At 59.1% G+C, this 56534-nt stretch carries 51 protein-coding genes and 4 pseudogenes (2 of these 55 only partly in view); 30 read left to right on the top strand and 25 right to left on the bottom strand.

All coding sequences use genetic code 11. The features are described 5' to 3' along the window. Positions 1-1342, bottom strand: the 5' portion of a protein-coding gene (dcp, locus tag AC1M2H_RS13530) for a peptidyl-dipeptidase Dcp (RefSeq protein ID WP_480151723.1). It extends 713 nt beyond the left edge of the window; 1342 of the gene's 2055 nt are visible here — the first part of the coding sequence; its start codon is at positions 1340-1342; its stop codon lies off the left edge, out of view. 184 nt (positions 1343-1526) lie between these two features. Here dcp and ydfG point away from each other — a divergent pair, with 184 nt between their 5' ends. From ydfG to AC1M2H_RS13510, 4 genes and pseudogenes are all read left to right on the top strand, one after another. Then, on the top strand, positions 1527-2276 hold the full coding sequence (gene ydfG / locus AC1M2H_RS13525) for a bifunctional NADP-dependent 3-hydroxy acid dehydrogenase/3-hydroxypropionate dehydrogenase YdfG (protein ID WP_480151722.1): 750 nt from the start codon (positions 1527-1529) through the stop codon (positions 2274-2276). Positions 2277-2365: 89 nt separating this feature from the next. Then, positions 2366-3052, top strand: a complete 687-nt coding sequence (locus tag AC1M2H_RS13520; RefSeq protein WP_480151721.1) for a GntR family transcriptional regulator — start codon at positions 2366-2368, stop codon at positions 3050-3052. Between the two features lie 115 nt (positions 3053-3167). Next, positions 3168-3862 (top strand): IS1 family transposase gene (locus AC1M2H_RS13515; protein WP_480147781.1). Its coding sequence is split into 2 segments (ribosomal slippage): positions 3168-3414 and positions 3414-3862, totalling 696 coding nucleotides; the frame shifts between segments, so codons are not numbered across the junction. A gap of 214 nt (positions 3863-4076) precedes the next feature. After that, a pseudogene (locus AC1M2H_RS13510) lies at positions 4077-5284 on the top strand (IS3 family transposase). A gap of 37 nt (positions 5285-5321) precedes the next feature. Here the strand turns inward: AC1M2H_RS13510 and AC1M2H_RS13505 are convergent. From AC1M2H_RS13505 to AC1M2H_RS13485, 5 genes and pseudogenes are all read right to left on the bottom strand, one after another. Beyond that, a pseudogene (locus AC1M2H_RS13505) lies at positions 5322-5738 on the bottom strand (MFS transporter); the annotation flags it as partial. Positions 5739-5980: 242 nt separating this feature from the next. Beyond that, positions 5981-7357 carry an MFS transporter gene (locus AC1M2H_RS13500; RefSeq protein ID WP_480151720.1) on the bottom strand — a complete coding sequence of 459 codons (1377 nt, stop codon included), beginning with the start codon at positions 7355-7357 and terminating at the stop codon, positions 5981-5983. Between the two features lie 51 nt (positions 7358-7408). Next, entirely contained in the window at positions 7409-8413 is a 1005-nt protein-coding gene (locus tag AC1M2H_RS13495) for a Zn-dependent oxidoreductase (RefSeq protein WP_480151719.1), read from the bottom strand. A gap of 10 nt (positions 8414-8423) precedes the next feature. Next, positions 8424-9638 (bottom strand): starvation-sensing protein RspA, encoded by a 1215-nt coding sequence (gene rspA / locus AC1M2H_RS13490; RefSeq protein ID WP_480151718.1) that lies wholly within the window; start codon positions 9636-9638, stop codon positions 8424-8426. 200 nt (positions 9639-9838) lie between these two features. After that, complete coding sequence (locus AC1M2H_RS13485; protein ID WP_480151717.1) at positions 9839-10165, bottom strand: YnfA family protein; 327 nt, start codon at positions 10163-10165, stop codon at positions 9839-9841. A 149-nt stretch (positions 10166-10314) separates the two neighbouring features. On the opposite strand from AC1M2H_RS13485, the gene AC1M2H_RS13480 reads away from it, so the two are divergent. Further along, a complete protein-coding gene (locus AC1M2H_RS13480) occupies positions 10315-10656 on the top strand; it encodes a DUF1283 family protein (RefSeq protein ID WP_480151716.1) in 342 nt (113 codons plus the stop codon). Between the two features lie 70 nt (positions 10657-10726). After that, on the top strand, positions 10727-11287 hold the full coding sequence (gene speG / locus AC1M2H_RS13475) for a spermidine N1-acetyltransferase (RefSeq protein ID WP_480151715.1): 561 nt from the start codon (positions 10727-10729) through the stop codon (positions 11285-11287). Here the strand turns inward: speG and AC1M2H_RS13470 are convergent. Then, on the bottom strand, positions 11281-11991 hold the full coding sequence (locus tag AC1M2H_RS13470; protein ID WP_480151714.1) for a YnfC family lipoprotein: 711 nt from the start codon (positions 11989-11991) through the stop codon (positions 11281-11283). The two genes, speG and AC1M2H_RS13470, sit on opposite strands and share 7 nt — an antisense overlap. Positions 11992-12094: 103 nt before the next feature. Between AC1M2H_RS13470 and AC1M2H_RS13465 the strand changes: the two genes are divergently transcribed. From AC1M2H_RS13465 to clcB, 5 genes are all read left to right on the top strand, one after another. Then, positions 12095-12358, top strand: a complete 264-nt coding sequence (locus AC1M2H_RS13465; RefSeq protein WP_480151932.1) for a DUF1161 domain-containing protein — start codon at positions 12095-12097, stop codon at positions 12356-12358. A 146-nt stretch (positions 12359-12504) separates the two neighbouring features. Then, positions 12505-14940, top strand: coding sequence for a selenate/tellurate reductase subunit YnfE (ynfE, locus tag AC1M2H_RS13460; RefSeq protein WP_480151713.1), 2436 nt, complete (start codon positions 12505-12507; stop codon positions 14938-14940). 11 nt (positions 14941-14951) lie between these two features. Continuing rightward, a complete protein-coding gene (locus AC1M2H_RS13455; RefSeq protein ID WP_480151712.1) occupies positions 14952-15113 on the top strand; it encodes a hypothetical protein in 162 nt (53 codons plus the stop codon). A 45-nt stretch (positions 15114-15158) separates the two neighbouring features. Then, positions 15159-15767 (top strand): Tat proofreading chaperone DmsD, encoded by a 609-nt coding sequence (dmsD, locus tag AC1M2H_RS13450; RefSeq protein WP_480151711.1) that lies wholly within the window; start codon positions 15159-15161, stop codon positions 15765-15767. Between the two features lie 178 nt (positions 15768-15945). After that, a complete protein-coding gene (clcB, locus tag AC1M2H_RS13445; RefSeq protein WP_480151710.1) occupies positions 15946-17229 on the top strand; it encodes a voltage-gated ClC-type chloride channel ClcB in 1284 nt (427 codons plus the stop codon). Here the strand turns inward: clcB and bioD are convergent. From bioD to AC1M2H_RS13430, 3 genes are all read right to left on the bottom strand, one after another. Continuing rightward, positions 17191-17886, bottom strand: a complete 696-nt coding sequence (gene bioD / locus AC1M2H_RS13440) for a dethiobiotin synthase (RefSeq protein ID WP_480151709.1) — start codon at positions 17884-17886, stop codon at positions 17191-17193. The genes clcB and bioD overlap by 39 nt on opposite strands. Positions 17887-18129: 243 nt before the next feature. Next, entirely contained in the window at positions 18130-19350 is a 1221-nt protein-coding gene (gene mlc / locus AC1M2H_RS13435) for a sugar metabolism global transcriptional regulator Mlc (protein ID WP_480151708.1), read from the bottom strand. Between the two features lie 124 nt (positions 19351-19474). Next, positions 19475-20377 (bottom strand): LysR family transcriptional regulator, encoded by a 903-nt coding sequence (locus AC1M2H_RS13430; protein WP_480151707.1) that lies wholly within the window; start codon positions 20375-20377, stop codon positions 19475-19477. A 117-nt stretch (positions 20378-20494) separates the two neighbouring features. Between AC1M2H_RS13430 and AC1M2H_RS13425 the strand changes: the two genes are divergently transcribed. Then, positions 20495-21745, top strand: a complete 1251-nt coding sequence (locus tag AC1M2H_RS13425; RefSeq protein ID WP_480151706.1) for an MFS transporter — start codon at positions 20495-20497, stop codon at positions 21743-21745. A gap of 33 nt (positions 21746-21778) precedes the next feature. Here the strand turns inward: AC1M2H_RS13425 and AC1M2H_RS13420 are convergent, their stop codons facing one another. The 3 genes from AC1M2H_RS13420 to AC1M2H_RS13410 form a co-directional block, all read right to left on the bottom strand. Then, positions 21779-21832: a KPN_01571 family protein gene (locus AC1M2H_RS13420; RefSeq protein ID WP_480151931.1), complete on the bottom strand. Its 54-nt coding sequence runs from the start codon at positions 21830-21832 to the stop codon at positions 21779-21781. 155 nt (positions 21833-21987) lie between these two features. Continuing rightward, complete coding sequence (locus AC1M2H_RS13415; protein ID WP_480151705.1) at positions 21988-22575, bottom strand: LysE family translocator; 588 nt, start codon at positions 22573-22575, stop codon at positions 21988-21990. 37 nt (positions 22576-22612) lie between these two features. Beyond that, on the bottom strand, positions 22613-23458 hold the full coding sequence (locus tag AC1M2H_RS13410) for an AraC family ligand binding domain-containing protein (protein WP_480151704.1): 846 nt from the start codon (positions 23456-23458) through the stop codon (positions 22613-22615). Between the two features lie 186 nt (positions 23459-23644). Here AC1M2H_RS13410 and AC1M2H_RS13405 point away from each other — a divergent pair, with 186 nt between their 5' ends. The 3 genes from AC1M2H_RS13405 to ydgU all read left to right on the top strand — a co-directional run bounded on the left by AC1M2H_RS13405 (position 23645) and on the right by ydgU (position 25882). Beyond that, entirely contained in the window at positions 23645-25132 is a 1488-nt protein-coding gene (locus tag AC1M2H_RS13405) for a carboxypeptidase M32 (protein ID WP_480151703.1), read from the top strand. 174 nt (positions 25133-25306) lie between these two features. Further along, positions 25307-25729: an acid resistance repetitive basic protein Asr gene (gene asr, locus AC1M2H_RS13400; protein WP_480151930.1), complete on the top strand. Its 423-nt coding sequence runs from the start codon at positions 25307-25309 to the stop codon at positions 25727-25729. 69 nt (positions 25730-25798) lie between these two features. Beyond that, positions 25799-25882, top strand: coding sequence for a small membrane protein YdgU (gene ydgU, locus AC1M2H_RS13395; RefSeq protein ID WP_095103248.1), 84 nt, complete (start codon positions 25799-25801; stop codon positions 25880-25882). Between the two features lie 11 nt (positions 25883-25893). On the opposite strand, the gene AC1M2H_RS13390 is transcribed toward ydgU, so the two are convergent. After that, on the bottom strand, positions 25894-26142 hold the full coding sequence (locus AC1M2H_RS13390) for a hypothetical protein (RefSeq protein WP_480151702.1): 249 nt from the start codon (positions 26140-26142) through the stop codon (positions 25894-25896). Between the two features lie 36 nt (positions 26143-26178). Beyond that, positions 26179-26793, bottom strand: coding sequence for a LysE family translocator (locus AC1M2H_RS13385; RefSeq protein ID WP_480151701.1), 615 nt, complete (start codon positions 26791-26793; stop codon positions 26179-26181). A 116-nt stretch (positions 26794-26909) separates the two neighbouring features. On the opposite strand from AC1M2H_RS13385, the gene AC1M2H_RS13380 reads away from it, so the two are divergent. Beyond that, the gene (locus AC1M2H_RS13380; protein WP_480151700.1) at positions 26910-27827 is read left to right on the top strand and encodes a LysR substrate-binding domain-containing protein; all 918 of its coding nucleotides are present in this window, start codon (positions 26910-26912) and stop codon (positions 27825-27827) included. A gap of 653 nt (positions 27828-28480) precedes the next feature. Then, positions 28481-29293: a trypsin-like serine peptidase gene (locus AC1M2H_RS13375; RefSeq protein WP_480151699.1), complete on the top strand. Its 813-nt coding sequence runs from the start codon at positions 28481-28483 to the stop codon at positions 29291-29293. A 3-nt stretch (positions 29294-29296) separates the two neighbouring features. Here AC1M2H_RS13375 and AC1M2H_RS13370 read toward each other — a convergent pair whose 3' ends face one another. From AC1M2H_RS13370 to mdtJ, 3 genes are all read right to left on the bottom strand, one after another. Further along, positions 29297-31453 (bottom strand): putative bifunctional diguanylate cyclase/phosphodiesterase, encoded by a 2157-nt coding sequence (locus AC1M2H_RS13370; RefSeq protein WP_480151698.1) that lies wholly within the window; start codon positions 31451-31453, stop codon positions 29297-29299. A 105-nt stretch (positions 31454-31558) separates the two neighbouring features. After that, positions 31559-31888, bottom strand: coding sequence for a multidrug/spermidine efflux SMR transporter subunit MdtI (gene mdtI / locus AC1M2H_RS13365; protein WP_480151697.1), 330 nt, complete (start codon positions 31886-31888; stop codon positions 31559-31561). Continuing rightward, on the bottom strand, positions 31875-32237 hold the full coding sequence (gene mdtJ, locus AC1M2H_RS13360; protein ID WP_480151696.1) for a multidrug/spermidine efflux SMR transporter subunit MdtJ: 363 nt from the start codon (positions 32235-32237) through the stop codon (positions 31875-31877). The genes mdtI and mdtJ overlap by 14 nt, the downstream gene beginning before the upstream one ends. A gap of 557 nt (positions 32238-32794) precedes the next feature. Between mdtJ and AC1M2H_RS13355 the strand changes: the two genes are divergently transcribed. The 9 genes from AC1M2H_RS13355 to mdcH all read left to right on the top strand — a co-directional run bounded on the left by AC1M2H_RS13355 (position 32795) and on the right by mdcH (position 41232). Then, on the top strand, positions 32795-33829 hold the full coding sequence (locus tag AC1M2H_RS13355) for an AI-2E family transporter (protein WP_480151695.1): 1035 nt from the start codon (positions 32795-32797) through the stop codon (positions 33827-33829). Positions 33830-34034: 205 nt separating this feature from the next. Continuing rightward, on the top strand, positions 34035-35690 hold the full coding sequence (mdcA, locus tag AC1M2H_RS13350; RefSeq protein ID WP_480151694.1) for a malonate decarboxylase subunit alpha: 1656 nt from the start codon (positions 34035-34037) through the stop codon (positions 35688-35690). After that, positions 35690-36550 carry a triphosphoribosyl-dephospho-CoA synthase gene (locus AC1M2H_RS13345; RefSeq protein WP_480151693.1) on the top strand — a complete coding sequence of 287 codons (861 nt, stop codon included), beginning with the start codon at positions 35690-35692 and terminating at the stop codon, positions 36548-36550. The genes mdcA and AC1M2H_RS13345 overlap by 1 nt, the downstream gene beginning before the upstream one ends. Positions 36551-36560: 10 nt before the next feature. Further along, complete coding sequence (gene mdcC / locus AC1M2H_RS13340) at positions 36561-36860, top strand: malonate decarboxylase acyl carrier protein (RefSeq protein ID WP_045858431.1); 300 nt, start codon at positions 36561-36563, stop codon at positions 36858-36860. Continuing rightward, on the top strand, positions 36853-37686 hold the full coding sequence (locus AC1M2H_RS13335; protein WP_480151692.1) for a biotin-independent malonate decarboxylase subunit beta: 834 nt from the start codon (positions 36853-36855) through the stop codon (positions 37684-37686). Before mdcC ends, AC1M2H_RS13335 begins: the two co-directional genes overlap by 8 nt. After that, positions 37686-38486, top strand: coding sequence for a biotin-independent malonate decarboxylase subunit gamma (gene mdcE, locus AC1M2H_RS13330; RefSeq protein WP_045859579.1), 801 nt, complete (start codon positions 37686-37688; stop codon positions 38484-38486). Before AC1M2H_RS13335 ends, mdcE begins: the two co-directional genes overlap by 1 nt. 265 nt (positions 38487-38751) lie before the next feature. Next, positions 38752-39711, top strand: coding sequence for an AEC family transporter (locus AC1M2H_RS13325; protein ID WP_480151691.1), 960 nt, complete (start codon positions 38752-38754; stop codon positions 39709-39711). Between the two features lies 1 nt (position 39712). Beyond that, complete coding sequence (locus AC1M2H_RS13320) at positions 39713-40330, top strand: malonate decarboxylase holo-ACP synthase (RefSeq protein WP_480151690.1); 618 nt, start codon at positions 39713-39715, stop codon at positions 40328-40330. Then, entirely contained in the window at positions 40330-41232 is a 903-nt protein-coding gene (gene mdcH / locus AC1M2H_RS13315) for a malonate decarboxylase subunit epsilon (RefSeq protein WP_480151929.1), read from the top strand. Before AC1M2H_RS13320 ends, mdcH begins: the two co-directional genes overlap by 1 nt. Here mdcH and AC1M2H_RS13310 read toward each other — a convergent pair. The 3 genes from AC1M2H_RS13310 to AC1M2H_RS13300 all read right to left on the bottom strand — a co-directional run bounded on the left by AC1M2H_RS13310 (position 41222) and on the right by AC1M2H_RS13300 (position 45205). After that, positions 41222-42148, bottom strand: coding sequence for a LysR family transcriptional regulator (locus AC1M2H_RS13310; RefSeq protein WP_480151689.1), 927 nt, complete (start codon positions 42146-42148; stop codon positions 41222-41224). The two genes, mdcH and AC1M2H_RS13310, sit on opposite strands and share 11 nt — an antisense overlap. A gap of 218 nt (positions 42149-42366) precedes the next feature. Continuing rightward, positions 42367-44019 (bottom strand): malate dehydrogenase (quinone), encoded by a 1653-nt coding sequence (mqo, locus tag AC1M2H_RS13305; protein WP_480151688.1) that lies wholly within the window; start codon positions 44017-44019, stop codon positions 42367-42369. Between the two features lie 265 nt (positions 44020-44284). Then, a complete protein-coding gene (locus AC1M2H_RS13300) occupies positions 44285-45205 on the bottom strand; it encodes an N-acetylmuramic acid 6-phosphate etherase (protein WP_480151687.1) in 921 nt (306 codons plus the stop codon). 174 nt (positions 45206-45379) lie between these two features. Between AC1M2H_RS13300 and AC1M2H_RS13295 the strand changes: the two genes are divergently transcribed. Further along, positions 45380-46999, top strand: coding sequence for a sensor histidine kinase (locus tag AC1M2H_RS13295; protein WP_480151686.1), 1620 nt, complete (start codon positions 45380-45382; stop codon positions 46997-46999). Next, the gene (gene dcuR, locus AC1M2H_RS13290; protein WP_426814608.1) at positions 46996-47715 is read left to right on the top strand and encodes a two-component system response regulator DcuR; all 720 of its coding nucleotides are present in this window, start codon (positions 46996-46998) and stop codon (positions 47713-47715) included. The genes AC1M2H_RS13295 and dcuR overlap by 4 nt, the downstream gene beginning before the upstream one ends. Here dcuR and AC1M2H_RS13285 read toward each other — a convergent pair. Further along, positions 47696-48649 (bottom strand): FAD:protein FMN transferase, encoded by a 954-nt coding sequence (locus AC1M2H_RS13285; protein ID WP_480151685.1) that lies wholly within the window; start codon positions 48647-48649, stop codon positions 47696-47698. The two genes, dcuR and AC1M2H_RS13285, sit on opposite strands and share 20 nt — an antisense overlap. A 53-nt stretch (positions 48650-48702) precedes the next feature. Continuing rightward, positions 48703-51348, bottom strand: a pseudogene (locus AC1M2H_RS13280) (flavocytochrome c); the annotation flags it as partial. Between AC1M2H_RS13280 and AC1M2H_RS13275 the strand changes: the two are divergent. After that, positions 51347-52117: pseudogene (locus AC1M2H_RS13275) on the top strand (DASS family sodium-coupled anion symporter); the annotation flags it as partial. The pseudogenes AC1M2H_RS13280 and AC1M2H_RS13275 overlap by 2 nt on opposite strands. Before the next feature lie 53 nt (positions 52118-52170). Continuing rightward, entirely contained in the window at positions 52171-53820 is a 1650-nt protein-coding gene (gene fumA, locus AC1M2H_RS13270; RefSeq protein ID WP_480151684.1) for a class I fumarate hydratase FumA, read from the top strand. Between the two features lie 491 nt (positions 53821-54311). Here the strand turns inward: fumA and AC1M2H_RS13265 are convergent, their stop codons facing one another. Further along, entirely contained in the window at positions 54312-55847 is a 1536-nt protein-coding gene (locus AC1M2H_RS13265) for a DHA2 family efflux MFS transporter permease subunit (protein WP_480151683.1), read from the bottom strand. 10 nt (positions 55848-55857) lie between these two features. Beyond that, a protein-coding gene (locus tag AC1M2H_RS13260) for an EmrA/EmrK family multidrug efflux transporter periplasmic adaptor subunit (RefSeq protein WP_480151682.1) crosses the window boundary here: on the bottom strand, positions 55858-56534 show its 3' portion. The gene runs 502 nt beyond the window's last position; the window shows 677 of its 1179 coding nt (coding positions 503-1179); the start codon falls outside the window, past its right edge; the stop codon is at positions 55858-55860.

The raw sequence follows: 56534 nt of genomic DNA, 5'->3' as shown, positions 1-56534 counted from the left end.
TACAGACGTTGTAGATAACCGGCTGCTGCATCAGCTCCGTGGATTGCTCAACGAAAACGTCCATCCACGCGCCGCCGCTTTTTGACTCGCGCGCGTAGTAATCGCCGTAAAATAGCGCCATACCGGCGCCGTTAGCGTCGAAAATTTCCCACACCCGCACGTCCGGATGATAGAGCGGAATGTCGAAACGTTCGACGAAGCGCAGGCCAAACAGCTGCGATGCGGTCCAGAATACGCCGTCCTGCAGCACGCGTTCGAGGGCAAAATAGGGTTTTAGCTGCGCCTCATCGATAGCGAATCTGGCGCGCCGCACCTGCTCCGCATAGTAGGGCCAGTCCCAGGCGGCGGCGGTGAAGCCCTCGCCTTCATCATCAATAACCTGCTGAATATCCGCCAGCTCCTGTTCCGCCCTCCCGCGCGCGGCCGGAGCGATGCGGCGCATAAACTCAAAGGCCTGCGCAGGCGCCCCCGCCATCTGATCGGCCATCGACCAGCTGGCGTAGTCAGCGGCCCCCAGCAGCTCCGCTTTCTGCGCCCGGATCGCCACCAGTTGCAGCAGCAGCTCGCGGGTATCGTTAGCATCCCCCTTCTGATTACGCGTCCAGCCTGCGGCGAAGAGGTTTTCGCGAGTCTGGCGATCGCGCAGTGACTGTAGCGCCGGCTGCTGGGTGGTGTTGAGCAGCGGCAGCAGCCAGCGATCGCTGAGGCCCTTTTCAGCCGCCGCTTTTACGGCCTCGCTAATCTCATCCGCGCTGAGCCCGTCCAGCTGGTGCAGATAATCAAGCACCAGGCCGCCGGATTTTGCCGCGCTCAGGAGCCGCTGCTGAAACTGGCTCTGTAGCGCCGCGGCCCGGGTATTCAGCCCCCGCAGCAGCGATTTCTGCTCCTCCGCCAGCCGCGCGCCCGCCAGCAGAAACCGCTGCCAGGTCACCTCAAGCAGGCGCCGGGATTCCGCATCGATGTGCAGATTGTCGCGATCTTCCCACACCCGCTGCACGCGTTCAAACAGCGCCGTATTAAGCCAAATATGGTTGCCCGCCTGCGCCAACTCGGCAGAAAACTGCTCATCAAGGTGCTGCAGAAGCGGATTGGTATGCGCCCCGGCCATCGCGAAAAAGACCCGGGTAACGCGTGACAGCAGCCGTCCGCTCAGCTCCAGCGCCACCACCGTATTGGCAAAATCCGCCGGCGCCGGATTATTGACGATCGCGGCAATCTCTTCGCGCTGGCGTCGCATCCCTTCATCGAAGGCCGGACGGTAGTGCTCATCCTTAATCAGATCGAAACGCGGCGCCTGATAGGGCAGCAGGCTGATGCTTAAAAAGGGGTTATTTTCCAACATAATTATCTCCAGGCTGCGGGCATCAGGTTAGAGTAGGCAACTCATTGATTGACCGCAATCATTTCTCGAAGCGCCGCCTCGCTGTTGATCGCCGTTAACCGCAACGCGCGCGGTGATTTCCGTTACCGGTCCTCGTTAACGCATGCTATGGTATAACGACACAAAAGCGTTGAGGAACAGTAAGATGATTATCCTGGTTACCGGAGCAACGGCAGGTTTTGGTGAAAGCATCACCCGCCGCTTTGTCGCAAATGGTCATAAAGTGATCGCCACCGGACGTCGCGAAGAGCGTCTGCAAACGCTGAAAGACGAGCTCGGCGACGGCGTTTACACCGTTCAGCTCGACGTGCGTAATCGCGCGGCCATCGAAGAGATGATCGCCGGCCTGCCCGCGGAATGGCTGGCCATCGACGTGCTGGTCAATAACGCCGGCCTGGCGCTGGGGCTGGAGCCTGCGCACAAGGCCAGCGTTGAGGACTGGGAAGATATGATCGATACCAACAACAAAGGGCTGGTCTATATGACCCGCGCCGTGCTGCCGGGAATGGTTGAGCGCAACCGCGGGCACATTATCAATATCGGCTCCACCGCCGGCAGCTGGCCCTACGCGGGCGGTAATGTCTACGGCGCGACCAAGGCCTTCGTGCGTCAATTTAGCCTCAACCTGCGTACCGACCTGCACGGTACGGCGGTTCGCGTCACCGATATCGAGCCCGGGCTGGTGGGCGGTACCGAGTTTTCCAACGTCCGCTTTAAAGGCGACGACGCCAAAGCCGGTAAAGCCTATGAAAATACCCAGCCGCTGACCCCGGATGACGTGACGGAAGCCGTGTGGTGGGTCGCCAACCTGCCCCGGCATGTCAATATCAATACCCTGGAAATGATGCCGGTCAGCCAAAGCTTCGCGGGCCTCAGCGTGCACCGCCAGGGTTAATCCCGCAGCCCGGCCTGCGGGCCGGGTATGGGCGCAAAGGCAAAAAACGCGTAAAATAGCGCACATAATCCATTAAAAAGTAATCATCAATGGCCGCAGAATCACAGCTCAATCCTACACAGCCTGTTAATCAGCAAATTTATCGGATCCTTCGCCGGGATATCGTCCATTGTCTGATTCCACCCGGCACGCCGCTGTCTGAAAAGGAAGTCTCCGTGCGTTTTGACGTTTCCCGTCAGCCGGTGCGCGAGGCGTTTATTAAGCTGGCAGAAAATGGCCTGATCCAAATTCGCCCCCAGCGCGGCAGCTACGTGAATAAAATCTCCCTTTCTCAGGTCCGCAACGGCTGCTTCGTGCGCCAGGCTATCGAGTGCGCGGTAGTTCGTCGGGCGGCGGGAATGGTGAACAGCGAGCAAATTTATCAGCTTGAGCAAAATCTTAACCAGCAGCGCACGGCGGTTGAGCGCCAGCAGATTAATGATTTCTTCCTGCTGGACGACGAGTTTCATCAGAAGCTGTCGCTTATTGCCGACTGCCAGCTGGCCTGGGACACCGTGGAGAATATTAAGGCGACGATTGACCGGGTGCGCTATATGAGCCTCGATCACATTAGTTCGCCGGAAATGCTGCTACGTCAGCATCATCAAATTTTTCAGGCGCTGGAAAATCGCGATGCCGACGCGGTAGACGCAGCGATGAATCTGCATCTGCATGAAATTAGCGAGTCGGTATTATTAATTCGCCAGGAAAACCGCGACTGGTTTAGCGAAGAGTAGCTGAGCTGGCGGCAGGCGCTCTCTCCTGCCGCTACAGAGGCAAAACGGTGCCGCTATCGGTAATGCCTTCAATCGATAGAAAACCATGATATGCTACTGGTATTTAGGGCTTTCTATGGCTACCGTTACTGTTCATTGTCCTCGTTGCCATTCCGATTCTGTTTATCGCCATGGGCACAGCTGTTCCGGGCACGAGCGCTTTCGTTGCCGGTCATGTCGCCGCGTTTTTCAGCTGGCTTATACCTATGAAGCCAGAAAACCCGGTGTAAAAGAACAGATAGTTGAACTGGCACACAACGGTGCCGGCGTCCGCGATACCGCCAGAGTTCTTAAGGTCGGTATCAATACCGTCATACGGACATTAAAAAGCTCTCGCCGTCCCGGATAACCGCTTCTCCTGTCGCTCATGCCGATGTGGCACTCATCTGCGAGCTTGATGAGCAGTGGGGCTTTGTTGGCAGTAAAGCCCGGCAGCACTGGCTCTGGTATGCTTACAATACCAAAACGGGTGGCGTACTGGCTTATACTTTCGGCCCACGTACCGATGAGACATGTCGGGAACTGTTGGCCCTGTTGACGCCCTTTAGCATCGGCATGATTACCAGCGATAACTGGGGCAGTTATGCCAGAGAGGTGCCGAAGGAGATACATCTGACTGGTAAAATTTTCACACAGCGCATTGAGCGAAACAATCTGACGCTGCGAACCCGTATCAAGCGGCTGGCACGCAAAACAATATGTTTTTCACGTTCCATCGAATTGCACGAAAAGGTCATCGGTGCCTTCATCGAAAAGTACATGTTCTACTGATTGGAGGCATTACCGGAAGCAGAAAACCAACCGGCGCACCGATTTGAACCCAACTGGAGAAGAATCCACGATGCTTTGGTTCAGAATATTCAGCAGTCATCAATACCGCACCGGCCTGCTCACTGATGTAGCCCCCTGAAACACCGGACAGTAGCTGTATCTCCAGATAAGAGATAGGCTTAAATATATGTCTAACAACCATGTTAATTTTGAGATGACCGGGATCCTGTTAGGGCAAGAAGCCCGTAAGCGTAAGACTCCGCAAGAGAAAATTGCCATCATCCAGCAAACAATGGAGCCGGGTATGAATGTCTCCCACGTTGCTCGTCTGCACGGTATTCAGCCCAGTCTGCTGTTTAAATGGAAGAAGCAATATCAGGAAGGTAGCCTCACCGCCGTTGCGGCCGGAGAGGAAGTGGTTCCGGCTTCGGAGCTGGCGACTGCACTCAAACAGGTCCGGGAACTACAGCGTCTCCTGGGTAAGAAGACGATGGAAGTTGAGATCCTCAAAGAAGCGGTGGAGTACGGCCAGTCGCGAAAATGGATAGCGCACGCGCCCTTGTTGCCAAAGGACGGGGAATAGCTCTGGTTAGTCGCACCATGAGCGTGTCGCGTGCGCAGTTATCACTGCGGGTGAGCCGCTCTGCCGACTGGCAGGACAGGCGCAGCAACCGGCGTAATGACGAAGCTGATGCAGAGATACTGTCGGAGATCCTCGGCATCATCAGCGACATGCCCAGCTACGGTTACCGGCGGGTGTGGGGTATCCTGCGTAAGCAACGCCGTGTAGAGGGACTTCCACCGGTGAACGCCAAACGGCTTTACAGGATAATGAGCGAGCATAACCTGCTGTTGTTGCGTGATAAACCAGAGCGTCCGAAGCGGGAGCATAAAGGCAAAATCGCGGTAGCGGAAAGCGATATGCGCTGGTGTTCAGACGGCTTCGAGTTCGGTTGTGACAACGGCGAGAAGCTTCGGGTGACGTTCGCACTGGACTGTTGCGACCGGGAGGCCATAGACTGGGCAGCGAGCACGGGAGGCTACGACAGTTCAACGGTACAGGATGTGATGCTGAGGTCAGTGGAAAGGCGCTTCGGTAGCACGCTGCCGGGTAAACCAGTGCAGTGGCTGACAGATAACGGTTCAGCGTACACCGCGCATGAAACGAAGAAGTTCGCGCGAGAACTGAATCTGGAGCCGTGTACAACAGCGGTGAGCAGCGCACAAAGTAACGGCATGGCCGAACGGTTCGTGAAAACGATGAAGGAAGATTACATCGCGTTCATGCCAAAACCAGATGTGGGAACAGCGCTACAGAACCTTGCAGCGGCGTTCAATCACTAGAATGAAAATCACCCGCACAGTGCGCTGGGATATCACTCTCCGAGAGAGTACCGGCGGCAGCGGGCATCGTTAACTTAAGATACAAAAGCTGTCCGGAGATGGCGGGTCAAGATCACTCACCCCCAACACCGAAGCCCTGTAGCACACGAATAAAAATGAGCAATACTGGAGCCCAAACGCCAATTTTTTCATACGTCGGTAACAGCCCAATACAAAACGTACCTAACCCTACAATTAATATTGTAATCACCAGCGCTTTTTTACGACCAACCTTATCGCCGATATGACCAAAAACAATTCCGCCTAATGGCCGCGCTAAGAAACCAACTGCATATGTTGCAAACGCAGCAAGAGTACTAATTAAAGGGTCGTCACTTGGAAAAAACAGATGCCCAAAAAAGAGTACTGCTGCCGTCCCGTATGCAAAAAAGTCATAATATTCTGCAGCGGTCCCAATTGCAGATGCACTGGCTACTCGGCGAATAATAGGTTTATTACCTATACCACTTTTAACTTCGACTGAACTAACCATAGGGTTTTTACCTTTTATAGGGTATTGCGTTAATCAACATCTTTCGTGCGTACACATTATGCTTACCCGTTCCCCAAGTTCGGAATAGCGCTTGTACTCCCGGAAGCCAAAGTTCGGTACCCACAAGGTCAAATTAGCCTTAGGCAATGTGCGTTCTACGACCGGGAGGCCATGGTTAATATCAATAATCACTTTTCAGATATAAAACCAGAAAATAATAGCGCCGAACTATAGGCTGTTATTTAAATATACTGCCCGGATTTCTGTTCTTCACGCAACAGGACAGTATCAGCCGCATCGCTAGCCAGGCTCAGATCGCGGTCGCGCACTTCCGGCATCAGGAGTGCGGCAAGCAGGCCGATAACCGAATAGCTCACCAGCATCACCACGATGGGCAGCCATGAGTCGGTCATATTACAGAAAATACCCGCCAGCACCGGGCCGAAACCAACGGCAACCAGTCCCCCCATCTCTTTTGAGATAGCCATTCTGGTGAAGCGATTGCGCGATCCAAACAGCTCGGCCATCGTAATATTTTCGAGAGCAAACAGCCCCAGCACCGCCACGTTATGGATAACAATCAACGAGGCCATAATGGTACTCACGCTGTGGCTTTTATCCATGATAATCGCCAGCATCGGATAGGCTAAAATAATCGCGGAGATATTCACGATAATATAGGGAATGCGCCGCCCTACCTTATCTGACAGCCATCCCAGCAGCGGAATCGTGATAAAACCGATCGCTGAGCTGATCATTAGCGCATCTGTTGGGATCGCTTTATCAAACAGCAGGGTTTGCACCAGATAGCCGGCAAGAAAGGTTTGAATCAGCCCCGAGTTACCCGCCTGACCAAAGCGCAGGCCCGTTGCCAGCCAGAACGATTTACTCTTCAGCATCGCGCCGAAGGTACTCTCCTTGATGCTGGTGGCGCTCTGGCGTATTCCATCCTCGGCGACTTTTTCGAATACCGGGCTTTCTTTGAGGTTCAGACGCAGCCAGATGGCGAAGATCATCACCACCGCGCTGGCGAGGAACGGTATACGCCAGCCCCACGCCACCAGCTGCTCGCGGTCGAGCAGGAAGAACATCACCGCCCAGATAGCCGTGGCGCTAAGTGTGCCGCAGTTGGTCCCCATCGCCACCAGCGAGGAGATAATCCCGCGCTTACCTTTCGGCGCATATTCTGCCAGCATCGTACCGGCGCCGGATATTTCCGCCCCGGCCCCCAGCCCCTGAATCACGCGCAGGGTGACCAGCAGCACCGGCGCCAGAATACCCACCTGGGCATAGGTCGGCAAAACGCCGATGAGCGTCGTACAAATACCCATCATGGTGATCGTAATAAACAGCACTTTCTTGCGGCCGATGCTATCGCCCATTTTACCGAAAATAAACGCCCCGACGATGCGGGCAATATATCCGGCGCCGTAGGTCCCCATCGCTAAAATCAGCGCCATCGCCGCGGACTGCTCGGGGAAGAATATTTCATGGAATACCAGCGCGGCGCCTAAAGAATAAAGCTGGAAATCCATAAACTCCAGGGCGGTACCTAACCAGCCGGATACCGCCGCGCGGATGAGATCGGAGGTTGTTCTCTCATTCTTTACTGTCGTCATCTTTATAATCTCTAATTGTGTAGGATATAGAGTCTGGCGTTGTATGGAGTGTCAGAAGGTTAATAAAACCTTACAGCAGCTCTTCCTGTCATTTTCAAAAAGCTCAATGGCCTCAGCGACCTGTTGATAGCCAAAAGCGTGGGTAATTAACATTTCCGGATTAATAAGCCCCTGTTCCAGCCATTGCAGAACCACCGGGAATTTATTGGCGTTCAGCCGCGAGGAAAATATCGACAGCTCTTTACCGGTAATGCCCTGTTGCGCCACCTGGGATGGTTCGGTGGAGAAGCCCATCAGGACAATTCTGGCCGCCGGCGACGCCAGCGTCACCGCTTCCTGGAGAATTGTCGGGTGGCAGGCGGCGTCGATAATCAGCGTTGGCTTGACCTGCAACACCTCGGCTAATGACGCCTCGCCGTTATTGATCGTGCGGTCCGCACCGTTGCGTTTTGCCATCTGCAAACGTTCTTCGATGCGGTCAACCACAATGACCTGGCCGACTTTGTACACCTGCTTGAGAACCTGGATGGTGGTTAAGCCCATCGGCCCGGCGCCGTAAACCAGCGCCACGTCCTGCTCGGTCGGCGTCACCTGTCCGGTCACGTTGGCGGCGATCGTAAAGGGTTCAACCATCACCGCATGCCTGTCCGGAATGCTGTCCGGCACCCGCCAGGCGTTTTTCGCCGGCACCACCGCATACTCGCTGAAGCCGCCGTCCCGGTGTACGCCGAGAACCACCAACGAGGTGCAGACGTTCGGTTTGCCCACCGAGCAGGGATAGCAGTGTCCACAGCTGATAACCGGATCCACGCACACCCGCTGACCTATAGTTTTATCCGTCACCTCGGCGCCGACGGCATCGATAATGCCGAAAAATTCGTGGCCGATAACGCGCGGATATTTTGCAAAGGGGTTGTGGCCGCGATAGATATGGCTATCCGAACCGCATATTCCCGCCAGCTGCACCTTGACCCGAACCTCCCCCGCGCCGGGCTGCGGCAGCGGGCGCTCTTCAATCACCAGCTCGTTGGGCTGGCGGATAACGATACTTTTCATTTTATTCTCCTTACCAGTTCCACAAGGTGCCGTCTTCTAACCGGGCTACCGGCAGGCAGGCCGGATCGTAGGGATATTTCGCCGCCAGCTTCTCGTCAAACTCAATGCCCAGCCCCGGCTTTTCCCCTGGGTGCATATAGCCATTATCAAACGTCCAGCTATGAGGGAAAACCTCGAGCATCTGCTCGGAGTAGCCCATATACTCCTGCACGCCAAAGTTCGGCACCCACAGGTCAAAGTGCAGCGCCGCCGCCATACAGACCGGCGACAGGTCGGACGGCCCGTGGGAGCCGGTGCGCACCTGATAGAGTGAGGCAAAATCAGCGATACGGCGCATGCCGGTGATCCCGCCGGCGTGGGTCACGGTGGTACGGATATAGTCGATCAGCTGCTCCTCGATCAGCTGCTTGCAATCCCAGATGCTGTTAAAGACTTCCCCTACCGCAATGGGCGTCACGGTATGCTGGCGGATCAGGCGGAAGCACTCCTGGTTTTCTGCCGGAGTCGGATCCTCCATCCAGAACAGACGATACTCCTCGATGCTCTTGCCAAAGCGCGCGGCTTCGATCGGCGTCAGGCGATGATGCATGTCATGTAACAGATGCTCATTGAAGCCAAATCTTTCACGCACGGCGGCGAACAGCTGCGGGGTAAAATCGAGATATTTCTCCGTCGACCACAGCTGCTCTTCCGGCCACAGCCCCTTGGTCGCCGGCTCGTAGGCCTGCCCTTTGCCTTTTGCCATTCCGTAGGTGGTCTTCATTCCCGGAATGCCGCACTGCACGCGGATGGCCTTAAAGCCCATCTCTTTGTGGCGGGCATAGTCGTCCAGCACTTCGTCAATGGAATGGCCCGTGGTGTGGCAGTAAACCATCACCCCTTCACGGGATGCCCCGCCCAGCAGCTGATACAGCGGCATCCCCGCCGCCTTCGCTTTAATATCCCACAGCGCCATATCGACGGCGGAGATGGCCGACATGGTCACCGGGCCGCGGCGCCAGTAGGCTCCCTTATAGAAGAACTGCCAAATATCTTCGATACGCTGCGCGTCGCGGCCAATAAGCTGCGGGCAGAGGTGATCCTGCAGGTAGGAGGCGACGGACAGCTCGCGGCCGTTTAAGGTGGCATCCCCCAGCCCGACGATGCCGTCATCGGTGGTGATTTTTAGCGTGACAAAGTTACGTCCGGGACAGGTGACGAAAACTTCAGCGGCAACGATCTTCATCTTTTTTTATTCCTTACATCTCTGCGGTTAGTGCAGAAAATTAAATCATCAGACCTACTACCATACAAGTATAATGATCAAAAAAGACGTCATGAGTCACATAAATGCCCGGGCCAGAGGCGGCGGGCACAGGCGGGAGAAAGGTGGAATTCAGCGGAGAAAATGAGCGCCGCGCGGCCGGCACCTCGTGTGCCTTTACGCTACGCGCGGCCCCAGCCGGCGACGATAATCAGCATTCCGCACAGCGCAATAACGGCGCCGGCCCAGTCGTAATGGCTGAGCCTGACGCCGTCAACGAAGCGCAACCACAGCAGCGCGGTGCAGACATAGACTCCGCCGTAGGCGGCGTAAACGCGCCCGCTCGCCGCCGGATGCAGGGTCAGCAGCCAGACGAACATAACCAGCGCGAGCCCGGCGGGCAGCAGCAGCAGCGGCGTGGCGCCCCGCTTTAGCCAGAGCCAGGGTAAATAGCAGCCGAGGATTTCGCACAGGGCGGTGGCAAAAAAGAGCAGCGTGGTTTTAAGCATTTAAAGATACGTAAATAGAGCAGAGTGTGGCAGCATTCTACGCGATAATCGCCCCGCTCCCACGTCCTTTTGCCGGGTATGCCGCAGAAAAGAGATGTAGTAGACTTATAGTAAGGGCTAACCCTTTTTATCACTTAAAGGAAACCGTGATGAAAATGACACTGAATAAAAGCTGGTGCCTGACCGCCATGCTGGCGCTCAGCGCGATGGCTTACACCGCATCGTCTTTTGCCAAAACCGACACCCTGGTCATTGAATCCGGCGATAGCGCGCAGAGCCGCCAGCACGCCGCAATGGAAAAAGAGCAGTGGAACGACACCCGCTCTTTACGCCATAAGGTCAACACCCGCGTCGAGAAAGAGTGGGATAAAGCCGACGTCGCTTTTGACGCCCAGGATAACTGCCAGAAAAGCGCGAACGTCAACGCCTACTGGGAGCCGAACACCCTGCGCTGCCTCGATCGCCGCACCGGCCGTACGATAGCACCGTAACGCCTCACGCATGGCGCCTGCGGGCGCCATAATCAATGATTATCTCCAGCATTTACGCACAGGAACGCCCATGAGTGATGCTCATACCGTCAGGCTGCGCCCGCTAGAGCGCGAAGATCTCCGTTTTGTCCACCAGCTCGATAACAACGCCAGCGTGATGCGCTACTGGTTTGAAGAGCCGTACGAGGCCTTTGTCGAGCTCTCAGACCTCTATGACAAACATATTCACGATCAGAGCGAACGCCGGTTTGTGATCGAGTGCGACGGCGAAAAAGCCGGGCTGGTCGAGCTGGTTGAAATTAACCACGTTCACCGCCGCGCCGAGTTTCAGATTATTATCTCCCCGGATTATCAGGGGCGAGGCCTTGCGACCCGCGCCGCTAAGCTGGCGATGGACTACGGCTTTACCGTGCTCAACCTCTATAAGCTGTACCTTATCGTCGACAGCGAAAATGAAAAGGCGATCCACATCTACCGCAAGCTGGGGTTTATGGTGGAAGGCGAGCTCATTCACGAGTTTTTCATTAACGGCGAATACCGTAACACGATTCGGATGTGCCTGTTCCAGCATCAGTATCTTAGCGAACACCGCCCGCCGGGCCCGGCGCTGCTGAAGCCAACGGCTCAGTAGTAGTCAATGCTGTTTTTGATGGTGTAGCGGCGAGTTAGCGGCGGCTGCACGCTCTCATCGACAACCTGCAGCTCGCACTTCACCGGGTTGTCGTGCCCGTCGTAGTCGCAGGTCTGGCGCACGCTGCCGAGTTCGCGATCGTTCAAGTTGCTCACCGCCGTGTAGTCCAGCTTCTTACGCGGATCGGCCGCCGGCGTGGAGACCACGGTGAAGCGCTGATCTTTGGCGGTGGTGGTTTTACCCAGCGGATAGCCTTCAGCATCATACCGGTAGGTGGCCGTGGTCTCTTTACCCCGCGCGGTCACCACGAAGCCGTTATCATCCGTTTCCCAGCTCACCTCGGCCGACGGCATCTCGGCAAGCTGACACTTTCCCTGCAGGCGCAGGCGCTTTTCACGCGTTTGCGCATCGAGATAATAGTTCGCGTCAAGCAGCAGCGTCGCGCCGGTGTTATTTTCGCGATCCTGAAAAGCGAGGAGATCGAAGCAGCCCTCGCTGGATAGCCGCCCGCTGACCTGTTTCACCACTTCATCATGTTCATCGAGCAGCGTCTGGCTGAAATCCTTCACCGGGCCACGCAGCGGGTCAAACTCGAACTCGTTGGAGAAACTCGCCATTTCTGGCGTAAAGGCCTGCGGCGCGGATTGATTATCGCAGGCGCTAAGCGCCAGGCTCGCCAGTAACGGTAAAAACAGTTTATTCACGCCCGCTTCCTTCTGTGTAGCTGTACAATCATATTAGCAAATACAATTGTTTACACCAGTTCTGCTATGCTTAAAGCTGGATAACGTCAATAAGGAGTTTATGATGAAAATAGCCCCCTTGCTATGCGCGGCCCTGCTGCTGGGGTCGACGTCCGCACTCGCCGCACCGGATTCCTGCGAGCGCGTAAAAAACGATATTCAGCAGAAAATTATCAATAACGGCGTGCCGGCGACGGGCTTTAGCCTGAGCATTGTCCCCAGCGACCAGCCGGACCAGCCCGGCGCCCAGGTTGTCGGACATTGCGCCAACGACACCTTTAAAATTACCTATACCCGCAGCGCCGGTTCGGAGAGCGAAGCGCAGTAACTCCCCCGGCATCAGATGAAGGATATTATCTCTGGGTTGACCAGGGATAATATTCACCTACCTCTATATAGGTATCATTACTCTCCCACCCGCTCGACTTAAACAGTCGGCGGGATTGCATCATAATAACAATCGGGGAGTGAGCAATGTCTAATCCGGAATATGATGGCGGCCTCAGCCGTCGTACCCTACTAAAATCCTCAGCGATCGGTTCCCTGGCATTAGCGGCCGGCGGACTGGCGCTTCCGTTTAGCCTGCGCGGCGCGGCGGCGGCCGTGCAGCAGGCCGCCGAGGGCGAAGAGCGCGTGGTGTGGGGCGCCTGTTCGGTTAACTGCGGCAGCCGCTGCGCCCTGCGTCTGCACGTCCGCGACGACGAAGTGGTGTGGGTTGAGACCGATAACACCGGGCAGGATATTTACGGCGATCATCAGGTGCGCGCCTGCCTGCGCGGCCGCTCTATCCGCCGGCGCATCAACCACCCTGACCGCCTGAACTATCCGATGAAACGAGTCGGTAAACGCGGCGAAGGGAAGTTTGCGCGTATCAGCTGGGACGAAGCGCTGGACGCTCTGACCGGCAGCCTGCAGCGAATCGTTAAAGAGTACGGCAACGAAGCGGTCTATATAAACTACTCTTCCGGGATCGTCGGCGGCAATATGACCCGCTCGTCGCCCTCCGCTTCCCCGGTCGCCCGGCTGATGAACTGCTACGGCGGCTCTTTAAACCAGTACGGCACCTACAGCACCGCCCAGATAGCCTGCGCCATGCCCTACACCTACGGCAGCAACGAGGGCAACAGCACCTCCGATATCGAGAACAGTAAGCTGGTGGTGATGTTCGGCAATAACCCGGCGGAAACGCGCATGAGCGGCGGCGGGATAACCTACTACCTTGAACAGGCTCGCGAGCGTTCTAACGCCAGAATGATCGTTATCGACCCGCGCTATACCGATACCGCCGCCGGGCGCGAAGACGAGTGGATCCCCATTCGCCCCGGCACCGATGCGGCGCTGGTAGCCGGTATCGCCTGGGTGCTGATTAATGAAAACCTTGTCGATCAGCCGTTCCTTGATACCTTCTGCGTCGGCTACGACGAAAAAACGCTGCCCGCGGGCGCGCCGGCAAATAGCCACTATAAAGCCTACATCCTTGGCTCCGGGGATGACGGCATTGCCAAAACGCCGCAGTGGGCGTCGCTGATTTGCGGAATTCCGACCGATCGCATCATCAAGCTGGCGCGGGAGATCGGCAGCGCCAAGCCGGCCTGCATTTGTCAGGGCTGGGGGCCGCAGCGCCAGGCCAACGGCGAGCTGACCGCCAGGGCGATCGCCATGCTGCCCATCCTGACCGGCAACGTCGGGATTAGCGGCGGCGGCAGCGGCGCGCGTGAATCAACCTATACCATAACCATTGAGCGCCTGCCGGTGCTGACCAACCCGGTGAAAACCGCCATCTCCTGCTTCAGCTGGACCGACGCCATCGCGCGCGGGCCCGAAATGACCGCCCTGCATGACGGCGTGCGCGGCAAGGATAAGCTGGACGTCCCGATCAAGTTCCTGTGGAACTACGCCGGGAATACCCTCGTCAATCAGCACTCTGACATCAACAGAACCCACGAGATTCTGCAGGATGAGACAAAGTGCGAAACCATCGTAGTGATTGATAACTTTATGACCTCGTCGGCTAAGTACGCCGACATCCTGCTTCCGGATCTGATGACCGTCGAGCAGCAGGATATAATTCCCAACGATTACGCCGGCAACATGGGCTACCTGATCTTTATTCAGCCCGCCACGTCGCCAAAATTTGAGCGTAAGCCGATCTACTGGATCCTCAGCGAAGTGGCAAAACGGCTCGGCGCTGACGTTTTGCAGAAGTTTACCGAGGGACGAACCCAGGAGCAGTGGCTGCAGCACCTTTACGCCCTGATGCTGGCGAAAGACCCGGCGCTGCCCGGCTATGACGAGCTCAAAGCCATGGGAATTTACAAACGCAAAGATCCCGCCGGCCACTTCGTCGCCTATCGGGATTTTCGTCGCGACCCGCTCGCCAACCCGCTGAAAACGCCTTCCGGTAAAATTGAGATCTACTCCAGCCGGCTGGCTGAAATCGCGGCCAGCTGGCAGCTGGCGGCGGATGAAATCATCAGCCCGCTGCCGGTGTACGCCTCCACCTTTGAAGGCTGGAATGACCCGCTACGCGACCGGTTTCCGCTGCAGCTTTTTGGCTTCCACTATAAAGCGCGGACCCACTCAAGCTATGGTAACGTCGATATCCTCCAGGCCGCCTGCCGCCAGGAGGTGTGGATTAACCCGCTGGACGCGGAGAAGCGCGGGATTAAAAATGGCGATATGGTGCGCGTCTTTAACGAACGCGGCGAGTTGCGCATCGCGGCGAAAGTGACGCCGCGCATTATGCCCGGCGTATCGGCTATGGGCCAGGGCGCGTGGCATGACGCCGATATGGGCGGCGATCGTATCGACCGCGGCGCCTGCATTAATACGCTGACCACCCACCGGCCGTCACCGCTGGCGAAAGGCAATCCTCAGCACACCAACCTGGTTGAAATTGCCAAAGTCTAAGGAGAAGCCGCATGGAAACGGATGGCATGAGCGGCCGCTGGCGCCGTTTACGGTCTGCGGGGATGCTTATCGCGGGCGGCCCCGGCTGGCTGTCGCTAAACAATAACTCCAGAGCCCGGCGGCACATGGTGTCCGGCCTGAATATGATCGTCGGTACGGCAGCTGCCGGTTAATTTTTCGCCCGCGCGGACCGCCGCGCCGCAGTAAGGAATATGAGCATGATGCAACCCCCATTCCGCGACGCCGTCGCGCTAAGCGCCCGAACGCTGGGCGCGCTATTTTCGTTTGCCCCGCAGAGCGAGCAAGCCGCCCCGCTGATCGACGCCCTGCGCGACGGAAGCTGGCAGGCCCAGTGGCCCTTTACGGTACCCGCGGAGGTCGCCTCCCGCTTCGCGGAACAACACGACGAGCCGCTTGCCGAGGCGTGGCAGCGCCTGTTTATCGGCCCCTGGGCACTGCCGGCGCCGCCGTGGGGTTCCGTCTGGCTGGATAAAGAAAGCGTCCTGTTTGGCGATTCGACGCTGGAGCTCAGGGAGTGGATGCGGCTGAACGGTATCGCCCGCGCCGCGCAGAATAATGAGCCGGAAGATAGTTTTGGCACCCTGCTGCTGCTGGCCGCCTGGCTTTGCGAGTCCGGGCAGGATGAGACCTTCTCACAGCTGCTGGCTCGGCATCTGCTGCCCTGGTCGGGCCGCTTCCTGACCGTTTTCACCAGCGAAGCCGGACACCCTTTCTACCGGGCCCTGGGTCAACTAAGTCAGGCAACGCTGGCGGAGTGGCAAAACGCGCTGGCGCTTACCGTCGCCGAAAAACCGCTGTATCGCTAACCTTGTGCCCATGCCGACGATTCTGGCATGGGCACACCGTGAGTGACAACGTCACAAAAAACCCTTTCGTCTCTCTATTGCCCGGCAGTCCTGCGGTAGCACGGGAGCTTATAGCTTTTGCGTCTAACGTTATTCCGCTGCACAATAAGGCAACCATTCCCGCAACGCGTAATGTCCGATGCATCGTTTGCCAAATTATCCTGATATTCAGGTCATGTTTCGCCGCCTGCTGATCGCCACGCTGATCGGTATCCTGGCGGCGCTCGCCGTGGCGCTCTTTCACGGCGCGATGGCGCTGCTGGAAGCATTACTCCTCAACAACCGTAGCGGAAGCCTGGTCAACGCCGCGGAGTCGCTCCCGTGGTGGCGCAGGCTGCTGACCCCGGCGGTCGGCGGGCTTGCCGCCGGCGCGCTGCTCTGGCTCTGGCAGCGCCGCACCTGCCAGCGCCCGCATGCGCCGACCGATTATATGGAGGCGCTGGAAACCGGCGACGGCCGCCTCGATACGCCCGCCAGCCTGGTCAAATCCTGCGCCTCGCTGCTGGTGGTGACCACCGGCAGCGCCATTGGCCGCGAAGGCGCGATGATCCTGCTGGCGGCGCTAGCGGCCTCGCTTTTCGCCCGCCGCTTTACGCCGAAAGAGGAGTGGAAATTATGGGTTGCCTGCGGCGCCGCCGCCGGGATGGCCAGTGCCTATCACGCCCCCTTAGCCGGAAGCCTGTTTATTGCCGAGATCCTGTTCGGTACGCTGATGCTGGCCTCGCTCGGTCCGGTGATCATTGCAGCGGTTGTCGCGCTGCTGGTCAGCAACCTGCTAAACGACAGCCAGCTGCCCCTTTATCTGGTGACGCTCAACCTTCACCTCAGCGCCGCCCACTACGGGCTGATGCTGGCCACCGGGCTGCTGGCCGGGCTCTGCGGGCCGCTGTTCGTCTGGTTGATGGGCTGGAGCCATCGTGGTTTTGTCCGCCTGCGCCTCTCTCCGCCCTGGCAGCTGGCGCTCGGCGGCGCCATCGTCGGCCTGCTGTCGCTGCTCACGCCGGCGGTATGGGGCAACGGCTATAGCACGGTGCAGGGCTATCTCCAGTCGCCGCCGCTGCTGGGCGCGATCGCCGTGGTGTTCGCCTGTAAACTGCTGGCGGTACTGGCCAGCAGCGGCTCCGGAGCACCCGGCGGCGTGTTTACGCCGACGCTGTTCGTCGGGCTGGCGATGGGAATGCTGTTCGCCAGCTTCAGCGGCCTGTGGCTGCCCGGAACTGAAGTGGCAATAATGATGGGGCTGGCGGGAATGGCGACGTTTCTGGCGGCAACAACGCATGCGCCGATTATGTCGACCCTGATGATTTGTGAAATGACCGGGCAATATGCGCTGCTGCCCGGTTTATTGATGGCCAGCGTGCTGGCATCGGTGCTTTCCCGGACGCTACGCCAGGACTCGATCTACCGCCATCACCTCGCCTAGCCGCGCCAGGTCGATATACTGGCTCAGCTCGCGCTGCTCGGCGCGCGGCAGGTAGGGAAGTTCGCCAATCAGCGGCCCCGGCAGCTTTTTGCTTAATACGTCGATGATTTCAGCGTAGTGCGCCAGTCCCGGATTAATGCGGTTGGCGACCCAGCCGATAAGCGGCAGGCCGTCGTTAGCAATAGCCTGCGCGGTCAGCAGGGCGTGGTTGATACAGCCTTCCTGAATGCCCACCACCATCAGTACCGGCAGCTGCTCCTGCACCACCCATTCGGAAAGCGGCCGCAGATCGTTCATCAGGCTGCGCCAGCCGCCGGTCCCTTCAACCACCACGTGGTCGACCTGGCCGCTCAGGCGCTGCAGGACATCCGTCAGCAGCCCGTAGTTGATCGGCCCGCTGTGCGCCACGCTGCTTTCATCTTCGCTTAACGCTATGGGATTGACAGCATCATAGGGTAATGCCAGCGTCGACACGCTTTGTAGAATCAGCGCGTCTTTGTTACGCAAGCCGTCCGGCGTCTCTTTGCTGCCCTTCGCCACCGGCTTATATCCGGCCACGCTTTTGCCATCAGCGGCCAGCGCCTGCAGCAGCGCACGCGAAACCACCGTCTTCCCGACGGCGGTGTCAGTACCTGTTATAAAGAAACGCTTAAACATCACTAACCCCGTAGTTATATTGATGAAATATATATCCATCAGGCAGCATTGCGGTTAGCCTCTTCGCTTACCCAGGACGCTTATCGGAGTAAGGGTCGGGATTCCCTGCGTGGCGGCCTTCCTGCTGCGTGATTTTTGCGGATATAGAGAGAAAATGGCGACTAAACTGTGGAAAAAGTCTACGCGAAGCCGGCGAACGCCAGCTTGAGATAGCGCAATTTTTAGTGTGACTATGAAAAAATGTTAACCCTGTAACAGTCGTATCAGCAGCGATCCGTTATAGAGGGCATCCTTGACCAGCGCGGCGCCGGCCATGGTTCCGCGGTTGGAGAACTGGGTGCTTTCGACGGTAATATGTCGGCTATAGGCAGGTAGCGACTGTTGACGAATGCAGTCGGAAATAGCCGGAAACAGGATATCCGCCGCGAGGCTAAACGGAGAGCCGATAAGAATTTTTTGCGGGTTGAAGAGGTTAACCATGATCGCCAGTATCCGCCCGACGTGCTGACCGACGCCGCTGATAATATCGCGAGCCAGTAAATCCCCCTGCAGCGCCGCCTGACAGAGCCACTCAACGCTCAGCGGCTGCTGGTGCAGCATTGAGCTCATCGATTTGGCCATCCGCACCTGAGCAAGCTCCAGCACGCTCTCGACGCTGGCGATGGTTTCCAGGCAGCCGTGGTTGCCGCAGTAGCAGCGTTTGCCGTAAGGGTCGACCTGAGTATGACCAATTTCCACCAGGCTGCTGCTCCCGGCATGCAGCAGGCGACCGTCGGTAATCACCCCGGCGCCGACGTTGTGGTCAATCACTACCTGAATCACGTCCCTCGCCCCTCTGGAGGCGCCAAACAGCGACTCCGCCATAGTCCAGGCGCTGATATCGTGCTGAATATAAACCGAAACCCCGGTATGGTTGGCCAGCACTTCGCCGAGCGGCAGATCCTTGACGTCATCATAAAACGGCATCCGATGAATGATGCCATTCTCGGTATCGATAATTCCTGGCATGGTGACGGCAATCGCGGTCAGGCGTTCCAGTTTCTTTTGATGGCGGATAAAAAAGCGATCGATATGCTCAACGACCCGCGTCAGAAACGGCTGTTCATGCTGCAGCGCCAGCTCGAGCTGCTCTTCGACCACCAGCTTGCTGCTTAAGTCCCGCAGCGCGAGGTGGATCTCGCCCCGGCTAATGCGCACCGAAAGATAGTGCCAGGCCTCGGTTTCAACCATCAGGCCCACCGCCGGACGTCCGCGGCTGCCCGGGTCCTGGATTTCCGTCTCCTGCACCAGGTGCGCTTCCAGCATCTCGCGGACAATTTTGGTGATGCTGGCGGGCGCCAGCTGGGCGAAACGGGAGAGGTCGATGCGCGATACCGGGCCAAGCTGATCGATCAGGCGATACACTGCTCCTGCATTGGTCTGCTTTATTTGATCGATATGGCCAGGCTGACTATCCGCTACCACCTTTGACTCCCTTTATTTTCGCGCTTCGAAATAAACTTTTAGCTATGGTGAAGCACTTCGACGGTGCCCGTCAAATTTTTGCTTAGCCTTGTGATTTACCGCACAATTTTGAGCTAATTTTGTCCTAATTATGCCTCGAAGCGGCGTAAAGCAGCTGTTCCCGGAAGCGCTGCGCCGCCAGCCCCTGTTCGCGGTGCTTCGACCACACCAGCCACATTTCGGAAACCGCGTCCTGCTCGACGATCGGCAGCCAGCGCATCTCGTTGAGCTGCACCCGCTTAAACGAGGCCGGCAGGATGGAGACGCCAAGCCCGGAGGAGACCAGGCCGATAATCGTCATCGCCTCGCCCACTTCCTGGGCTATTGTCGGCGTCAGGCCATAGCGGCGCATTAACCCCAGAATATCGTCGTACAGCCCGGTGCCCACGTGCGGGTCAAAAAAGACAAACGGCTGACTCGCCAGCTCCGCCAGGCTAACCGCACCCTGGCGCGCCAGCGGATGATCGCTGGGCACCATTGCCAGCAGCGGCTCGCGCAGAATGCACTGCCACTCCAGCGTTTCCGGCAGCTGGGTGTTGCGCATCAGCCCCAGGTCGAGCGCCCCTTCGTTAAGCGGCACAATCTGCTCCCGGGTGTTGGTCTCCCGGGTCTGGATATGCACGTCCGGATAGCGGCGGCGAAAGGTCGACAGGGTATCGGAGACGGCCTTAATAAACGGCGCCGAGGAGGTGAAGCCGATATGCAGTTCGCCTGTTTCGCCGTGGTGCAGACGCCCCGCCCGCGCGGCGGCATCCTCAACCTGGGTCAGGATTTGGCGGCTATCGGCAAGAAACTGCTTTCCCGCCGCCGTCAGGCTGACGCTGCGGTTGGTACGGGCAAACAGCTGGGCGCCGATCTGCTGCTCGAGGATCTGAATCTGCTGGCTAAGCGGCGGCTGAGAGATATTCAGCCGCGCCGCCGCATGGCCAAAATGGAGCTCTTCGGCAACGGCAATAAAGTAGCGCAGGTGGCGCAGCTCGATATTCATATTTAAAACGTCTTATTTGAGATTATTAATATATTAGACAGAATATTTACATTTTCATACCCTAAAAATGTGATCTGTGAGGTCACCTAACCCCGAGTTTCTCAGCAAGGATTTTCCGTGAGTCGTACAACTACCGTTGACATCGCGCCGGCAAGCGAAGTCATCGACAATGTGGTATCCCAGCCAAATCAGTTTATCAAACGCGGTACTCCCCAGTTTATGCGCGTCACCCTGGCGCTCTTCTCTGCCGGTCTCGCCACCTTTGCCCTACTCTATTGCGTGCAGCCGATCCTGCCGGTGCTGTCGAGCGAGTTCGGCATCTCGCCGGCCAGCAGCAGCATTTCGCTGTCGATCTCCACCGCCATGCTCGCCGTCGGGCTGCTGTTTACCGGCCCCATCTCGGACGCCATCGGGCGCAAAAAGGTGATGGTCACCGCGCTGGTGCTGGCCTCCTGCTGCGCCCTGCTGTCAACGGTCATGACCACCTGGCACGGGATCCTTATCATGCGCGCGCTGATTGGCCTGTCGCTCAGCGGCGTGGCGGCCGTTGGCATGACCTACCTGAGCGAGGAGATCCATCCCAGCGTGGTGGCCTTCTCGATGGGGCTGTATATCAGCGGCAACTCGATTGGCGGCATGAGCGGACGACTGCTGACCGGGGTGTTTACCGATTTCTTCGGCTGGCGCGTGGCGCTGGCGGCGATCGGCTGCTTTGCCCTCGGCTCGGCCATTATGTTCTGGCGAATTTTGCCGGAGTCGCGCCATTTCCGCCCGACTTCGCTGCGGCCCAAATCCCTGCTGATTAACTTCCGCCTGCACTGGCGCGATCGCGGCCTGCCGCTGCTCTTTCTCGAAGGGTTCCTGCTGATGGGGGCTTTCGTGACGCTGTTTAACTATATCGGCTATCGTCTGATGATGTCGCCGTGGTCGCTGAACCAGGCGGTGGTTGGTCTGCTCTCGGTGGCCTATTTGACCGGAACCTGGAGCTCGCCGAAGGCCGGGGCGATGACCGCCCGCTACGGCCGCGGCCCGGTGATGCTGGTCTCTATCGCGGTGATGCTCGGCGGCCTGCTGCTGACGCTTTTCGCCTCGCTATGGCTGATTTTCAGCGGCATGCTGCTCTTTTCAGCTGGCTTTTTCGCCGCGCACTCGGTCGCCAGCAGCTGGATTGGCCCACGCGCGCGCCGCGCCCGCGGGCAGGCATCCTCGCTGTATCTATTTAGCTATTATCTGGGGTCAAGTATCGCCGGGACCTTAGGCGGGGTGTTCTGGCATCACTACGGCTGGAACGGCGTGGGTGGCTTTATCGCGCTGATCTTAACGGCAGCACTTATCACCGGCGCATGTTTGCACAAACGTCTAAAATAGCGAGTAATCACGTGGCCTTCACGGCCACGCTGCTCACCACATTCCCAGCACCGATGACGCCCCCAGCAGCTCTCTGACGGCATCGATTGACAGTAGTGCGATAAAACAGCAAGGTGAACGGATTCATATTTATCCCGCATAGCGGCCCTGGCTCTCTATAAGAGTCTAGCCGCTGGTTGAGAAAGAATCTGCTATCCTGGCCACATCATGATGACATTATGATGACCGCCGCCGCGGGATCGCTACAACATTCCCGCCCACGCGGAAATCAGCAGCAGCAGCGCCATCACGCGCTGGAAGCAAACCAGCGCCTCCGGGGTGCGAAAAACCAGGTTGACGATCTGCCCAAGCCACGCCCAGGCCGCCAGGCACAGCAGCGAAATCATTAAAAACCACGCGGCCATCCGCGCAATGCTCCACAGCGCCCCTTCACCGGCGGGCGCAAACAGGCCAACCACCGCCAGCGCCATCATCCACGTCTTCGGATTGACTATCTGCAGCAGCGCGGCCGCGCGGGCGGTGAATCGTGCCGTCGCGGACGTTTGCAAATTCGGCGCCGGGGCGTTGAAGAGCTGCCAGCTGAGCCAGCTCAGCCACAGCGCGCCGGTCCAGCTCATCAGCTGGCCTACCAGCGGGTGCTGATGCAAAAGCTCCCCGGCGCCGGCGCCGGAGATCAATACGATAACGCTTGCCGAGACGCAGGCTCCTGCCACCGCCGGGAGCGTCGCACGCACTCCATAGCGCTGGCTGTTGGTAAGGATCAGGATATTCGTCGGCCCGGGGGTAATGGAGGCGACGAAGGCAAATAACAGATAGGGCAGCAGATCCACAGGTGACTCCTTTTTGTCAGGAACCACCACTGTGCGGCTATTTTCTGGAAACGTCTGGAAGGTTTGTGCACAGGCGCCGGTAGTGAGCCGGCGTCAGCCGATACGAACGCAGGAACCAGCGGCCTAGATGGCTTTGGTCGGCAAAACCCGTCGCCCCGGCGACGTCCACCGGCAGCTCGCCGCGGGCCAGCAGCTGGCGCGCTTTCGCCAACCGCAGTTGAATAAGCCACGCGTGCGGCGCAAGGTGAAACTCGCTCTTAAAACAGCGCGTCAGCGTGAAGCGGTCGGTCCCGGTGGCCGCCGCCAGGTCGGCAAGACCGATATTGTCCCCCATATGCGCATACAGATAATCCCGCGCCCGGTGCGCCACCGCCGCGCTCTGGATATGCGACGGCAGCTTTTTCCGCCAGCGGCAGTGCGCGGTGAGCCGGGCCAGCAGGTCATCCATACGACTCTGCTGCACGATGCGCATCTCATTACCGTGCAGCGTCGAAAACGTCTCGCCGATAGCCCTAACCAGCCGCGGCTCACGGGTCAGAGTGCGGGGGAAATGGAGCGAGTAGCTGCCGGGAACCGACTCGTAGAGGCCCTGCAGGGTCTGCGTCAGCCAGCGTTCGTCGAGATAAAAGGTCAGATAGGTAAAGCCCCCCGCCACCGGCGCGTCGCCGTCGTGGATCTCGCCGGGCTCAAGCAGGAAGGCGTCGCCGGGATGGCTGCGATGACGCTCCCGGCGGCAGGAAAACTGCTGGGTCCCGGACAGGGTGATCCCCACCAGATAGCTGTCGTGCCAGTGCGGATCGTAGGCGTGCCCTTCGAAGTGCGCCTTGATGGTTTCAATTCCCGAATCTGCATGCTGTCGCAGCTCAAGCCAGTCGTTTGTCATAATCTCTCCCCCACGCCATCAGCATTGTCGATCCTTTTACGCCTGTCTGGAAGATTTGTGCAGCTCGGGCGTCGCCAATCCCGGCAGGCAATTCACGCGCGTCACTCGACCCGTCCGCAGGATCAGGATAGTGTAGGGGTCAACAGGCTACGCCTCTCGTTCACTTGCAACAGGTCAGAATTTACTATGGCAGAAAACACAAACTATCATCAGCTTACCCGTACTTTTCAACGTCTGTCGCGCTTTTCACATCTGGGCGCCATCGCCGGGTGGGATATGTTCGCCATGATGCCGCCGGGCGGCAGCGCGGCGCGCTGCGAGGCGCTGGCGGAGCTGGGCGTGCTGCAGCACCAGATCCTGACCGACAAAAGCGTGGCCCAGGCGCTGCAGAACGCCCTTCAGGAAGATCTTAACGACGTTGAGCAGGCCAACCTGCGCGAAATGACCCGCCAGCACGCCCAGGCGGCACTGCTGCCGGAGAGCCTGGTCGAGGCTAAATCGCTGGCCGGCAGCCGCTGCGAGCACGCCTGGCGCAGCCAGCGACCGGCCAATGACTGGGAAGGCTTCGCCGAGAACCTGCGCGAAGTCGTCAGGCTGAGCCGTCAGGAAGCGGCCCTGCGCGCCGAAGCTAAGGGCTGTTCGCCGTACGATGCCCTGCTGGATATTTTCGAACCCGATATGACCAGCGCCCGGCTGGACGCGCTGTTTGCCGACCTCAAATCCTGGCTGCCGTCGCTGCTGGCGAACGTCGTTGAAAAACAGGCGCAGCGTCCGCTCATCGCGCCGCAGGGCCCGTTCCCCATCGCCGACCAGCGCGAGCTGGGACTGGAAGCGATGCGCGTGCTGGGCTTTGACTTCAGCGCCGGGCGTCTGGATATCAGCGCCCATCCGTTCTGCGGCGGCGTGCCGCAGGACGTGCGTATCACCACCCGCTATAACGAAGACGATCTGCTGAGCGCGCTGTTTGGCGTTATCCACGAAACGGGTCACGCCCGCTATGAGCAGAATTTACCGCGTAAATGGCTCGATCAGCCGGTGGCCCTCGCCCGCTCAACGGCGATCCACGAATCACAAAGCCTGTTCTTCGAAATGCAGCTGGGCCGCAGCGACGCGTTTTTAAACCGTCTGCTGCCAGCCGTTCGCCAGCGTTTCGGCGAGCAGCCGGCGTTCAGCTGCGAGAACTTCATCGCCTGGAATCAGCGCGTCAAGCCCGGATTTATTCGCGTGGACGCCGATGAGGTCAGCTATCCGGCGCACGTGATTCTGCGCTACGAGATCGAGCGGGCGCTGATCGATGGCGACATCGAGGTTGAGGATATTCCGGCGCTGTGGGATGAAAAAATGCAGAGCTGGCTGGGCCTCTCCACCACCGGTAACTATCGCAACGGCTGCATGCAGGATATTCACTGGACCGACGGCGGCTTTGGCTACTTCCCTTCCTACACTCTGGGGGCGATGTACGCGGCGCAGCTGATGGCGGCCGCCAGACGCGCGCTGCCGCAGCTGGAGAGCCAGATTGCCAGCGGTGATTTCTCCAGCCTGTTCGGCTGGCTGCAGCAGAATATCTGGCAGCACGGCAGCCGCTTCACCACCTCTCAGCTGATTCACAACGCCACCGGGGAAGATCTGAACAGCGACTACTTCCGCCAGCATCTGACCTCCCGCTATCTGTAAGCCTCCGCGCCGGGCAACGTCCCGGCGCGCTATTTCCACATGATGATCCGCGTTGTACATTCGGTTACACGCCGATACCAAACACTCACGGAAAGCTCGAAAAGAGAGGCATATAGTTCTTTCACCGGCCCCGCAGTGGGGTTGAATGAAAAAAACCTTTTCGAGGATATCAGAATGAAAAAAGTATTAGCTCTGGTCGTTGCCGCTGCTATGGGTCTGTCTTCTGCTGCTTTCGCCGCTGACGCGGTAAGCACCACTCAGGCTCCGGCTGCTGCAACTCACAGCACCACTGCCAAGACCACTCATCACAAGAAACACCACAAAGCCGCCGCTAAACCAGCCGCAGAGCAGAAAGCTCAGGCTGCGAAAAAACACAAAAAAGCCGCTGCTAAACCGGCCGCTGCCCAGAAAGCCCAGGCCGCTAAAAAACACCACAAAGCCGCTGCTAAACCAGCCGCTGCCCAGAAAGCTCAGGCCGCTAAAAAGCACCACAAAGCCGCTGCTAAACCGGTAGCCCAGAAAGCTCAGGCTGCTAAAAAACACCACAAAGCTAAGCACCACGCTGCGGCTAAACCTGCTGCACAGCCGGCTGCATAATTAATCCGGTTAGTCTGGTATCGTAATAAATCGGCGCTGCTTCAGCGCCGTTTTTTTCTGGAGGATACTATGCTGCGGCGCTACCGTTTCGAGCTCATTCTGATCCTGCTGATTATCTGTGCGCTGGTTGCGACGCGCTTTTTTCTCTACTAACGCGGCACCGCTTAATCATCCCCTTCGATCGGATAACCCGCCAGGCGTATCGCATTTCGACAATCGCTGACTCCCGCCGCATAGCCCGCTTCAATTTCACATACCGGACTCGCGCTGCATATCGGCAGCCTGATCGGCGTTGCCAGCCGTCGTTCGAGCTGGCCGATCTTCTCCCGGGCGGCCAGAAGCTCGGCGGCGAATTGCGCAATATCCTCTCTTCCACCGTCCGCCGCTGCGCGAAGCGCTTCGTTCTCTATCATCGTTTTTTCCCCTCTTTTTCGGGCAGAGCCGCTTTCTTATACCCGGATACCGATCAGCTGCCAGAGATTATAGCCAAAGCCGTAGAGGGCTAAGGCCAGCAGAAAAGCGGCCGAAATCGTCGTCAAACGCCGGGTGTGCGCCAGCGTCAGCCAGCGATGAATGGCGAGAATATAAAGTGAGAGTACGCCGAGGTCGATAACCACCCACAGCGCGGTCAATATCCCAAGGCTCAGTCCGCTATTCGCGGTGATATGCATAAACTGCGGAAAAAACGCGACAAAAAACAGGATGTCTTTCGGATTCGCCAGCGCGGTGATAAACCCTGCCGCCAGTCCACCGCCGCGGCGGGCAGCCGGGCCCGGGGCTGAGGCTGCGCGCAGTATCCCTGCCGCCAGAAAGGCAATGTACAGCGATCCGCCGATAGCCACCAGCGTCAGCGCCTGCGGATCGAGGCGCAGCGCGCCGGTCAGCGTTGCCGAGGCGACGGCAATCAGCAGCAGCGAGGCCAGATTACCGCCAACCATCGTCCGCACCGCCCGGGCGTAGCCCTCCCGCGCCGCCGTCCTGGTCACCAGCAGCACCACCGGACCCGGGGTCGCAATCAGGGCTAAGACCGTCAGACAATATCCCGCCACCAGCATGTAGTTCATGATAATAACTCACTCAATGATTCAGTTTTCTACATTCTTCCCTCTGATTTACCGGTTGAAAAACGATAAATGGTGAGTTTGAATGTGAGCATGACTCACAATAGAGATCCATAACGATGTCGACGCCTCCGCTGTATGCCCTGCGCGCGTTTGAAACCGCCGCGCGGCTGGGCTCATTTAGCCAGGCCGCCGCCGCGCTGCACGTAACTCCCGGCGCGGTCAGCCGACATATCGGCACCCTGGAAGCGTGGTTTGAATGCCGGCTGTTTGTTCGTCAGGGGCCAAAGGTGATCATCACCGATGCCGGGCGGCAGCTGGCAACCGCGCTGGAGGAGAGCTTTTCGGCCATCGACAGGGCCTGCTATGCCCTGCGCCGGCAGGCGGGAAAGCTGCGGCTGAAAGCCCCGTCCACCCTAACCATGCGCTGGCTGCTGGACGTGCTGCAGCAGTTTCGCCAGCGGCATCAGCGCCCTGAAATAGAGCTCAGCAGCGTTTGGATGGATAAGGACAGCGTGGATTTTGGCGTGGAACCGTATGACTGCGCGATCCTCCTCGGCGACGGCAATTTTGGCGCCGATAAGCGCCAGACGCTGCTGTTTGCGGAGTGGCTCATCCCGGTCTGCGCCCCGACAATGACCGCCGCGGCGCGGTCGGATTTAGCCGCCTGCCCGCTGATCCACCCAACCACCGATCGCCGGGACTGGCGACGCTGGCTGCAGCATAGCGAGCTGCCGCCGGCGGTCGATCTCTCTCAGGGGTTGGTTTTCGATAGCCTTGAACAGGGCAATATGGCGGCGATGAGCGGTCACGGCGTTTCGGTGGGGGATCTGCTGCTTAGCCAGCAGGCGCTGCGGGCGGGACTGCTGACGCTACCCTTTACGCAGGCCGTCGCGACCGGTGAGGGATACTATCTGGTGTGGCCTGCCAATACGCTCAGCCCGCAGCCTATCGCTCAGCTGCAGGCGTTTTTGCTCGCGCGCGTCCCGGAACCTTTTCCCGAAGAGATCCAGCATCGGGGAAAGGTCCCGCAATAACGTGCCACGATACGGCGACGGTTTACAAAACGCTAACCGCCTGCGCCAGCAGATAGCCTGCCGCGCCCCAGATAAAGACAGAGACAACGGACACATAAACCAACGCGCGAATACCTTTTTTCGACATACGTCCTCCCGAGACTGGAGCCAGAAATCACCGATATCATCGCGGGGACAACATCTCAGCTTGTTCAACGGCAGCTATCAATAACAGCATTTTGAGTGAGAAAATGTTTCGTTTTGCAAGTAAGCACAAAGGGTGTAAAGATGGGCGGTTTTTTGTGAAGTTGTTTGTTTTGTATAGCATTCGCCTGATGATGATGAGGAACAAACGCCGGCAAAACCGATCGTCTCCGCACGCGGCTGGCGCCCTCTTTTGGTACTTTCCGTAACCCGATATCAGTTGCTTCCCGGGCCGGTTTCTGCGGAAATGACAGCAGCACGAAATACGCGCTAACTGGTTGAGTTATTGACCTTCTTTGCGTTAAAAGAGGCCACTTTACTGAGGGATAACGGTCCGCGGACTTAATTAAAATTACTGTTAACTTTCATAAACTTAAATCTCCTGCTACTTTCAATGTAGCGAAAATCATCCCCGGCGCGCTCAGGTATGCCGCAGGGTGGTGAGTATAATTATCTCCCCAGAGAGTGATATGCGTAGAGACGTACTGTTATTACTGTGTTCATTTTGCCTGCTTCCTCTGTTTGCGCACGCTGACGATGACGGCATGAGCGCGAAAGATATCAAGACCCTGTTTTTTGGCCATGATGACCGCAAGCCGATAAGCAATCCCGCCGAAGCGCCGTGGGACGCCATCGGCCAGCTGGAAACGGCCAGCGGCAATCTATGCACCGCTACCCTGATCTCCCCCCACCTGGCGCTGACCGCCGGACACTGCCTGTTGACGCCGCCGAAGGGGAAGCCGGATAAAGTCGTCGCGCTGCGCTTTATTTCGCGCAAGAACGGCTGGGTGTACGAAATTCACGGCGTTGAGGGTCGCGTGGATCCGTCGCTAGGCAAGCGGCTGAAGGCCGACGGCGACGGCTGGATCGTCCCCGCCGCCGCCGCGCCCTCGGACTTTGGCTTAGTGGTGCTGCGCTATGCGCCTTCCGGAATCTCCCCCGTCCCCCTGTTTCCCGGCAGTAAGGCCGACCTGACCGCCGCGCTCAAGGTCGCCGAGCGCAAGGTGACCCAGTCCGGCTATCCGGAAGATCACCTCGATAATCTGTACAATCATCAGGACTGCATCGTTACCGGCTGGGCGCAGACCGCGGTTCTGTCGCACCAGTGCGATACCTTGCCCGGCGATAGCGGCTCACCGCTGCTGTTGAAAACCGATAGCGGCTGGCAGGTGATTGCCGTCCAGAGTTCGGCGCCGGGGCCGAAGGATCGCTGGCGCGCGGATAACCGGGCCATTGCGGTGACCGGTTTTCGCGACAGGCTGGAGACGCTGGCCAGCGAGTAGCCGTTAGCCCTGCTGCTGGCGTAGCTGAAGCAAAGAGGCGATCGGCATGGGCTCGCTAAAATAGTAGCCCTGTAGCTTGTCGCATCCCGCACGCTGCAGCAGCGCCAGCTGCTGCTGATTTTCCACCCCTTCCGCCACCACCGTCATGCCCAGGGCGCCGGCGATGCGCACGGTACCGCGCACCAGCTCCGCCGCCTGCGGATCGGTGTCGACCAGCCCGGCCAGCGATTTATCGATCTTAAGGGTGTCAAAACTGAAGCTGCGCAGATAGCCAATGCTGGAGTAACCGATGCCGAAATCATCGAGCGCAACGGCCGTCCCCAGCGCCTTCAGGTTTTCAATGGCCGCGCGGGCGCGATCGGGGTTCTCCATCACATAGCTCTCGGTGACTTCAATCTGCAGGCGGCGAGCCGGGAAATGGCAGCGGGCGAGAACCTGCATCACCCGCGACTCAAACTCCGGATCGCGAAACTGCGCCGGCGAGATATTCACCGCTAGCATCAGATCCCCCATCGGCTGCAGGTCGCAGCAGGCGCGATGGAGCACAAACTGACCGAGCGCATAAATCAGGCCGCTGCTCTCGGCGATGCTGATAAAGGCGTCCGGCGGCAGCGCGCCCTGGGGCCGCCGCGGCCAGCGGATCAGCGCCTCCACGCCCTCCATGGTCAGCGTTCCGGCGTTGACTATCGGCTGATACCAGACGTCAAACTCGTCGTTTTCAAGCCCCTGACGGATGCCGCTTTCCAGATTCAGCTGATACTGCCGGGCGTCGCTCAGCGTCTCGTCGTACCAGGTTGTGCGCCCCTTTCCGCTCTTCTTCGAATGATACATGGCGATATCGGCGCGGCGGAAAAGCTCGGTGCTCGAGCAGGTCGCCGGCGTTCCGCTGGCGATCCCCAGGCTGGCGCTGATATAAATTTTGCGATCGCTCAGGCCAATCGGCGATTTCAGCAGCTCCAGCACCGCCCAGGCGAACGCCGACGTCTGATTGACCGCCTGCTCGCCGCCGACGGTCATGGCGAACTCGTCCCCGCCCATGCGCGCCAGCATTCCCCCGACGGGCACCCTCTCCCGCAGCTCGCGGGCAATGTGGGAAATCAACGCGTCGCCGACGTCGTGCCCGTAGTTATCGTTAACATCTTTAAAGCCGTCGAGGTCAACAAACACCACGCTCTGCATCTCGTCCTGCGATCGCTCGCACACCACGTTAAGCCGCTCAATCAGCGCCCGCCGGTTGGGCAGCTGGCTCAGCCAGTCGGTCATGGCAATGGTGCGCGCCAGCTTTTCGCCGCGTGCCAGCTTATACAGCCCCAGGCAGCTAAAAAGGATAAACAGCAGGATCAGGCCGGCAGCCACCAGCGCGATCAGGCGAATGCTGCCGGATGCCGCCAGCGCCGCTTCCGCCCCCGGCAGCCGCGGCTGCCAGCTGAGGTAGCTAATAACCTCACCGGCGTTGGTGCGCAGCGCCACGCTATAGTCGCCGCCGGTTTCGCTGGTATGCAGATGGCGAATTTGAAACGTATCCCCGAGCTTTTGCAGCATATTAGGGTTGATATGGCGGGTAATGACCAGATAGCGCCGCGTATCGTCGTACACCTGCAGGCGGCCCATGGTCGGGCGAATCAGGCCAATACCAATAAAAGCGATGCCCTCCCGGGTACGGGTGATCCCGGCACAGGCGCTTTTGCCGCTGCGCAGCGCCTCGGCGTGCCGGGCGATCATCGTCTGCAGGCCGCTGCCGAAAAAACGGATATCCGCTTCATTAAAGGGCTGACTGCGAAACGACCCCCACAGCACCCGGTAGCGCTGATCGAGGACAAAGGTGCCGTCATAGAGGTTATTTATTTTGAACCCCGAACCCCAGGTGTCGAACAGCCATTTGCTATCCAGCGTTGGCGCGTAGGCCTGCTTCACGGCGTCGTCCCAGATGGAGTTATCCAGCACCAGCGACATCACGCGGTTCACCGAGGTCTGCACCGCGCCGTTAACCGACAATACCGAGCGGTGGCGATCGATCTCATTCGCTTTAAGACCAATCAGGTGCTGGGACAGATAAAGCAGGAAAATAACGGAAGCAATCAGGCCTATCCCGGCGAGGAGAATAATGACCGACAGCGTTTTGGCCGAAGGAAGATGACGCCAACCAGGCAAATTAACCATTATCTATCCTCATCGCGGCTGGGGGAAAACGCACCGAATATGCTCTTTTTTAAAGAGTAATACAGAGGACAGATTTTGCCGCCTGCGCGGACAGGCGGCGTTCGATCAGGCCAGTTTTATTAGCACCATCCCGATAATCAACAGCATCACGCCGATCCAGCCTTTACTATTCAGGCGCTGGCCGAACAGGACCCAGCCGGCGGTGATAGTTGCCGCGATGCCGAAGCCGCCCCAGAGGGCGTAGGCCACCGACAGCTCAATCCCCTTCACCGCCTGCGATAGCGCGCTGAACGCGCCCAGCACGGCGAGCAGCGACATCGCGCCGTAGATCCTGCGGCGAAAACCGTCGGAATACTTTAAAAAGACGTTAGCGACAATTTCCAGCACGATGGCCAGCGCCAGCCAGGCCGCATGAACCCACTCAAACTGCTGCATGGGTCCTCTCTTCAGGCTGCTTCAGCGCCTTTTTGGTGCCGGACTTGATTAAAACAATCCCAACCACCAGCGTCGCCAGCCCCGCTATTTTGAGCACCGAGAGCGTCTCATCAAACAGCAGGACGCTGAACAGCGTGATCAGCAAAATACCAATACCTTCCCACAGAGCGTAGGCCACTCCGAGGGCAATCTTTTTAACCGCGAAGGCCAGAAAAATATATGAAAGCGCAATCATTGCCAGCATCAAAATAAAGCCAGTGTGACCACCGCTGACGCTCGCCCATTTCATCGAGAGAGTCCCGGTAATTTCTGCAATGATAGCCAGGGCTAATAAAATCCAATAAAACATGATCCCTTCTCCTGCTTGAGAATATAATCCATGACGGCCTACAGCAAAGGTAAACCGAAAAATTCTGACGTAGATTTAGCCGCGCGCAAGGCTGCGCCAGCTCAGGCAGAGAGGGAGGCTCTAAAGCGCTGAACGCCAGTGCTGTTCGCCAGCAAAGCGTGGGTTTGTGCGGGAAGTTGCAGGGGAATTAGAAATACAGATACTGAACTGATGGTCCATAAAATTACAATTATCCGCGGTATTGCTTCTCGTCATTGCGGATGAAAATTGTCCTCGGTAGTTATACACGGCTTATTTGTAGCATAATGCTCCATTATACTCAAAGCCTTTGCATTTCTTTACTTCGACTATTTGATTTGGATTAGTTTTTTCTGATGCCGATCGCCATTATGATGACGTGCCATTATTTTAATCTTGTTGGGTGATGATTTTATCGCCACCGGCAGAAACATGGCGAACAATGACGCTACGGTTTATACGCAAAAAAGTCGTGATTTTTTGTCGGCATCTGCGTCTACACTGTGAGGAAAACCAGGCTCTATTTTTCAGGGATTCGTATGGCCAAACCCATCATCACGCTTAACGGATTAAAGATTGTCATCATGCTGGGCATGCTGGTCATCATCCTTACCGGCATCCGCTTCGCCGCGGATATCATCGTACCTTTTGTGCTGGCGCTGTTTCTCGCGGTGGTTCTTAACCCTCTGGTCCAGTTGCTGGTGCGCTGCCGGGTGCCGCGCGTGCTGGCGATCTCGCTACTAATCAGCGCCATCGTCATGCTGGCGGTGGTCCTGCTGGCCTCGCTGGGCACCTCGCTGAACGAGCTGGCGCGCACCCTGCCGCAGTATCGCGCGTCGCTATCAGAACCGCTGCAAACCATCACCCCGTGGCTGCAGAGGTTCGGCTTTACCGTTTCCGTCGTCGAGCTGAACAAATATATCGACCCCAACGCGGTGATGACGATGGTGACCGGCCTGCTGACCCAGCTCTCCAACGCCATGTCGTCGATCTTCCTGCTGCTGCTGACGGTGGTATTTATGCTGCTGGAGGTGCCGCAGCTGCCGGCCAAGCTGCAGCAGCTGATGACCCGTCCGGTGGAGGGCATGGGCGCCATCCAGCGCGCGCTCGACAGCGTTTCGCACTATCTGGTGCTAAAAACCGCCATTAGCCTGGTGACCGGGCTGGTGGTCTGGGGCATGCTGGTGCTGCTGGAGGTGCGCTTTGCCTTTGTATGGGGGCTGCTGGCCTTCGCGCTCAACTATATTCCCAATATCGGCTCGGTGCTGGCGGCGATTCCGCCTATTTTGCAGGTGCTGGTATTCGGCGGCCTGTATGACGCGCTGATCCTGCTTGCGGGCTATCTGGTGATCAATCTGCTGTTCGGCAATATCCTCGAACCGCGGGTTATGGGGCGCGGGCTCGGTCTGTCGACGCTGGTGGTGTTCCTGTCGCTGATTTTTTGGGGCTGGCTGCTGGGGCCGGTGGGGATGCTGCTTTCGGTGCCGCTGACCATCATCGTTAAGATTGCCCTTGAACAGAGCGAGAGCGGACGGAGCATCGCCTTCCTGCTGAGCGACCTCAGCAAGGATTAGCTCCCGACTCCCCACTACGGGCTAACCGGCCCGTAGACCACTACTCCTTTGGCATTATTGATCCTCATCACATCTCACGCCGGTCATTCATTACTCTGAAGCTAACAATCTGCCCGCGGGCTTAATTGATGCCCTGCGCCTCGCGTCGCACACTAACTTCCACACCATGACAGTCAAAACGATTTGTCGAATCAGGAGGTTAATAATGAGTGCCGAACAAACGACGGGACGGGTCTGGAACCGCCGCCGTACGGAAAAACAGCGGCGACTGGCCGCCGCCAACGTCTCCGGTAAGGTTATCCCCACCGCACAGCTGGTCGACGCGCTGGAACATCTGCTCGCCCCTGGCGATCGCGTGGTGCTGGAAGGCAACAACCAAAAACAGGCTGACTTCCTCTCCCGCATGCTGGCGGAAGTGAACCCGCAAAAAGTCCACGATCTGCATATGATCATGCCGAGCGTCGGGCGCAGCGAGCATCTGGACCTTTTTGAAAAGGGCATTGCCCGCAAGCTCGACTTCTCCTTTTCAGGCACCCAGAGCCTGCGTATTTCGCAGCTGCTGGAGGACGGCCTGCTGGAAATCGGCGCGATTCACACCTATATCGAACTTTACTCCCGCCTGTACGTCGATCTTTCGCCGAACGTCGCGCTAATTGCCGGCTACAAGGCGGACCGTAAAGGCAACCTCTACACCGGGCCGAGCACCGAAGATACTCCGGCACTAGTGGAGGCCGCCGCCTTCCGCGACGGGATTGTCATCGCCCAGGTAAACGAAATCGTCGATGACGAGTGCGACCTGCCGCGCGTTGATATTCCGGGCTCGTGGATTGACTACGTGGTCGTCGCCGATAAGCCGTTCTTTATCGAACCGCTGTTTACCCGCGACCCGCGCCTGATCAAGCAGGAACATATCCTGATGGCGATGATGGCAATTAAAGGCATCTACGCCGAACACCAGGTGCAGTCACTGAACCACGGCATCGGCTTCAACACCGCCGCCATCGAGCTGCTGCTGCCGACCTACGGCGAACAGCTGGGCCTGAAGGGCAAAATCTGTAAGCACTGGACGCTCAACCCGCATCCAACGCTGATCCCCGCCATTGAAAGCGGCTGGGTGGAAAGCGTGCACTGCTTCGGCGGCGAGCTGGGGATGGAAGAGTACATCCGCGCCCGTCCGGATATTTTCTTCACCGGCGCCGACGGCTCCATGCGCTCCAACCGCGCGTTCTGTCAGCTGGCAGGCCAGTACGCGGTGGACATGTTCATCGGCTCTACCTTGCAGATTGACGGTCTTGCTAACTCCTCTACCGTGACTCGCGGTCGTCTTTCCGGCTTCGGCGGCGCGCCGAATATGGGTCACGATCCTCACGGTCGCCGTCATGCAACGCCAGCCTGGCTGAACATGATCACCGAACCGGATCCGATGCAGCGCGGTAAAAAACTGGTGGTGCAGATGGTTGAAACCTTCCAGGCCGGCGTGAAGCCGAGCTTTGTCGAGCAGCTGGACGCCGTTGAAGTGGCGAAATCCTCCGGGATGCCGCTGGCGCCGGTGATGATTTATGGCGACGACGTCACTCACGTATTGACCGAAGAAGGCATCGCCTACCTCTATCGCGGTGAAAGCCTTGAAGAGCGCCGCGCAATGGTTGCCGCCGTCGCCGGGATCACCGATATCGGCCTTGGCGTGGACGCCAAACGCGTCGCTGAGCTGCGTAAAAGCGGCAAAGTGGTCTACCCGGAAGATATGGGCATCCGCCGGTCTGACGCCACCCGTTCCCTGCTCGCCGCAGGCAGCGTAGCCGATCTGGTGGAGTGGTCCGACGGTCTTTATAACCCACCTGCGAAATTCCGGAGCTGGTAATGAAACTCCTGTCACAGACTTATGCCGAGGTGCAGGCAGAAGAGCTGGCGTTTATCGCCCGCGACTGCCTGATCGACGAAGCGCGATTAAGCCCGAAGCCGGGTCTGGTGGACAGCCGGGGAAACGGTGCCCATCACGACCTCACCCTGGCGCTGATGGAGCGCTCGGCGCACAGCCTGACCCCAACGTTTCTGCAGCTGGCCCAGCAAAGCTGGCAGCGTCCCGCCGACATCGCCCTGCGCGAAACCGTCGGCCGCTTAGGGCGCGAAGGCGAACAGCAGATGATGGTCGCCACCCGCGGCGTTAACACCCACCGCGGCGCCATCTGGGCGCTCGGTTTACTGGTCAGCGCCGTGTCGATGCTCGGCGGCAGCGCAAGCGCACGGCAGATTGCGCAATCCGCCGCCCTGCTCGCCCGCCTGCCGGACGCTGCCGCGCCGAAGACCTTCAGCAAAGGGCTAAAAGCCACGCATCAGTACCGGGTACCGGGTGCACGTGAAGAGGCACAGCAGGCGTTTCCGCACGTGATGCGGCTCGCGTTGCCGCAGCTGCTACGCAGCCGCGCGATGGGGGCGAACGAAAGCGCTGCCCGCCTCGATGCGCTGATGGCGATCATGACCTCGCTCAGCGATACCTGTGTGCTTTCACGAGCCGGCATGCCCGGTCTGGAAGCGATGCAGGCCGGCGCCCGCGCGGTACTCAACGCAGGCGGTTGCGCCACGGCACAAGGCCGCAAAGCGCTCGCTGAACTTGATGCTCAGATGCTCGCCCTTAACGCATCGCCCGGTGGTGCCGCGGATCTTCTCGCCGCCACGCTGTTTCTTGACAGGGTCAGCCAGCCCGCGTCTTGCTCAATTTAAAGAGGATGTTATGGAACACATTACATTGTCATTTCCTGCCAGCCGCACCGTCAGCGGTAAAGCTCTGGCAGGCGTCGTAGGCTCCGGTGATATGGAAGTGCTGTTCACCGCAGCCGCCGGGGAAACCCTCAGTATTGATATCACCACCTCCGTGGACAACAGCACCCGCCGCTGGAATGCGCTGTTCGATCGTCTGAATCTGATCAACGGCCTGCCTGCGGGCAAGCTGATCATTCACGACTTCGGCGCAACCCCTGGCGTGGCGCGCATTCGTATCGAACAGGTATTTGAAGAGGTGGCTCATGCGTAACGATCGCAGCTTTATTGAATTACGGGCCCGCGAACGTGCCCATGCGCTGCTGGACGAAGGCAGCTACCGTGAATTGCTCGATCCGTTCGAAGGCATTATGTCGCCATGGCTCGCGCCGCAGGGCGTGGTGCCGCAGTCCGACGATGGCATGGTGGTCGCTCGCGGCACCATTAACGGCCAGTCGGCTGTGGTGATTGCCATCGAGGGCACCTTCCAGGGCGGCAGCATGGGCGAAGTCTCCGGTGCCAAAATGGCGGCCGCGCTCGAGCTGGCGGCAGAAGATAACCGCAACGGCATTCCCACCCAGGCTGTGCTGAGTCTTGAAACCGGCGGCGTGCGCCTGCAGGAAGCCAACCTCGGCCTGGCAGCCATTGCCGATATCCACGCCGCGATTGTCGATCTGCGTCGCTACACGCCGGTGGTCGGCATCGTGACCGGTACCGTTGGCTGCTTCGGCGGGATGTCCATTGCCGCCGCCCTTTGTAGCTACCTGATTGTTACCCGCGAAGCGCGCCTTGGCCTCAACGGCCCACAGGTTATCGAGCAGGAAGCCGGGATCGAAGAGTATGACTCCCGCGATCGCCCGTTCATCTGGAGCATGACCGGCGGCGAAATCCGCTATGCCAGCGGCCTGGTGGATGCGCTGGTCGATGACGGCGTCAACGCGGTGAAAACCGCCATGAACGACGTCATCGCCAAAGGCGTTCCGGCACAAAACCGCAGCGACAAATATGCCGACTTCCTGACCCGTCTGAGCAACTTTGACACCCGTCAGCAGGCCGATACCGCGCAGATTAAACAGCTTTTCGCCGGGGAGGTGAAATGATGACTCAGTCCAATAGCCGTGGAGCCCTGTGGCTGGAAAAACTGGCGCCAAATGCGCCGCGCATGACTGGCCTGTGCCCTTCAGTACAGGTCGCCGACGGTGAGCTGAACAATGAGGCCGTACGCTTCATCGCCGTGGTGCCCGATGCCAATAACCACTATCCGCGCGCCGCGAAAGGCGAAGTGGGTCTGCTGGAAGGCTGGACGCTGGCAAAAGTGGTGAATGAAACCATCGATGCCGACGCGAACAGCGACGTGAAGCGCCCGATTGTGGCGGTGATCGACGTCCCAAGCCAGGCCTATGGTCGCCGTGAAGAAGCGTTCGGCATTCACCAGGCGCTCGCCGGTGCCGCAGGTGCTTACGCGAAAGCGCGCCTGGCGGGCCATCCGGTGATCGGTCTTATCGTCGGCAAGGCGATGTCCGGGGCGTTTCTGGCGCACGGTTATCAGGCTAATCGCCTGATTGCCATCAACGATAAAGGCGTGCTGGTGCATGCGATGGGCAAAGAATCCGCCGCGCGTATCACCCTGCGTACCGTCGATGCGCTGGAAAAACTGGCAGCGACCATTCCGCCAATGGCCTATGACGTCAGCAACTACGCCACCCTCGGCCTGCTCTCCGATCTGCTGAATCTCAGCAACCCGGATGCGCCGTCCGATGCTGACCTGGCGCTGGTGGAGCTCACCGTGCAGAAGGCAATTTCCGATGCGCGTAAAGATCCAAGCCTGAAAAACCGTCTCGGCGCGGAGAATCGCCGCAGCTCTGCCCTGGTACGCGAACGGATGCGCGCCAGCTGGTAACGGGCAACATCAGAAGTACGTAAAAAAAGACCTGCCGAAAGCGGCAACCGTCGGGCGCAGCATAGCGCCCACGGCAAGCCGCTTTTAGAAAAATAAAAACATCGCAATTAGCCCAATACGCTAAATCATTCAAGTTGGATCAAGGCGGCAACTGAGTGAATCCCCAGGAGCTTACTTGAGTAAGTGACTGGGGTGAGGGAAGGCAGCCAACGCAGAGGCAGCTTGAAGGATGACGCGTATTTCTTTTTCTTACTACAGGTGATCTATGACTTATGTAATTGTTCATGCCCTTGCGCCGATTTTTCTGATCATGCTGCTGGGCTTCTGGGCCGGCAAAGCCAAAATGGTCGACAACAAAAACGTGTCGCTGCTCAATATCTTCGTAATGGACTTTGCCCTGCCCGCCGCGCTGTTCAGCGCCACCGTGCAGACCCCGTGGGCAGGCATTGTTGCCCAGTCGCCGCTGATTGTGGTGCTGACGGGCGCGATGTGGATCACCTATGCGGCGATCTACTTCCTGGCCACCAGCGTATTTAAAAAATCGCCGCAGGATGCCGCCGTGCTGACCCTCACCGTGGCGCTGCCGAACTATGCCGCGCTTGGCCTGCCGATTCTCGGCAGCATGCTGGGTGAAAGCTCCGCGACGTCTCTTTCCGTCGCCGTCTCCATCGCCTGTGGCTCCGTGCTGATGACGCCGTTCTGTCTGCTGATTCTGGAGCGCGAAAAAGCCCGCGCCGCCGGTGAAAACAGCGGTTCAACGCTGGCGATGCTGCCGGTGCTGATGTGGCGTTCGCTGAAAAAACCTATCGTGATGGGCCCGCTGCTCGGCGTGATCCTCTCGGCGATTGGCATCAAAATGCCGGATCTGCTGCTGGCCGCGATCAAGCCTCTGGGCCTGTCGGCCACCGCTGCCGCACTGTTCCTGACCGGTGTGATTCTGTCTGCCCGTAAGCTGCAGCTGAACGCCATGGTGAGCATTGCGACCATCGCCAAGCTGCTGATCCAGCCGTTTATCGCCTGGGCTATCGTTCTGGCTTTCGGCCTGCACGGCTCCGTGGCGATCACCGCTATTCTGATGATCGCGCTCTCTGCCGGCTTCTTCGGCGTGGTGTTCGGCAACCGCTTTGGCGTGCAGTCGCCGGATGCCGAAGCGGTGCTGCTGTTGAGCTCCGTTCTGTGTATCCTGTCGTTACCGCTGTTCATCACTTTAACTTCAGGTATCTGATATGACATTCACCTCGCGCCCTCACGATTTACTGTGGCTGAAAAGCCATGACGCCCTGCTCAACGTCGAGGAGGCGTGGGTCGCCAGCCAGTGGCAGCCAGGCCTGCCCGTGGTCGTGCGGCGCGACGTGAATGACAGCGGCGATATTCCGGTGGGCGTACGCGGCATAAAGCGCGAGCAGCGCGCCGCCGGATGGGTTAAGGCCGAGTCCGTTTCCCGCATCGTCACCCCGGAAGCGCTGGTCGAACGCCAGCACCTGCTGCACTCGCCGTTTGTTTCCCAGCCGCCCGTTCAGGCGGCTATTTTGCTGACCACCTTTGCGTGGCCGTGGATCTGGGGCATTACCGGCAGCACGGCCTATGCCCTCGCCACCGAAATTCCCGTCCTGCACGCCGACAGCGATCTCGATTTACTGATTCGCGCTCCTGAACCGCTGACCGGCGACGAATTGCGGCAGTGGCAGGCGCAAGTGGATAAGCTGCCGTGCCGCGCCGACACCCAGATTGAAACGCCCTTTGGCGCGTTTGCGCTCAACGAATGGCTGCGCGAAGGACGCGTTCTGCTGAAAACCGCCACCGGACCGCAGCTCACCGCGACGCCGTGGCACAGGGAGTCATGATGAAAATCCTCTTTACCTTTCCCGGCCAGGGCACCCAGCGCCCGGGAATGCTGCAAAACCTACCCGACGGTGAGACCATTCTTGCCGAAGTCCACGCCGTACTTGGTGATGAAGCCAACCAGCTCGACACAGCCGATGCGCTGAAGCACACTCGCGAGGTGCAGCTTTGTCTGCTTATTGCCGGCGTGGCGTGGGCTAACGAACTTATTCGCCACGACGTTACACCCGATATCGTCAGCGGCCTGTCGATTGGCGCTTACCCTGCGGCGGTAGTGGCTGGTGCACTGGATTTTCGCGACGCGCTGCGCCTCGTCGCCCTGCGCGGCGATTTAATGGAGCGGGCCTATCCGCACGGCTACGGCCTGACGGCGATTATCGGTCTCACCCTGAATCAGGTTGAAAAGCTGATGACGGAAAGCGGAACTTACATCGCCAACCTCAATGCCGAAACGCAGATAGTGATTGCCGGCCGGGATGAGGATATGGCGGAGGTTGCGCGAAAAGCGCTGGCCGCCGGAGCCAGCAAGGCGGCCCGGCTTGCGGTAAGCGTCCCCTCACACTGTGCTTTGCTGGATAAACCGGCGGCAGAATTGGCTCAGGCGTTTGAATCCGTGACATTGTCACGCCCTGCGCTTGCGTATCTCAGCGGATCAACCGGCCGCGTGCTGTGGGAACCGCAGAAAATCGCCGAAGACTTAGCCTTCAACATGGCGCGCACCGTACAGTGGCAGGACGCAATGGTATCGGCCAATCAGCGCGATGCGCGGCTGGCGATTGAGATGCCGCCCGGCAGCGTGCTGACCGGGCTGACGCACCTCGCAGGCTGGCAGGGTGATGCCATCTGTATGGAACGCAACAGCGTGGCAGTGGCGCAGCATCTGGCGAAACGCCTCAGCCGTTGAGGCTGCGGGCGTACATCCGCCCTTCCGCCGCCAGCGCCAGCAGGTCCGCGTCGCGTTCGCGATGGTGGGAATAGACGATCGAGATCAGCTGGCGCATCTGATACGGCTCCGCCAGCTTTAACAGCTGCACGTCGTTTTCATAAACCTTTTTCATCCGCCCGGGCAGCAGCGCAAAGCCGACGCCGGCCTGCACCAGGCTTATCATCGAAAAGATATCGTTGACCCGGGTGACAATTTCAGGCTCGAAGGCGGCGACCTGAAAAGCCTCCCTGAAGCCCGCGTAGGTGGCGAAGCCTTCCGCAAGCGACACGAACTTACGGTCGACGTAGTCGCGCAGATCGGCGGGTTTTGTCGTATCCAGCCGCTCGACCGCCGGCGCGGCGAGAAAAATATCGTCTTCAAACAGCGGCACCACGTCAAAGGCGGAGTTGCTGAACTCCCCCTCGTTGGTGGCGATGAGGATCGCGTCCAGGGCGTCGTCCTCCAGCATATCCAGCAGCATCTGGTTGGAGCCCATCGTCAGATCCAGCTCCAGCTCGGGGCGGCGCAGCTTCATTCCCATGATGATCCGCGGAACGGTCTCCAGCGTGAGCGAATAGAGCGTGCCGATCCGCAACCGTCCCTGGCCGACGCCGGCGACCTTTCGCGTCGCCTCCAGCCCGCGCGTCATCAGCGCGGTGACGTCCTGGCAGTACTCCAGCAGCGTCCACGCCGCCGGCAGCGGCAGCAGGTTGCGCCCCTTGTGGACAAACAGCGGGCAGCCGACGCCCTCTTCCAGGGTATGCAAGGCCCGGTGGACGCTGACGCCGCTGAGCTGCATCGCTTCGGCGGTTCTGGCGATATTGCCTTTGGCCATAAACATCATAAATACCGCCAGCTTACGGAAGGTAATATCCTGGTTAATGTCGTCTTTCATGGCGCTGCACTCCCTCTTTCCGCCGCGGCTAACTATTTCTCTAGTGAATTCAAGAAAGTATAACCGTAACGCCGGTAAATGCTTTAACCCAGAACAAGGAACCAGCCGCTGCCGTCGTGCATCGAGGGAACCTCATAGCGGATCGATAGGGCAAAAAAAATGCCGGTCAGCTACTGAGCTGACCGGCATGACGCACGCGGGCGGAGTTAGTACGGCGACTACAGCGCCATATCGTGCTGCGGCGAGTCCGCAGGCTTGAGCTCCGCGGACGGCGCGGCGGCAGGCTTCGCGCTGCTCATATTAATCACCGGCGGCTTGGTCAGCTGCAGCGTCGCGGCGGTGTCATCCCACACCTGCTGGGTCAGCGCCGGACTATCGTTCAGCTTCTGGCCATAGCTCGGAACGATCGCGTGGATGCGGTTCTGCCACTCCGCGGAGCTGAACTGCTGCGGGAACATCTGTTTGAGCACGTTCAGAGTGATCGGCGCGGCGGTAGAGGCGCCCGGAGAGGCCCCAAGCAGCGCGGATATGGTTTTCTGCTCGTCGACCACCACTTCGGTCCCCAGCTTCAGCACCCCGCCCTTATCGGCGTCTCTTTTGATGATCTGCACGCGCTGGCCGGCCTGAATCAGCTTCCAGTCCTCTTTACGCGCGTCCGGATAGTACTCTTTCAGCGCCGCAAAGCGGTCATCGTCGCTGAGCATTACCTGGCTCACCAGGTATTTGACCAGATCGAAGTTGTCGAGACCGACGTGAGTCATCGGCAGAACGTTATCGGTGGTAGTGGTGCTCAGCAGGTCAAAGAAAGAGCCGTTTTTGAGGAACTTGGTCGAAAAGGTCGCGAACGGCCCGAACAGCACCACGCGCTTGCCGTCGAGGAAACGGGCGTCAAGATGCGGAACCGACATCGGCGGCGCGCCGACCGAAGCCTGGCCGTAGACCTTCTGCAGATGTTCTTTGGTCACCGCCGGGTTTTCGGTCATCAGGAAGGAGCCACCCACCGGGAAGCCCGCGTAGTTGTCGGCTTCCGGAATACCGGTCTTTTGCAGTAATTTCAGCGCGCCGCCGCCGGCGCCAATAAAGACATATTTCGCGTCAATCGCCTGCTCGTCGCCGCTATTCACGTTTTTAATCGTTACGTGCCACGAATTATCGGCATTGCGCTTAAAGGCGGTAACCTCAGAGGAGGTTTGCAGCGAGAAATTATTACTTTTCTTCAGGCTGCCGATCAGCTGGCGGGTTATTTCGCCGTAGTTGACGTCGGTCCCGACCGGGGTCCAGGTGGCCGCCACTTTTTGCTGCGGATCGCGCCCTTCCATCACCAGCGGCGCCCACTGTTTTATTTGCGCATGATCGGTGGAGAATTTCATCCCCTGGAATAAGGTTGTTTGCTGCAGCGCGGTATAGCGCTTTTGCAGATAATCAACGTTATCGCCCCAGACAAAGCTCATATGCGGGGTGGAATTAATAAAGGAGTGCGGGTCATGCAAAATGCCGCGCTTGACCTGCGCCGTCCAGAACTGACGGGAGATCATAAACTGCTCGTTGATCTCCAGCGCCTTGCTGACGTCAATGGAGCCGTCCGCACGCTCTGGCGTGTAGTTCAGCTCCATGTTTGCCGAGTGGCCGGTACCGGCATTGTTCCAGCCGTTAGAGGACTCCAGCGCCACGCCGTCAAGCTTCTCTACCATCACCTGTTTCCAGTCCGGCTGTAGTTCCTGCAGCCAGGTGCCGAGCGAGGCGCTCATAATCCCGCCGCCAATCAGCAGAAAATCGGTTTTCTTTGCGGCGTCGGTATTTGCGTAGGTTGCCGTACTGACGAATAGCGCCAGTGCGGTCATGGATAAGATCGAGTTTTTTATTGCAGGCATAATAGAATTATCGCATAGCATAATGAAATAAGTGCCAACATGTTAACGCACTTTCATTATATTTTAAAATATCATTTACATTTTCCGCACAGTTAATCAATTATTCGCATTTACTTTTTTAACTTAAAAAAGTGGAAGGTGATTAAGAAAATTAAAATGCGTCAACGTATCGCGATAATTAAAGGGCTGACGGCGCTCCCGTCGGTTACTTTAGTTACATAAAGCAAAAGCAGCGGCGCGCGGGAATATGGCGCGCCGCCGGGAATTAACTCTGCGACCCTGCCAACTGATGCGTTTTATCCTGTAACGCAATGCGCAGATGCTCGTTATTTTCCCTCAGCAGCTCGCGGGCCTGCCAGGCGTCAAGCCCGCTGAGCAGCATCAAAATCGCCGTCCGGCAGTGCTGATTGCAGGCGGCAAGCGCGGCTTTCGCCTCGCTGCGCGAGCAACCGGCGGCCTCCATAACGATAGCGATTTGCCGTTCAGCCCAGCGCGGGCTGGTCGCCAGCAGATCGACCCGCAGGTTGCTGAAGACCCTGCCGTCACGAATGGCCAGCCCGGTGGTCAGCATATTGAGCAGCTGCCGCTGCGCCAGCTGCGCCTTCGGGTTACCAAACCCCGCCACCGCCTCCGGACCGGTTTGCGGCGCCACGATAATATCCGCCAGCTGCGCCGCTTCGCTGTCCGCCTGCTGGGTCAGCACCGCGACCGGCGCGCCGAGCGACCAGGCGTGGCGCATCGCGCCCCATACCCACGGCGTTTTGCCGCTGACCGTCAGCGCCAGCAGCATATCGTTATCGCTAAAGCGCAGCGCCTGCAGCTCCAGCGCGCCGAGATCGTAGTCGTTAGCGGCCGTCTCCATCTCCTGCAGCGCCGCCGCCGGCCCGCCGGCGATGAGCCCCACCAGGGAGTGTTTCTCATCGGGCGCAAATTCGTTGACCGCCTGCAGGGCCGCGCGGCCGGATGCGCCGGCGCCGACGATCACCAGCCTCCCTCCCCGACTCAGGGTCGCCGCGGCGTTATCAACCAGTCGGGTCATATCCGCCAGGCAGGCGTCGATGGCGTTGGCAATTTGCCGGCCGTCGGCGTGCAGCAGCGTCAGCATGTCGTGGGTGGTGAGACTATCGATGCGGCGGGTGTCAGGGTGGCGTCGTTCCGTCATTGAAGCGGTTGGCTTACTGCTCATAAAAACCTCCATTTAAATAACTCCGGATTTACTATAGGGATATTTACCTTCATCTCCTGCGAGTGGGGTCACGCTTCCCGGTTCCCGGCGGATCGTTTATTGCTTTTTTACATGCCTTTAAGAAATTCGCCCCATCAGCGATAATAGGCCTTCGCTGTTTACCCTGGGGTTGTTATGAATGAGTTAGCGGAGCAGGAACCGCCCGCGCGCAGGCGCCGGAAGAGCATGAAGCTGAGTACCGCCGTGACGCTGATGATTGGCAGCGTGCTGGGATCGGTCCTGCTGCTGGTCTACGCGCTGTGGTTTATCCAAATCAGTGATACCACCCGCGACGGGCTGAAGGACACCGCCCTGGCGGTGGCGCGGACGCTTGCCGATATGCCGGAAGTGAAGCGCGGCCTGACGCTGCCGACGGACAGCAATATTATTCAGCCGCTGGCGCAGGCGGTGATGCAACGCAACGATCTGCTGTTTGCGGTGGTCACCAATATGCAGGGTATTCGCTACTCGCACCCCAATGACCAGATCATCGGCAAGCGGTTTATCGGCGATGACATTACCCCCCCCCTGCAGGGAAAGGAGAACGTTGCCGTCAACCACGGCGTGCTGGCCCCGGCCCTGCGCGTCTTTACGCCGGTTTTTGACGCTAACCACCGGCAGATTGGCGTTGTGGTCATCGGTATTTCGCTCAGTAAGGTGGATACCCAGATCGCCAACAGCCGCTGGGACGTGCTCTTTACCGTGCTGTTCAGCGCCCTGGTCTGCGGTATCGGAACCTGGAGCCTGGTTCGCGGACTCAAGCGCGTACTGCTAGGGCTCGAGCCGCAGGAGCTCTCCACCCGCTTCCAGCAGCATCAGGCGATGCTGCATTCGTTAAAAGAGGGCGTGGTGGCAATCGATAGCGAAGGACAGGTGACGCTGATCAATCCGGCCGCGCGCGACATTTTGTTCAGCGGGCCCGATAAGGCGCTCGGCCATACGCCGCTGCTTGCCGATTTACAGGAGGTACTGCGCAGCGGGACGCCCATTTACGATCGCGAGCTCGGCTGCAACGGCCTGCTGCTCATCAGCAATACCGTGCCGGTGCGCAGCCAGAACGCCACCGTCGGCGCTATCTGCACCTTCCGCGACAAAACCGAGGTCAGCCAGCTGCTGCAGCGCCTCGACGGCATGGTCAACTATGTCGATGCCCTGCGTACGACTTCCCATGAGTTTATGAATAAGCTGCACGTGATCCTCGGCCTGCTGAATATGAAAAGCTATGACAAGCTGGAGGAGTACGTGCTACAAACCGCCCACACCTATCAGGCGGACATCGGCGAAATCCAGCACCGCATAAAATCGCCGGTGGTCGCCGGCTTTTTGCTTGGTAAAATCCAGCGCGCGAAGGAGCGCGGATTTAGCCTTAGCCTGGCGGAAGAGAGCCTCGTCCCCGACTGCCCGAACGAAAAGCAGATCACCGTTCTGGTCACCGTGCTGGGTAATTTGATTGAGAATGCGCTGGACGCCATGAGCGGACAGCACGAAGGCGAAGTCAGCCTGTTGCTACACTATCAAAACGGCTGGCTAAGCGGCGAAGTGAGCGACGACGGTCCGGGGATCCCGGAGGCGAATATCGATGCCATCTTTAATAAAGGCTTCTCCACCAAAGGCGAAAATCGCGGCGTCGGTCTGTTTCTCGCCAGCCAGCAGCTGCGTGAACTGGGCGGGACGCTGGCCGTCGAGTCCGAACCCGGCGTATTTACCCAATTTTTTGTTCACCTTCCCTGGGATAGTAAAAGGAACAGCGCGTGATAAATGTATTGATTGTTGATGACGATGCCATGGTAGCCGAGCTGAACCGCCTGTACGTGGCGCGGATTTCCGGTTTCCGCTGCTGCGGCACCGCCTCTACGCTGAATAAGGCCCGGGAGATGATTAACGACGACGAGCTGGAGATCGATCTGGTCCTGCTCGACGTCTACATGCAGCATGATAGCGGGCTGGATCTGCTGCCGACCATTCGCGCCTCCGGCCGCGACATCGACGTGATTATGATCACCTCCGCCGCGGATGCCGCAACCGTACAAACGTCGATGCACTACGGCGTTATCGATTATCTGATTAAGCCCTTCCAGTTCCCGCGTTTTGAGGAGGCGTTAACCGCCTGGCGCGAGAAAAGAAAGCTGATGACCGGACAGACTTATTATGAGCAGGCCGACGTTGATCGCCTGCTGCACGGTGAGCTGCCGGAAGCCAGCGACGCGCGTAAGCTACCGAAGGGACTCACCTCGCAAACGCTGCGCACGCTTTGCCAGTGGATCGATGCGCACCCGGCGACCGAGTTCTCCACCGACGAGCTGGCGGTAGCGGTGAACATTTCCCGCGTCTCCTGTCGCAAGTATCTGATCTGGCTGGCGCAGATTAATATTCTCTACACCACCATTCACTACGGCGCCACCGGCCGGCCGGTCTATCGCTATCGGCTGGTTGCCGAGCAGTACGGCCTGCTCAAGCAGTACAGTCAGTAAGCCGGTAGCCGCTATCCAGCAGCTGAAAGCGAAAGCGGCGCTGCGATGAGAGGATCACCTCGCGATTTTTAGTCACAAAAATCGCTTCAATATCCTCCCGTTGACGCAGCGCCGCGCGCCCCTTCTCCACGCCCAGCCCGTAGATCAGGGTGGTCCAGATATCACCGTCGAGAGAGTCGTCAGAAATGATGGTTACGCTCTCCAGCTCGTTATCCAACGGATAGCCGCTGCGCGGGTCGAGAATATGGTGCCAGCGCCTACCGTCCTGCTCAAAATAGCGCTCATAGACGCCGGAGGTCACCACCGACTGGCCGCTCACCGCAATCGTGCCCACCAGCTGGTCGGCGGCGGCAAACGGCTTTTTCAGGCCAATGGACCACTCGCCGAGGGTATGCACGTTTCCCCCGAGATTAATCAGCGCCGCATCGACGCCCTGCCGCCGCAGATCGTCGCGCACGCGGTCGGCAATGTAGCCTTTGGCAATGGCGCCAAGATCGATCTCCATACCCGGCTGGGCGAGAAACACGCTGCCCGCCGCTTCATCGAGGATCACATCCTGCGGCCGGGTCAGCGCCAGGCGGGCGGCAATCTCCGCCGCCGCCGGCACGCTGCGCCCCTGAAAGCCGATGCGCCAGAGCTTGACCAGCGGGCCAATCGCCAGGTTGAACGCGCTATCCCGCACCATGCTGGCGGCCTTCGCGCATTTGATTAGCTGAAACACCGGCCGGCTGACGGCCACCGCATGGCGACCGGCGGCATGGTTAATATCCATGACCTGCGAGCGCGCGCGGTTGACGGTAAGCAGATCTTCGTAGCGTTTAATCAGCTGGAAGGTGCGGGAGGCGAGCGCGTCATCGTGACGGAACAGCTTAAGCAGAATGGGCGAACCCATTAAAACGGCGGAGTAGCTATAGACGCGACTGTCGTCAGACATGGTTGCAGCTCCTGTGGATGACCCCGGCGCGCGGCCGGGGTGTACGAGAAGGGTTATCCTCTGGCGCGTTTCGCCGCCTGGTGGCCCGCCAGGGTGCCAAAGATAATGATATCCGCCACCGCATTGCCGCCGATGCGGTTGCCGCCGTGGATGCCGCCGACCACTTCCCCGGCGGCATAGGCGCCGGGAATCGGCCGCTGAGCGGTATTGAGCACCGCGGTCGTGGTATCGATTGTCACCCCGCCCATCGTATGGTGCACCCCCGGGGCGATGCGGATCGCGTGGAACGGCCCCTCGTTCACCGGCGCACGCAGCGCGGTGGTGCGGCCAAAATCCTCATCGCGCTGGGTTTCAACAAAACCGTTGTAGCGCTCGAGGGTGGCGAGGAAGGCATGGTAATCCATCCCCAGCTTCTCCGCCAGCTCGCGCGGGGAGCTGGCGCTGGTGGCGAGGCCTTTGGCGATATATTCATCGGCCGCCTTGTTTTTTGCCCGCACGTGCTCGTCGAAGACGATCCAGGCGTACTGCTCCGGCAGCGCGATAATCGCCGCCGAGACTTTATCCCGGGTCGCCATTTCATTGTAGAAGCGCTGGCCGCGCTGGCTCACCAGAATCGCCCCGCCGCCGCGAATCGACTCCGAAATCAGGTAGGAGGTCTTCTGCTCAACGGTCGGGTGGATCTGGATTTCGCCCATGTCCACGGTGCCGGCGCCGATGCGCTCCAGCAGCGCGATGCCGCCGCCGGTGGCCCCTTTATGGTTGGTGGTGACAAAACCGGCGAGATCCGGACGGTACTTTACCACCATCGCGCTATTGGCGCTGAAGCCGCCGGTGGCAACCACGATGCTCTTCGTCTGCACGTCGAAGCGCTCCTGCTCGTCGTTGAGCAGACGTACGCCGCTCACTTCGTCGTTGGCCATCAGGATCTCTTCGACCGAGGTATCCAGCATCACGTCAATTCCGCGCTTGCTGATATTGCGCACCAGGCCGCTAATCAGATAGCCGCCGACCGCCGATCCGTCGCGCGGGCGGTGGGTGCGGTCAATGCTCATCCCGCCGGTGGTGGTGATGTCGTTCAGCATGATCCCGCGGCGGGCCAGCCATTCGATCGCCTCGGGGGCGTTTTCCACGAAGCGGCGCAGCAGCGCCGGGTTGTTTTTGTTATGCCCGCCCTTCAGGCTCTCCTCGTAGAACAGCTCTTTGCTGTCGACGATCCCTTTCACCCGCTGGAAGCGCGTTTCCGCGGCGTTCATCCCGGCGGAGGCCTTAATGGTGTTGCCGCCGATAGTCGGCATTTTTTCGACAATCAGCACGCTGGCGCCTTCATCGTGGGCCTGAATGGCCGCCGCCAGGCCCGCGCCGCCGCTGCCAACCACCACCACGTCGTAGCTTTTCACCGCCCGATCGTCGCCGCCCTCTTCGATCGCCAGCGCCTTGCTCGATTTCAGCATCGCTTTGGATACCGCTTTTTTCACCGCCTCGCTTTGGCTGGTGGCGCCGGAGATGGCGTCAACGTGCGGGGTGTTGGCGGTCAAAATACGCTCGCGAATCTCTTCAAAGCTGGTGGTGAACTCCACGGTCTGCTCCGCGCCGCAGGCCAGCGCCACATCGGCAATGCGGTCGTTCTCGAGGCTTACGTGGATCACCAGCTCGCTGGCGTCGTCCTGGACGGTTTCCACAAAGACGCCGGGCTTAAACTTCGCGTCGCCCATGCTCATATCGCGGATCATCGCTTCCACCAGCGAGAAGCGCCACAGCGGTTGCGGAATATGCAGCGCTTCGCGCCTGGTGCTGTCGATAAATAGCTCCAGATTTTCACCGTCGGCAATGCGGTCGGTCCAGTCCGGGTAGGCAATGCAGGCGCGCCCCACGGCGATCAAGTCGTAGCCGTGGTCCAGCCCCTGTTCGGCGTCCGCGGCGTTAACGATCCCGCCAACGCCCATCACCGGCACCTGCGCGAGGTTAGCGGAGCGCAGCGCGCAGTATTTTTCAATCAGCGGCGTCGGGTCGCTGGTATCAACGATAGAGGAACGCAGCGAGGCGCCCACCGAGAAATGCAGATAGTCGAGGCCCCGCGCCGCCAGTTTCTCCAGCAGGTAGAGGGTGTCATCAAAGCGGATGCCCGGCTCTTCCAGCTCTTCCGGCGAGAAGCGGTAGCCGATAATAAAGGCGTCGTCCGCGTACTGACTGGCCATTTTATGGGCGATCTCCAGCACCGCCAGCGGGAATCTGGCGCGGTTGTCGCGGCTGCCGCCCCAGCAGTCGTCGCGCTGGTTAGAGTTAGGGGAATAGAACTGCTGGATAAGATAGGTATTGGCGCCGTGAATTTCGACGCCGTCAAAACCGGCCTGAATCGCCCGGCGCACGCCGTCGCCGAATTTCGCGATCGTCTCTTCGACTTCCTCCGCGCTTAGCGCCCGCGGCATCGCGGCGCCGTCGCGCGGAGCGGCCAGCGCGCTCGGCGCGACCGGCTGGCGGCCGCCGATAAGCTGCGGGTCGACCATCCGACCGCCGTGATAGATCTGCAGAATGGCCTTCGACCCTTCCGCCTGGATCGCTTCGGCAATTTTGGCGAGGCCGGAAATTTTGTCATCGCTGTCGATGCCAATGGCGCCCGGGAAAGCCAGGCCATAGTTATCGATAAAGCAGCACTCGACGATAATGGTACCGATGCTGCCCGCGCGGGCGCGGTAATTCTCCTGGGGCACCTGGTTTATCGCCTTCCTGCCGGTGGGCGTGCTGCTGATTCTGGTGATGCCGCTGCTGGCCTACTGGTTCTATCCGCCGGAGGTGAAGGTCAATGATGAAGTGCCGCTGTGGGCCGCGCGCGAGCTGGAAAAACTCGGTCGCCTGTCGCGTAATGAAATCCTGCTGCTGGCGTTCGTCTGCTTCGCGCTGACCATGTGGATCTTCGCCGCCGAGTGGATTGAGCCGGCGCTGGCGGCGCTGCTGGTCATCGTCCTGATGCTGTGGACCGGCGTTCTGTCATGGAACGACATCACCAACAACAAGGCCGCCTGGAATACCTTTGCCTGGTTCGCCACCCTGGTGGCGCTGGCGGACGGCCTCTCCTCCACCGGCTTTATCGCCTGGCTGGGTAAAGAAGGCGGCGCGCTGATGAGCGGCATTTCGCCGGGCGTCGCGACAGTCGTCCTGCTGCTGGCGTTCTTCCTGCTGCACTATCTGTTTGCCAGCACCACCGCCCACACCACCGCGCTGCTGCCGGCCATGCTGACCATCGCCGCTACCATTCCGGGCATAAATATGCTGGTGTTCGTGCTGCTGATGGTCACCTCGCTGGGCATTATGGGGATCATCACCCCCTACGGTACCGGCCCCAGCCCGATCTACTACGGCAGTGGCTATCTGCCGACCAAAGACTACTGGCGCCTCGGCACCATCTTCGGCGCCATCTTCCTGGCCGCCCTGCTGCTGATTGGCTATCCGTGGATGTCCATGATGTTCTGATTCACAGCCGCCGGGGTCGCTCCCGGCGGTTTTACTCTTAGGGAGCTTAAGCAATGTCGACTAAACCGTTTGTTTATCAGGAAGCGTTTCCGCTGGCAAAAGATGAGACTGAGTACTATCTGCTGAGCACAGAGCACGTCAGCGTCGCCGGGTTCGAGGGCGAGGAAATTCTCAAGATTGCGCCCGAGGCGCTCACCCTGCTGGCCCAGCAGGCGTTCCACGACGCGGCCTTTATGCTGCGCGTCTCCCACCAGCGGCAGGTGGCGGCCATTCTGCTCGACCCCGAGGCCAGCGAAAACGACAAATACGTCGCCCTGCAGTTCCTGCGCAATTCAGAAATTGCCGCTAAAGGCATTCTGCCCACCTGCCAGGATACCGGCACCGCCATTATCATGGGCAAAAAAGGGCAGCGGGTGTGGACCGGCGGCGGCGACGAAGCGGCGCTGGCGCGCGGGGTCTATAACACCTATACCGAAGATAACCTGCGCTATTCGCAAAACGCCGCGCTGGATATGTATAAAGAGGTCAACACCGGCACCAACCTGCCGGCGCAGATCGACCTCTATAGCGTTGACGGCGATGAGTACAAATTCCTGTGCATGGCCAAAGGCGGCGGTTCGGCCAACAAAACCTATCTCTATCAGGAGACCAAGGCGCTGATTACCCCGGCGAAGCTGAAGGACTACCTCGTCGACAAGATGCGCACCCTCGGCACCGCCGCCTGTCCGCCGTACCACATCGCTTTTGTTATCGGCGGCACCTCCGCGGAAGCGACGCTGAAGACCGTTAAGCTCGCCTCCACCCGCTATTACGACGGTCTGCCAACCGAAGGTAACGAGCATGGCCAGGCGTTTCGCGATATCCAGCTCGAGCAAGCGCTGCTGCTGGAAGCGCAGAATCTCGGCCTCGGCGCCCAGTTTGGCGGCAAGTACTTTGCCCACGACATCCGCGTGATTCGCCTGCCGCGCCACGGCGCCTCCTGCCCGGTGGGGATGGGGGTCTCCTGCTCCGCCGACCGCAACATTAAGGCGAAGATCAACCGTCACGGGATCTGGATTGAGAAACTGGAGAGCAACCCCGGCCAGTACATCCCGGAAGCGCTGCGCCAGCAGGGTGAAGGCAAAGTGGTCAGCATTGACCTCAATCAGCCGATGAGCGACATCCTCGGGCAGCTTTCGGCCCATCCGGTTTCAACCCGCCTGACGCTGAACGGCACCATTATCGTCGCCCGCGATATCGCCCACGCTAAGCTCAAGGAGCTGCTGGATAACGGCGAGGCGCTGCCGCAGTACGTGAAAGACCACCCGATCTACTACGCCGGTCCGGCCAAAACGCCTGAGGGCTACGCTTCCGGCTCCCTGGGACCGACTACCGCCGGACGCATGGACTCCTACGTCGACCTGCTGCAGTCCCACGGCGCGAGCATGGTGATGCTGGCGAAGGGCAACCGCAGCCAGCAGGTGACTGACGCCTGCCATAAGCACGGCGGCTTCTACCTCGGCAGCATCGGCGGCCCGGCGGCGGTACTGGCGCAGCAGAGCATCAAGAGCCTCGAGTGCGTGGCTTATCCGGAGCTGGGAATGGAGGCGATCTGGAAAATTGAGGTGCAGGACTTCCCGGCGTTTATTCTGGTGGATGATAAAGGCAACGATTTCTTCCAGCAGATTCAGAATAAACAGTGCAGCGGCTGCGCCCGGCGCTAGATTCGTCGATTAGTTAAGAGGTTATGCCCGTCAGTTAAGCGAATGACGGGCATTTTTGTCTCACCCGCCGCGGCACTCCCCGCCTGACAAAACCGCAATGATGAACGGCAGGTGGCAAAAAGGCATCCAGCGGGGCCCTGGCTCCCCGCTGAAATCGGCGAACCGAAGGCCGGAAGACAAGGGCTGGCCGCCAGGGATGGCGGCAAGAGGCGAATCGAGACAGGAGCGAGCCCGGAACGGGCGAGCAGGTCGAGTTGAGCCGACCGCAGGCTGCAGGCCGGGAGGTGAGCGTAGTGCGCAGCACCGATTTCCGTGCGGGACCGCGGGGATTGTTAAGGGGAAGACGGTTATCTTCCCCTTAACCCGGTCACCTCGCACTGAGGCCGCATGTTCTGCCGGGCATCTGGTGAGCGGAACGTCTCCCGGCCGACAAGCCGCAGACCTCGTGGACTAACCCCAGGCCAGCTGATCCGCCTTTCGACCCCGCGCGGCTAGTGGCCGGCGGACGGCGCGCCCGGCGCTCCGGCGCGGCTGAACGGCGGCCGGGCAAACCAGATAACCACGATCAGCGCCATAAAGCCCCAACCTAGCACCCAGAAGTAGTCGATGGTCGACATCATATAGGCCTGCTGCTCGATGGTTTTATCGATCAGCGCCATATGCTGCTGGGTCGCGCCGCCCATCTTCTCCACATAGTCCACCGCCGGCGGATTATAAGCAGAAACGCTTTCGGTCAGATTGGCGTGATGAAACACCTCCCGCCGCGACCAGATCCAGGTAGTCAGCGAGGAGGCAAACGAGCCGCCCAGCACGCGGAAGAAGGTCGCCAGACCCGAACCCTCCGCCACCTCCACTCCGTTGAGATTCGACAGCACGATCGTGGTGATCGGCATAAAGAAAAACGCCACGCCAATCCCCATAAACAGCTGCACTTCGGCGATGGTGCGGAAATCAACGTCGGTGTTGAACTGCGCGCGAATAAGGCAAGAGGCGCCCATGGTCAGGAACGAGAGCGAGGCCAGAATACGCAGATCGAACTTATTGGCGTAGCGGCCAATAACCGGCGTCATCACCAGCGGCAGCACGCCCATCGGCGCGGCGGCGAGGCCGGCCCAGATGGCGGTATAGCCCATCTGCGTTTGCAGCCACTGCGGCAGAATAATATTGATGGCAAAGAACGCCGCGTAGCCCAGGGTCAGCGAAAGCGTACCGATCGCAAAGTTGCGGTCCTTAAACAGACGCAGGTTGACTATCGGGTGACGCTCTCCCAGCTCCCAGATGACGAACGAAACCAGCGATATCGCCGAAATAGTCGACATCACCACGATATGGACAGAGGCGAACCAGTCGAGGTCGTTGCCTTTATCCAGCACCACCTGCAGCAGCCCGACGCCAAGCACCAGCAGCGCAATGCCGATGTAGTCAATCGGCGCATGGATGGTGGTCTCTTCCCGCGCGCGCATCTGCGTCCAGACGACGATCGCCGCGAAAATGCCGATCGGCACGTTGATGTAGAAGATCCACGGCCAGGAGTAGTTATCGGTGATCCAACCGCCGGTAATAGGCCCGACGATCGGCGCCACTACCGTCACCATCGACAGCAGCGCCAGCGCCATGCTGCGCTTGCTCGACGGGAAGATAACCAGCAGCAGCGTCTGGCACATCGGGAACATCGGCCCGGCGAAAAAGCCCTGTAGAGCGCGGAAGATAATCAGCTCGCTCATGCTGTGGGCAAATCCGCACAGGAACGACGTCAGGGTAAACAGCACCACCGAGCCGACAAACAGCTTCAGCTGGCCGAAGCGCCGGGTAAACCAGCCGGTGAGCGGCAGCGCGATGGCGTTACACACCGCAAACGAGGTGATAACCCATGTCCCCTGATCGGCGCTCACCCCGAGGTTGCCGGCGATCGTCGGCAGCGCCACGTTGGCGATAGTGGAGTCCAGCACCTGCATAAACGTGGCCAGCGACAGCGCGAGCACCGCCAGCCACATATTGGGCGGCGTAAATGCGGCCTTATCGTGCATAACGTCTCTCTTAACGGGCGCCGGCGGCTACCGCTTTGCTGTTGTCATGAAGGATTTTAGCCACCAACTGGTCCGCCTGTTCCAGCGGGTTCTGATACACATCCGTGGTGAAACGCGGGGCGCTAACGGTTTGCTGCGGCAGCAGATGGCCATCGGTATCGCGAATATCAACGCGAACGTTCATCGACAGCCCCACCCGCAGCGGGTTTTTCTGCATATCATGCGGGTCCAGCGTGATACGCACCGGCAGACGCTGGACGATTTTGATCCAGTTGCCGCTGGCGTTCTGCGCGGGGAGCAGCGAGAACGCGCTGCCGGTGCCAATGCCCAGGCTTTCAATGGTGCCGTGGTACTCCACGTCGTCACCGTAAAGATCCGCGCTGAGCGTCACTTTCTGCCCCAGGCGCATCCCGCTCATCTGGCTCTCTTTGAAGTTGGCATCGACCCACACCTCATTCAGCGGCACGATAGCCATCAGGGTAGTTCCCGAATCGACGCGCATGCCGAGCTGGACCGCGCGTTTGGCTACAAAGCCGCTGACCGGCGCAACGATGGTGCTGCGCGAATTATCCAGATAGCGCTGACGCAGCGTGGCCACCGCGCTTTTGATTTCGGGATGGCTGTCGATAACCGTGTCATCAACCATCGCCGTGTTGGTGCGCAACGCCTCCTGAGCGGCGGCTAAGT

It is taken from the genome of Klebsiella sp. F11 (assembly GCF_056712265.1).
This window is presented reverse-complemented; position numbering and strand designations above follow the sequence as displayed.

What these genes read in the sequence shown, in the direction of transcription:
- mdtI (WP_480151697.1), bottom strand. Translation starts at nt 31,888, where the DNA reads ATGCAGCAGTTTGAGTGGGTTCATGCGGCCTGGCTGGCGCTGGCCATC.
- AC1M2H_RS13385 (WP_480151701.1), bottom strand. Translation starts at nt 26,793, where the DNA reads ATGAACTACATGCTGGTGGCGGGATATTGTCTGACGGTCTTAGCCCTG.
- AC1M2H_RS13295 (WP_480151686.1), top strand. Translation starts at nt 45,380, where the DNA reads ATGAATGAGTTAGCGGAGCAGGAACCGCCCGCGCGCAGGCGCCGGAAG.
- mdcA (WP_480151694.1), top strand. Translation starts at nt 34,035, where the DNA reads ATGAGTGCCGAACAAACGACGGGACGGGTCTGGAACCGCCGCCGTACG.
- rspA (WP_480151718.1), bottom strand. Translation starts at nt 9,638, where the DNA reads ATGAAGATCGTTGCCGCTGAAGTTTTCGTCACCTGTCCCGGACGTAAC.
- AC1M2H_RS13495 (WP_480151719.1), bottom strand. Translation starts at nt 8,413, where the DNA reads ATGAAAAGTATCGTTATCCGCCAGCCCAACGAGCTGGTGATTGAAGAG.
- mqo (WP_480151688.1), bottom strand. Translation starts at nt 44,019, where the DNA reads ATGCCTGCAATAAAAAACTCGATCTTATCCATGACCGCACTGGCGCTA.
- AC1M2H_RS13465 (WP_480151932.1), top strand. Translation starts at nt 12,095, where the DNA reads ATGAAAATAGCCCCCTTGCTATGCGCGGCCCTGCTGCTGGGGTCGACG.
- AC1M2H_RS13310 (WP_480151689.1), bottom strand. Translation starts at nt 42,148, where the DNA reads ATGAAAGACGACATTAACCAGGATATTACCTTCCGTAAGCTGGCGGTA.
- AC1M2H_RS13520 (WP_480151721.1), top strand. Translation starts at nt 2,366, where the DNA reads ATGGCCGCAGAATCACAGCTCAATCCTACACAGCCTGTTAATCAGCAA.
- AC1M2H_RS13375 (WP_480151699.1), top strand. Translation starts at nt 28,481, where the DNA reads ATGCGTAGAGACGTACTGTTATTACTGTGTTCATTTTGCCTGCTTCCT.
- AC1M2H_RS13300 (WP_480151687.1), bottom strand. Translation starts at nt 45,205, where the DNA reads ATGAGCAGTAAGCCAACCGCTTCAATGACGGAACGACGCCACCCTGAC.
- AC1M2H_RS13285 (WP_480151685.1), bottom strand. Translation starts at nt 48,649, where the DNA reads ATGTCTGACGACAGTCGCGTCTATAGCTACTCCGCCGTTTTAATGGGT.
- asr (WP_480151930.1), top strand. Translation starts at nt 25,307, where the DNA reads ATGAAAAAAGTATTAGCTCTGGTCGTTGCCGCTGCTATGGGTCTGTCT.
- AC1M2H_RS13480 (WP_480151716.1), top strand. Translation starts at nt 10,315, where the DNA reads ATGAAAATGACACTGAATAAAAGCTGGTGCCTGACCGCCATGCTGGCG.
- bioD (WP_480151709.1), bottom strand. Translation starts at nt 17,886, where the DNA reads ATGTTTAAGCGTTTCTTTATAACAGGTACTGACACCGCCGTCGGGAAG.
- AC1M2H_RS13325 (WP_480151691.1), top strand. Translation starts at nt 38,752, where the DNA reads ATGACTTATGTAATTGTTCATGCCCTTGCGCCGATTTTTCTGATCATG.
- ydgU (WP_095103248.1), top strand. Translation starts at nt 25,799, where the DNA reads ATGCTGCGGCGCTACCGTTTCGAGCTCATTCTGATCCTGCTGATTATC.
- mdcH (WP_480151929.1), top strand. Translation starts at nt 40,330, where the DNA reads ATGAAAATCCTCTTTACCTTTCCCGGCCAGGGCACCCAGCGCCCGGGA.
- speG (WP_480151715.1), top strand. Translation starts at nt 10,727, where the DNA reads ATGAGTGATGCTCATACCGTCAGGCTGCGCCCGCTAGAGCGCGAAGAT.
- AC1M2H_RS13355 (WP_480151695.1), top strand. Translation starts at nt 32,795, where the DNA reads ATGGCCAAACCCATCATCACGCTTAACGGATTAAAGATTGTCATCATG.
- AC1M2H_RS13345 (WP_480151693.1), top strand. Translation starts at nt 35,690, where the DNA reads ATGAAACTCCTGTCACAGACTTATGCCGAGGTGCAGGCAGAAGAGCTG.
- AC1M2H_RS13380 (WP_480151700.1), top strand. Translation starts at nt 26,910, where the DNA reads ATGTCGACGCCTCCGCTGTATGCCCTGCGCGCGTTTGAAACCGCCGCG.
- dmsD (WP_480151711.1), top strand. Translation starts at nt 15,159, where the DNA reads ATGATGCAACCCCCATTCCGCGACGCCGTCGCGCTAAGCGCCCGAACG.
- ynfE (WP_480151713.1), top strand. Translation starts at nt 12,505, where the DNA reads ATGTCTAATCCGGAATATGATGGCGGCCTCAGCCGTCGTACCCTACTA.
- AC1M2H_RS13455 (WP_480151712.1), top strand. Translation starts at nt 14,952, where the DNA reads ATGGAAACGGATGGCATGAGCGGCCGCTGGCGCCGTTTACGGTCTGCG.
- mdcE (WP_045859579.1), top strand. Translation starts at nt 37,686, where the DNA reads ATGACTCAGTCCAATAGCCGTGGAGCCCTGTGGCTGGAAAAACTGGCG.
- AC1M2H_RS13320 (WP_480151690.1), top strand. Translation starts at nt 39,713, where the DNA reads ATGACATTCACCTCGCGCCCTCACGATTTACTGTGGCTGAAAAGCCAT.
- AC1M2H_RS13410 (WP_480151704.1), bottom strand. Translation starts at nt 23,458, where the DNA reads ATGACAAACGACTGGCTTGAGCTGCGACAGCATGCAGATTCGGGAATT.
- AC1M2H_RS13500 (WP_480151720.1), bottom strand. Translation starts at nt 7,357, where the DNA reads ATGACGACAGTAAAGAATGAGAGAACAACCTCCGATCTCATCCGCGCG.
- ydfG (WP_480151722.1), top strand. Translation starts at nt 1,527, where the DNA reads ATGATTATCCTGGTTACCGGAGCAACGGCAGGTTTTGGTGAAAGCATC.
- AC1M2H_RS13370 (WP_480151698.1), bottom strand. Translation starts at nt 31,453, where the DNA reads ATGGTTAATTTGCCTGGTTGGCGTCATCTTCCTTCGGCCAAAACGCTG.
- AC1M2H_RS13405 (WP_480151703.1), top strand. Translation starts at nt 23,645, where the DNA reads ATGGCAGAAAACACAAACTATCATCAGCTTACCCGTACTTTTCAACGT.
- mdcC (WP_045858431.1), top strand. Translation starts at nt 36,561, where the DNA reads ATGGAACACATTACATTGTCATTTCCTGCCAGCCGCACCGTCAGCGGT.
- mdtJ (WP_480151696.1), bottom strand. Translation starts at nt 32,237, where the DNA reads ATGTTTTATTGGATTTTATTAGCCCTGGCTATCATTGCAGAAATTACC.
- AC1M2H_RS13485 (WP_480151717.1), bottom strand. Translation starts at nt 10,165, where the DNA reads ATGCTTAAAACCACGCTGCTCTTTTTTGCCACCGCCCTGTGCGAAATC.
- clcB (WP_480151710.1), top strand. Translation starts at nt 15,946, where the DNA reads ATGCATCGTTTGCCAAATTATCCTGATATTCAGGTCATGTTTCGCCGC.
- AC1M2H_RS13335 (WP_480151692.1), top strand. Translation starts at nt 36,853, where the DNA reads ATGCGTAACGATCGCAGCTTTATTGAATTACGGGCCCGCGAACGTGCC.
- AC1M2H_RS13390 (WP_480151702.1), bottom strand. Translation starts at nt 26,142, where the DNA reads ATGATAGAGAACGAAGCGCTTCGCGCAGCGGCGGACGGTGGAAGAGAG.
- AC1M2H_RS13430 (WP_480151707.1), bottom strand. Translation starts at nt 20,377, where the DNA reads ATGAATATCGAGCTGCGCCACCTGCGCTACTTTATTGCCGTTGCCGAA.
- AC1M2H_RS13265 (WP_480151683.1), bottom strand. Translation starts at nt 55,847, where the DNA reads ATGCACGATAAGGCCGCATTTACGCCGCCCAATATGTGGCTGGCGGTG.
- fumA (WP_480151684.1), top strand. Translation starts at nt 52,171, where the DNA reads ATGTCGACTAAACCGTTTGTTTATCAGGAAGCGTTTCCGCTGGCAAAA.